This window comes from Microvirga arvi (assembly GCF_016892765.1).
GTDB classification, from domain to species: domain Bacteria; phylum Pseudomonadota; class Alphaproteobacteria; order Rhizobiales; family Beijerinckiaceae; genus Microvirga; species Microvirga arvi.
On the sequence record NZ_JAFEMD010000045.1, the window covers coordinates 1 to 41,899 of the forward strand.

Sequence of the window (41,899 nt, forward strand, 5' to 3'; positions counted from 1 at the left end):
CAGCCTGATCCTGCCGGACAGGCTCAACCCGATCACTCTCTGACGCTGAATGTCAGATCAAATGCCGACTACTACAGCTCAAGTTCAACAGGAAGGGACACCCAGGACGCTACTGAACTAAGGGTTTCCCTCCTGCTCTCTGCACAGGCATGAGACAGGCTCAGCGACAGACTTCCCTACGCACCTGAACCCTCTCGCCCCAGCGGTTCACCCGCTCGTTGATGATGATCTTGCAGCTATCGCGGCGACCCCAGCCCCGCCCAGCGAACACAGGCCGCTGCCAACGGGGACGTTCAGCAACAGGGGCACCGTAGTACCCGCCCCAATGGGACCGTCGCTCCCGCCACTCAGGAACAGGCCGTCCATAGTAGCGATCAGGGTCACGGCGCTCAGACCAATGTTCACTGTGGCTGTAGTCCTGCCTCTCAAATCGTTCGCCGCTGTAGTCGGCAATGCGTCTAAGGCTCAACTCGGATGCCTGAGCAACACTGCCGAGCGTCAGGGTGGCGACCATAGCAAGTACAACCCTCTTCCAACCGAAGCTCATAAGAACCTCCCTCACAGGGCTGAACTCGGACTGAGTCACCCATTGCCCAGGAGGATGCATTAGGTCCGTTGAAGCAGAGCCAAACGGCTTTGACAGCGATTGTTCATGATCCGTGGCGAGACGATATGCCTGACGTATCTGTCATTAGCGGCATCATGGTTTACGGCTGTTGGATTGACGTATTCACCTGAGATCAGAGTAGGTCGCGGAGATGTAGCCTCAGGCCGCTCATGCCCGATACCCAAAAGAAAAGAGCCTGATGGAAGGACCGCCAGGCTCATGAGTTCAACCAGAGGGAACCAAGAAGTACGTAGGGCCAACGGCTAAGCCTTGGCGTGGTTCCTTCCTAGGCTCATAGATCAGCAAGATACTTTGCTACAAGCAGCGCCAGTACAATTAGAGCCAAGGCTCCAATCGCAGGAAGTCCCTCGGCATGAGCATCAAGCAACTTCCAAATACGTACAGAGAGGCGAGGCAACCTCATTCTAGTTCTCCCTAACCATACTGTTAAGAGTACCACGGAATGAGAACAAATAGAGAACATTCTTGACAGGCTGTGGATACCTGTGGATTGGCCCTTAGGCTGAGAGCATGAGCATCAAAAAGCCGTCTGCTTGCTTTAGGGGTCAGCGATCCAATGAGGGCTAAGGCCATGTCTGAAGTACAGATGGCAATTGAAGTCGCTCAGGACAGGAAGGCAGTAGCAATTGAGATTGCACCTTCTGAACAGGCACCCCTGCAGCTTATTCTTGATCTTGATGAGCTTAATGGGCTGATCAGTAAGCTTGGCAATGCGAGAAGCGAGATGGTTGCGGGTCAGCCACAGCCGGACTTTGAGAATGAAGGAGTGACGATCAGCACAGTTGCCAACACGAAGTGGTATATCAAGGCTTCCCCTCCAGCCGGGGCTCTGTTCGCCTTTGATCATCCCAAGTTTGGCTCGGTCGGCCTGACCTTGGGCGCAGACCAGATCGCTCAGATCGTCAGCTTTCTGACAGATCGGTTTATACTTCAGCGAACCCAATCAGCAGAGAAGCATTAGGGTAGTTGGCCCAAGGCTGCCGCATTGGCCTTGTCGTCGGGGTAGATAACAACTCAGCGCCTCCGGTGTGCCTCCGCACAGACCTGTCTGAGAAGGCTGCTAGACTAAGCTATTCCTCCTGACACTTTCCAGCCCTATCAGTCGAGCCGTCTGGTAGGGCTTCTTTCTCTTTATCGCGCCTGGTTTCTGGTTGATCGGCCCTCGCTTCCTCAGTCTCCATAAAAGGCACGGTCAAGAGCAGTCCACCCGCCTCGTCCATAATCTCGACGGCATAGCGATTCTGCTGTTCAGGGGTCAGTTCATCCCAATATGGGACGACCTCCATAAAGACATCTGCCACCCTCCGGGCAACGCGCTGCGCAGCATCAACATCGGAAAGGTCTAGGGTCTCAGGATACCTGACCCGTTTGCGTTGGTTATCGAGGAAGAGACTGTAACGCGGCATGGTGGCAGGAATATTAGCCAAGAAGCCTTTATCGGCAATCTGCCCATAGGTGTTATTTCAGACCAAACTCATAGATCAGAGGATGGGACCGCTCGCATCAGGTGTGGGGCTATACTTGCCTAATATAACCCCATAGCTGGTATACTTTCCTATGAGACGAATAGCAGTAACCATTTATTGAGCGCTATCTTTCAAACCTAGTTAGACTGTGCCATTTTCATGGCGGAACTTCTTTTCGCCACAATGCGTTAAGGAACCATCGCAGCCAACCCCGCCGACTACATCCCCTATTCGTCACTCGACAGATCAAAGACAGCAATCAAGAAAATGAATGATTATCCCACTCATGAACCTTGCCTTGGATTTGCTGGACCTGAGGATCGGGTAATCTCCCTCAGCGTTCCACTTGCAGCAGAAGATGGGCAGAACAGTTCATATCATGCCTTTGATGTGGAGTATGCCTCCGACGAACCGGACAAGCTGACAATCCGCCTGTTAGAGCTCGATCAGCATGGATTCATCAGAACGGCCCTGCAAAGCGCCTCGTTTCCCGCTGTTCTACTCGCTGATTTGGTAAGCAAGCGGAAAGCCACCGATGCAGAAGTCACCGAGTGGAAAAGTATCGCTGATAAGGATTGACGATACCTTCCACGCACAATCTCAAGATAGATATGCCTATCTCAACCGAACGTACGCACAGAAGGGTGAGGCAGCGTGTGGAAAGCCGTTGTTGAACCTGATCTAAGGTTCGCAACCACATTAAGTTCCCCTGCCTACGTGATTAGAAACTGCACCCATCCACCGCCCTGGAACCGCCAGAACGGTTCGACCATCCTCGTTAACAACCTCAACGTGGAAGTCACAGTCGGTCTGAGGCATATAACCTCTCGGCGATTTAAGTCCAATGAACACTCGCGCCATTACCAATGCAACGCTGTGGGCCGCCTCTAGGCTCGGAACATTCAAGCCACGCGGGTACTTCAGGCGACGAAGATTGGTCCAGACGTAAACGTCATAGGTTGGCATGGCTACAATATCGTAGCTAAAGAACCCTCCCTTGTAACGCGCTCCTAGGAGTTAGGACGACGACACCAGCGAAGGAGCGTCAACTTCTTTGCTTAGAGGAAAGTTGGCCCCGTAGGATGTTAGATCGGACCTCTTGGATCGTCGCGCCAATAGTCCCTCAACTCCTTTTCGCGTTTGCGGTCGGGCCAGACCAGATCGTCACCGTCGTACCCATAGAACGCTGGTGCGTCTCGGACCTGCTCCTCGGTAATCTCTGTACGATAGCTCTCAAGCGCCTTGTCATAGGAGAGCTTGTCCCAGGGCACGGTGCGGAGGTGAACCCCGATGCCGAGGAAGCCGCCAAACGTCACGTCAACGTAGAGGACCTTGCCGCTGACCTTCTCGATGAGCAACCGCTTGATGGTGCCAATCCGCCTGCCCTGCTGATTGAACACTGCCGTGCCTTCCACCCGATCACTCTCGATTACCGGATGAAATGTGGCTGTGTTGTTGCTTGCCTCCCAAACAAGGAAGCCATTCTCTAATATCCCGGCGGCAGCGAAGGCTCGACCAACGCCAAAGGTCCACCGCTCGGCTGGGCCGATCTCCTTTACGAATGTCCAAGGTCCACTCTCGGACGGAAGCTTTTGGCCTGTAGCACTGGCAGTGAAGGCCAAGAGGTTGGGGTTTGCGTCAGACTGAAAGACGTAGCAGGTTCTCATAAGTGCCTCTTAAGTTGATAAGACGCACGACCATTATCTCAGTCATTCATGACTAAATTAAATAGAGCAGAATAGGAAGCTTTCGCCAAACGATGGGATGTTGACCTAGATCAAAGCCAAAAATTACCTAAGTTATTCGATCAATTTCTTGCTATACTACCATACTAGTGCACGAACCAATCCAGGAATATTTATCTTATCCTGACTTCCGAGACTCATATACCAAGGCACCAGCTAAGCCCAAACTAATCGAAGGACTGACCAAGTGAGGCTCTTGCATTGGCAGCTGACGATCTAACCCCGAGCGTCTCACAGATGTTCGTTGAGATGGGTCCAGAGGATGGCCAGAAGTTCGCTAGGAGGGCCCTCGTCAAATTCGTCACGCAAGTGCTTAGCGGCGTTCATTGGGCGAGTGGTATGAACATTTCGACATTTAGCGATGGTAAGAGACCTGTCCTGGCCCAAGCCTCAGCCATCGTCTTCGCAACCATCCAAGTAGGCACATCAAGACTGTAGTAAGGTGCCTATTAAGGGTGCGATCAACCACCGGATGCCTATCCTAGCGGCTGCACTAGACATGCTACGCTGCAGTACCCTCACCTCCCCTAGCGAGTAGACCAATGCGCCTCCTGACAGCCATGTCCATCGTTGCTCTCGCCATTGCCTCCCAAGCTGCACAGGCTCAGGGGCAGGCAGCAAGGGCACTGGCTCCTAATGCTGCCGCTGTAAAGGCACCTAGCGCGGAGGAGAGTGCGGCAATGGCTGAGGCCCAGCGGAAAAAGGCTGAAGCGGTGCAACGCACTCGTGACGAGAAGCTAAAACGGACCTCAAGAAGCATCTGCATCGGGTGCTGATCGAAGGCGCTCCCTCTCCCCATGATGGCAGATCCTCGCAGGGTGGCTCTCACTAGGTCGCCCTTTCCGCACACTCACCAAGCCACAAGCATCTTGACAGCGTAGCCCATGGCCAGGCCGATCAACGGTCCGACAATGATGACGAATAGCAACTCAAACCAGTCCTTCCTGAATTGCCGGGACAGTGCTTTCCAGTCCACCACTGTGGGCTTCCCTCATAGCCCCCTCCCCACTCTTAAATAGGCGATTGCGCTGTTACCGTCTCGTCACTGGCGGCGTTCTTGCTTCCGTGGCTACCACCAGCCCAGACGATCAAGAAAGCCCGTCTGTGATAGTCACCTCTCCAACACGTCTACTCTCTTGGGTGGCATGGGCAGATCGCTATAAGTCACCCCTCTGGCAGCGTTCTTGATCGTTTCCGAGCCCACCCCAAACTTCTTAGCCAGCTTGGACCACTCCCAGTCTCCGACCATGTAACATAGTCTCGCCTCAAGAACTTGCTCAACCGAGAGCTTTCGACTGCTGCTGCCCATCCGACTCACCCAGAACGAAATGAGAACATTTCATGCGGTCAACTGGCGTGTCGAGAGAGCGAGCCTGAGGCACAAGGGAGGCTGTGGAGAATGGGGATGAAAGGCCTAAGAAGCGGGCTTGATCTAATTCCCCACCACTTGGAGACACACAGGGGGGCTCAAGGCTGCCTCTTCGTCACGTTTTGAATTTACCCCTTAACTAGAGATACAGACCAAGCCGCTTCCGTGGCTCACCGATCAGTTACCCCTTAGACAAGGATAGGACCGAGCCTCTCTCCCTTCGTGAGTCAATTCATCGACCACTTGGAACTGATGAACCCCTCAGGATCAATTCTGCTTCCACTAGAGAAACTGGTCTCTCCAGGACCAATTGGCCTCCCACTAGGATGATCAGAAGGGGCCATTTCGATCTGGCTAGAATTTATGAGAGGTTATCGATAGATACGCTGCGGGGAATTCCCCCCGGTGCCCCTCGCGTTACGCACACGGTCCATAGGCGCGTGTCGTCGTACGCCCGATGCCGCACACCCAGGCCAGTATCCTTCATCGTTCCAATGAACCTTGCCCTAGATGAACGTTCCAGATCGTTATCTTAACTGTTCCACAAGAATGTATTTGACATTTGGAACGGCCAAGGTGAATATGTCTTAGACTTAATTGGAACGAAGAGGCAGACATGCTCATCGGATATGCCCGTACCTCCACCCTCGAACAGGAAGCCGGTCTTGAAGCCCAACTGAGGGACCTCAAGGCCCTCGGGTGTCAGAAGGTCTTCCAGGAGCAGACCTCCTCTGTCGGCCCACGTCCTGCCCTTGAGCAAGCCCTCGACTTTGTTCGGGAGGGTGATGTCCTGGTTGTGACCAAGTTGGACAGGTTAGCCCGCTCTGTCTCTCATCTGGGCACGATCCTTGAGATGATCGAGGCTAAGGGTGCTGCCCTTCGGATCGTCAACCTTGGTGTTGATACCTCCACCCCTACTGGCAAGCTGATGCTGAACGTCCTTGGTGGTGTCGCTCAGTTTGAACGTGAGATGATGCTTGAGCGTCAACGTGAGGGCATCGCCAAGGCAAAGGCTGAAGGAGCCTATAAAGGTCGTAAGCCCACAGCGCAGGCCAAGGCCAATGATGTGAAAGCCCTCCATGCTGAGGGTCTCTCTATGGGTCAGATCGCTGAACGCTTGGGCATCGGTAAGGGCTCAGTCCATCGCATCCTCAAGGCGCACTGAAGCCTCATCACATTCCATAAGAGTTTCACAGGGCGGTTCCTTCAGTGGTGCCGCCCTTCTTTGTTTCGTCTGTACCTGTAGCTCATCAACAGACGGATACCCTGACCAGCCCTCACGCATCTATCAGGCTCATATCCTACACCCCACTCAACAACTCGATGTTCTCGGTTCTGCTCTGTCAGATCAGCATTGGGGCTGTGAGGGCTGGTCACTCCCCTAATCATCCAAGCTAATAGAAAGCCTTTCCATATTCCTCACCCTACGTCCCGTTGGCCGGGGGCGCTTCGTCGCGTCCGTTGATGGTCGTGCTCTTTGTGAAAGCCGGACCCCTGTGTTCTCCGCAGGTCGTGTCCTGTTGAGCGAGGGTGTCTCCCCTCAGGGACCCCTGATCGTTTCCCATGAGGGTAGTAAGATCGTCTCAATGACCACGACTGTTGGTCAGGCAGCACGGTTGACCGTCATCGAGCGGGATAGCAGTGGCATCCACATCGCACCGTATGACGCTTCCAGCACAGAACGCCTCAGGAGCTTACAAGGTGGTCGCCTAGGATCGTCTTTCTCTGTCGAGATGCACTCCGCAGTGGTCCAGCCCCAAATGGCGTTTTCTGATGACCACCCTGCATGAACCAATTTTTCACCGATGTGTCCCTGAAGTGGGGCGTATCTGTCCCCTTTCCTTTGTAGACCTCCGAAGTCACCTCAATGACACTTAAAGTACATCACGAAACGCTGTCTAAGCTGGATAGCGATGGCATCCCTGTAACTGGAGTGCCCTTGGCTAATGCTGCAAAGACAGTATGGCTAAGAACTGAAGATTACACCCGCATAATCAGCACCTACGGCATATCGTCGTGGTTCCTGAACTCAGCCGGGAATGGCTATGCCTATGTGAGACTGGCTTACAAGGGGGTTAATCTCATGGTTGCGAGGTTGGTTCTTGGTGATTGCCAGAGATCCAACGTCCGCCACCGCGACAAGGACCCACTCAATCTACGTAGTGACAATCTGTACTACGGCATTGGTCGTGGCGGAGATGAAACAACGAGAAAGAAGCGCAAGTCCCGCTCAACGACCACTGAGGGGACTGCGTATGGAAGCAGACCAATTTGAGTTTGGTCCCCATTCGTTCAGCGGGTCGTAGAGTATGCGCTGTTAAGGAACTCCCTTGCAGTCGGAGCTTTCCATGTGTCCAGATCCTTGGTGCCTAATTGCTCAAGAATACGGCGCACAAGGCTCCGCCCTTTGGGGACAGGAAGGCGATCTGCCTACGACGCTCGTTGGGATCATCTGCCGTCTCAACAAGGCTCAGTCCTGGCTTGCCCGAACGGTTCCATTCGCCCAGCGCCATGAGATTCCGGCTGATGGACGACAGGGCCATGCCTGTACGATTAGCCAGCTCCTGCTGCGTGAGCCCCGGCTGGGATGCAATCTCAAACAGGATCTCGATCTGCTGAGGTGCAATAGCTTCATTCATCTCTCTGAAGGTCTGCTGAATGTGAACCAGCGTCCTCAGCGTTGCCCCTGGTGTTCCGCCTGTCATCCTTGTTGTCCTGCTTTGGTCAGCTTGGGTGATCTGAAGACATTACTCATCATTATCACTCTCTGAAAACAGTCCCTTCCACACATCCACAGAAGCCCACTGAGGTCACCCCTTGGTGGGCTTTTCTCATTCCAAGGATAGCCCATGATCTACACAACTGAAGAACTCAACAGGACCACAGGTGACCTCCGTATTATTGATCTCGGGAACTGGGTCACCGTCACTGAATTAGGGAAGCGATATGGCCTAGGGGCCAAGAAGATCCGCTCTGTCCTGCATCACCTGGGGATGCTGAAGTCTGAGAGCGGGAGGTTCCGGCTTACCACCAGAGCCGTTCAACTCGGGCTTGGTAAGCGACACGATAAGCCAAAGAAGCATCAATACCCCTTCGACGTGATCAGCCCTCTGGGTCAGAAGGTGATCGCTCAGAACCTGGGATGGGTGATGGAGGATATGGACGAGGAGAAGCAGTCCAAGCCTCAGCTACAGGCAGCCTCACAGGCCCTTAAGACCTTCAAGGATCAACGCCAAAGCCAGATGACCACCCAGATGGAAGTCTGTTGGATGCGTGATCACTTCCCTGATTTCACCCAGGATGAGATTGCCGGTCTGATCGATGCTCCTCAATCACTGGTCAACCGCTATGCGAAGACTCAGGCAAAGCAACGGGACTTTCACCAGAGACGGAAGGCTGCTGGCTGAGAGGTCACTACCCAAAGTCAACCCCGGATGAAATTGTCTCGTCAATCGACATCCCACAGCCCCTCGTGAGGCACTATGGGAAGCTTAAGGAGAAGCTGAGGGAGTATCTGAGGGCAGTAATGAGGGCATCTACCCTGACCTCTCCGCACTATTAAGGGGGAGCCGCTGGGCAGACGCCCTCGGATCATCCAAAATGGATTGAGCCCAGCATCACCATAGGCGGCCAATCACGACGGCCCAAATCTGTTTCCCATGTAAAGCTTGAGGGCTGAGGTAACTAGCTGGGCTGTCCCGGGGGCTTAGATCAACGGGAGGAAGCAAATGGCCACAGCATTCCGCGTGACTATGACAGGCAACCAAGAGTCAACGCCAACGGGTTCGGCTGCGACGGGCTTGGGAACCGTGATCTTCGACAATGCCGCTCTCACGGCAGCTTATACAATCCGTGTGGTCGGACTAGACTTTGGACCTGCTAGCGGCCGTCCGGCTCAGACACCCGATCCAAACGATAACGTTACGAGCTTTCACGTCCACAATGCACCAAGAGGCGATGACGGCGGGGTAGTCTTCGGTCAGGTCAACCCAAGCCACGATGCTGACGATCTAAGGATTACGCCCAATGCGGACGGATCTTGGACAGTAAGGGGACGGTGGGAAACGACCGATCCAGCTACCGTCTCGATTTCAACCTTCGCCAGCCAGCTTAACTCAGCTTCGATTGGATCGGACGTACCCCTCTACTTCAACGCTCACACACCAGAGTTTCCGACTGGCGAGATACGCGGCCAGTGGGTCGCTATAGCCAATGATCGCAGCAACACCGTGAGGGGAACCATCGGCGATGATTTCCTGCCAGGACTTGGCGGTAACGATCGCATCGTCGGTGGGCAGGGCAACGATAGACTCGATGGTGGGCGAGGCAATGATCGGCTGTTTGGAGGAAGCGACAACGACACCTTGATTGGCGGTTCAGGAAACGACCGATTGGCCGGTGAGGGTGGCAATGACCGACTGCTAGGAGGAAGCGGCCACGATCTCCTTGACGGGGGCAGTGGCAACGATCGACTTGATGGTGGGCCGGACAGTGACCTCCTTGTCGGGGGCAGCGGTAATGACAGTCTAGTTGGCGGCAGCGGCAGTGACGCGCTCAGGGGCGGCAGTGGTGACGATCGGTTGGAGGGTGGAAGTGGCCTGGACGCCCTCAATGGGGGCTTTGGTACCGACTTCCTCATAGGCGGCAGCGGCGCGGATGCATTCAGGTTCAGCACTGCGCTCGGCAGTACCAACGTCGATACGATCCAAGGCTATAATGCTGCTGTCGATACTATCTTCCTTGAGAACGCTGTCTTCACGGGCCTCTCAGTCGGTATCTTGTCGCGTAGCGCATTCCGCATTGGGACCAGTGCCACCGATGGGACTGACCGCATTATCTACGATGATCAGACCGGGGCCTTGTACTTCGATGCGGACGGTAACGGCAGCAGTTCAGCCCAAGTGCAGTTCGCGACTCTCCTGGGAAGCCCGGACCTGACGAGGTTCGACTTCTTTGTGTTCTGATCAGATGGATACGATCCGCCGCTGCTGATGGCACCGAGTTTGTATTTTGTGGCAGCGGCGGATCACTGGCCTGGGGGTCCCTGACTCTTGGTCACCGGATCTTAAGCCCTCCCCTGCTTTAAGCGCCTCCCCTGTTCTGCTCCCCTGGAGCAATCCCATTCCACCCATTGATTGAGAATCCAATGTCGAACGAAGCCATCATCTTCACAGACGGCGCTTGCCTCGGGAATCCCGGTCCAGGCGGATACGCAGCCGTTGTCACCATTGCTGGTGAGGAGCAGATCATCGTAGGCCGTGACCGCTCCACGACGAACAACAAGATGGAGATGACGGCAGCCATTAAGGGACTTGAGGCTGTGCCGCAGGACCTTCCCATCATCATCCATAGCGACAGCCAGTATGTGATCAAGGGGGCAACCGAGTGGCTGCGTGGGTGGAAGGCCAAGGGCTGGCGTAGGGCAGACGGTAAGCCGGTCATGAACCAAGACCTATGGATGCAGATGGACGCCGTGATGGTTGGCCGAAAGATCACTTGGAAGTGGGTTAAGGGTCATGCTGGTCACCCTGAGAATGAACGGGTGGATGGATTGGCGAATGGGGAAGCTCAGAGAGCAGCTATCGGCACTTCTACTCGCTGATGATCGGGCGGGACCTGTTCGGAACCGTGCGGGTCAGGCTGATCTTCCCCAAGCGACCGCATCGCAAAACGTGACGGATGACGCGACGACCGCCGGAAACAGGGGGACTGCCTCCAGCGGTCGGACCACGCACCTTGTCAGGGGGAGCGCGACGGTCATCCTCACTCTAGCTCCACGCGGAAGGGTTGTGATCCGGCTTTGGTCCGAGGATCTGTCTGGCCTTAGGTCCTATAAACTCGGGAGGGGCAATGATCGGCATCTGGCGTCCCGTCAGCACAGCACCGCGAGACGGCACCCCTGTGGTCTTCTGGACCGATGATGACGGAGAGCCGCCTGTCTGTCCCATGACGGTCGGGTACTGGGTCGCCAATCCCATGGCAGGGCTCGGCTATTGGCGGGTCTTTGGCGATCCCCCGCGCTTTTGCTCCGACAGACAAATCCGTGGCTGGATGCCTCTGCTTCGCGGTTGAGATAATCACCTGCGATTTCGCATAACGCCCAGTATGGAACGCGATTTGAAGAATGCGCCGGTGGGTGTCACTTGGTGCTCCACCGGCGCGATCCGCCCTTAAGGACTATTCACACTCAATGGGGACGCCCGTCGCATCCTCGAGTTGCTCGCCGACCCGTATGGCGTGATCGCCTTGGCCGCCCTCGCTCAGCGGGCCGTCCCGTTCTTTGCTGACATTGCCGACGCCGTCCCGCGGCTGGTTCTCGCCCCGGAATGTCGGATCATGTGCCCGAGAATGCTGTCCGATGATGCCCACTTCGATATGGGCAAAGTCCGACGTGATGTCGCCCCAACAATGGTTGTTGGTGGCCGCGTCCTGGGCGTATGCCGCGGATGAAGCGGCCAACACGACGCATGTGAATACAGCTGTTCTCACTGTCATGGGAAATCTCCCTGGGGCTGAAGGGCCGGTAGAGAGCGCGTGAAGGCTATTTAACTTTCAGGGTGAACAATAACTATGAAAATGAACAAGGTGCGCCCACCGCCGACCCAGGTCATCAGGTCAGCGATGCGATCATGAAGGAAGCAAAACGGCACGATCCATCCCTCTCAGACCGCTCCTCTTCTGTGACGTCTCCAAGGATCTTCTGTGGCTGTTCCAAGAGACTTCTGTGGCTATTCCAAGGATCATCTACTAAGTTATTTTAGATCCCGGGTCAGATTTGGGACTTGAAAATCTGTAGCTGCCTCGCGCGTGAAAAGCGCGTCGCAATTTCGCATAAAGGAATGTACGGGACGCGATTTGAAGTTTTCGGAAAGTGTTTAACTGGACTTATGGAACGCGCAGCCGACTATTCAGTAAAACCCGCTCTGCAGCAGGCTTCAACCGGCGAGCGAATACTCGCGAATGCGTGGCGTGGGAGGGGCCGAGATGAGCACGTTTTCCCGGCCCCTCCCCGCCTGGATGAGGAGCAGTAGGGGCGATGCTCCAGATCCAAGCCAAGAGGGATTGCCGCACCTCCAGGGAGGAGAACGATAGCTGGCTCTGCATGGTCCTACATCAGGAGCCTTCCCCTACCGTGGCGGAAGGATATCGGATGAAGACGGCTAATCAACGGATTTGCAGTCCGCTGCGCTTAAGACCAGGAAAGCTTCTGGACGAACCGGACGAGGTGGGCATTGCAGACGGCCTCTGCGGCCTCGACCTGGCTCATCTTGCGGTCGAAGGTGGCCCAGCGCATGCCGTGGGGCTTGTCGATGGGATCGCCAATGCCGCGAACTGAACCAAAGATCGCGCCCTCAGACAACCCAGCGCCTTAGCCGAGGAAGCCCCCTCCCCGGCTGGAGCTTTCTCGTGTTTAGAGTAACCCCACTGAAAAATGTAAACGAACGTCCGACCTCAGAATCCCTCAACGTAATGTTCTTGCTAAGGCCAGAAGGTTGTCAGGTAAGCGAGTAAACTCAGGATCGGAGCCAGAAGGATAAGGGCTAGGAGCAGAAGAAGCATGAGGTTGAACAGTCTCATGGCGAAGCTCCTTCACAGCGCAGCCTCAAGCCTAGAGCAAACCTTGTCTGTAACGCGGCACAACCTTGGCTAAACAAAAGAGGCCCCGTAAGTGGGACCTCAGTTTCCAAGGGAATGACCGATGCTCTCAGTCGAAACTAGTTTCGATCTGCTCGTTGGGTCGGTCAACTCATGTCTCATTACCAATCGTGAACGGAGCACTTTATCTGCGCCACGGAGAGGCTTCACTTCTCGGTCGAGAAGTGTGAGGGGCTATTGCTCAACCCAAGTTCAGCCAGCCCCCCTCGGGGGGGTGGCCTTTCGTTTGTCACAGTGCTTGTCACAGCAAGTGTGACAAACCAAGGCTAATCCACTGAGGGCGACGCTACACAGCACACTTGCTTAGCTCAGTGAAACTGATAGGTTAAGCATCGTAATGGATTGAATTGTTTGCTGTTTCTGACTGCGCCACTTGGCTCGATTCAATCGACCGGGGCTGTAGCTCAGATGGGAGAGCGCTGCAATCGCACTGCAGAGGTCAGGGGTTCGATTCCCCTCAGCTCCACCAAGTCCTTCAAAAAATTCTGCTTTCTACCCATGCTCAATCGCAGCCGGACGCCCGTCGCACCGGGAGAGCAGGCTTCGGATCCGTTCTGCCGTTCGGATCATGAACCGATGGCAGCGGCCAACTCAAGCGCCAGAGGCTGGTGGTCGGATGCGGTGGTCTCGACGTCCACGTTCACATCAACAACCCGCTCGGCCAGATTCTCGGTCACGAAGATGTAATCCCGGCAATGCGGTCCTTGAGGCCATTGCTTGAAATCCGCTACGCCCGTGGTGGGCGGATGCGGCGTCGGGCCATGGGAGACCCTCCAGGCGTCTACGAAAGACGGAACGTCCGACAGGAACGGCTTCAGGATGTCCCGATAGAGCGGCTCGTCCGGTTCGAGATTGAGATCGCCGCACAGGATCGTGCCGACGGGCTGAGGCGAAGTGCGGTAGGCTCCGTTAGAATGATCCTCGAAGGCTATTTCCTTACGCCTCTCGCCTTCCTCGTGGATGGCACGCAGACGCTCGATTTGCGCCTTGCGGTGGATCTCGGAGTGATATTCCAGGTGCGTGGTGATCACGCGCATGGCACCCATCGGAGCTTGAACGAGAACCTCCAGGGCCTGGCGCTGCATGCTCCGGCCATCCGTCGCCGGCCAGGGCAGCCTATGACTGGCGATCTCCAGCACCGGCAGGCGGGACAGGATCATGTTGCCGAACACCTGAAGCCGCCCGCTTTCATCGACCTTCTCGACGGCCGGGCGGAAGACAGGCCTGTAGCCGGGGAGCAGAAACGCCAGAACGGCCTGCTGATCCTGATCGCCGTCGTGCGCGGCAAAGCCGTGGGAGACCTCCTGGAAGCAGAAGACATCCGCGTCGCAGAGAGCCTTCGCCGTTTGGACGATGCGCCTGAGGTCGATGCGGCCGTCGCAGCCGAGACCCCACTGGATGTTCCATGTGACGAGCTTCATCAGCGGATTCCGGCGCGCATGAAGGATTGCACGAACTGGCGCTGGAACAGCAGGAAGGCGAGGAGCAACGGCGCCATCGTCATGACGGTGGCGGCCGTGATGACCGACCAGTCCACGCCCGTTTCCGGCGCGCCGAAGACGGCGAGCCCCACGGTGAGCGGACGGCTCTCGACGGAATTCGTGACGATGAGCGGCCAGAGGAAGTTGTTCCAGTGATAGCTCACGGAGACGAGACCGAAGGCGATGTAGGTGGTCTTGCCGAGCGGCACGAACACGCGCCACAGCACGCCGAAGGAGGAAGCGCCCTCCACGCGTGCCGCTTCGACCAGCTCGTTCGGCACGCTCTTGAAGGTCTGACGCAGCAGGAAGATGCCGAAGGCCGAGGCCATGTACGGCAGGGCGATCGCCGGAATCGTGTCGAGGAGGTTGAGCGCGCTGATGACCCGGTAGTTCTCCACGATCAGCACGTCCGGCATGATCATGAGCTGCACGAGAACCAGCCCGAACAGCACCTCACGGCCGACGAACCGGAACCGCGCGAAGGCATAGGCCGCGAGCGTCGCTATGACGAGCTGCCCGGCCAGAACCAGGCTCACCAGCATCACGGTGTTCAGGTAGTAGCGGGCGAACGGCGCCTGCCGCCAGGCCTTCGCGAAATTGTCCAGGGTGAGAGGCGCGGTGATGTCGAAGCGCGTCGCGTATTCCGACGGATGGAATGCGCTCCAGAAGCTGTAGGCCAGCGGCAGCAGCCAGAGAAGCGCCAGCGCCCAGGCCGCGAAGGTCTCAATCGAGTGGCTGTCTTTTCTCATTGGTAGTGGATCCTGCGATCGAGATAGACGAACTTGGTCAGGGCCACGGCCGCCAGGATACTGATAAGCGTCACGGTCAGCGTCGCGGCGTAGGTCGTGTCCCAGAAATTGAAGGCCACTTCATAGATGTAGTAGAGCAGCAGGGAACTGGCGTTGTTCGGCCCGCCCTTGGTCATGATGACCAGCTGATCGACGAGCTTGAACGAGTTGATCAGGGCGTTGATGGAAATGAACAGGGTCGTCGGCATCAGGAGCGGAAACGTCACGCGGCGGAAGAAGTACCAGCGGCTCGCTCCCTCGACGGAGGCCGCCTCCTTCAGCTCCGGCGGGATCGACTGCAGCGCCGCCAAGTAGAAGATCATGAAGAAGCCGGCCTCCTTCCACACCACCATGACGGCGAGGCAGGTCATGACGGTCGAGGGATCGCCGAGCCAGTTGTGCCCGGAAAAGCCGAGGGATTTCAGGAACTGGTCGAGCAGCCCGTAATCCGGCGTGTAGAAGAACAGCCAGATATTGGCCACCGCGATCATGGGCAGGACCGTCGGGGTAAAGAACGCAAGGCGCAGGAACGACCGGCCGACGATCTTCTTGTCCACCCACACGGCCATGAGGAGCGCCAGCGCGATGCTGGTCGGCACGGTCGCAAGCGCGAAGATGAAGTTGTTGCGCAGCACCTGCCAGAAGACATCGTCGTCCAGCATGTAGCGGTAATTGTCCAGGCCGATGAATTCCGCCGGGCCGCTGCGGCCCAGGGAGAAGAAGCTGTGATAGAGCGTGGCCAGGATGGGATAATGGGTGAAGGTCGCAAGGAGAACGATCGCCGGCAGCAGCAGCAGCCAGGCATTGACGCTCACTGCCCAGTTCCTGCGCCTGGCGGCTTTCGGCTCGGTGGCGCTCATCACGGCGGCGACCATGGAATTCCCCCTCGTCAGAGATAGTCGCGTCGCGGCGATGATGTCGCCGCGACGCATTCGGAGCTGGCTACTTGTAGCGGCTGAGCACGCGCTCGGATTGCTTCTGAGCTCCCTCGAGGGCCTCCTGCGGGCTCTGGGTGCCGGTCACGGCCGCCTGCACGGCGTCGTTGACAATCTTGTAGATGCGTCCGTTGTCATGCACCGACAGCTCGGCCACAGCGTGCTTGAGCTGGTCGCGCGCCACGACCGCCTGCGGGAAGTCCTTGACGTAGGCTTTCATGGTCTCGGTCTCGTAGGCCGCCGGAGTGACGGCCACGTAACCGGTCTTGATGCTCCAGTCGGCGGCCCGCTCGGGAGCGGTCATCCAGCGGATGAACTTCACGGCCGCCTTCTGCTGCTCAGGCGTTGCGCTCTTGAAGACATAGAAGTTGCCGCCGCCGGTCGGCGACCCGCGCTGATCCTTGGCGGGCAGCATGGCGACGCCGAAGTTGAACTTGGCGCCCTCCTTCACGGCGGTCAGGTTGCCCGTGGTGTGCCACATCATGGCTGTCTTGCCTTCGAGGAAGTCCGTGCGCAGGGTGCCCCATTCCACGGCGCCCTTCGGCATCACGCCGTCCTTGGCAGAGAGATCGACCCAGTATTGCAGGGCCTCGACCGTCTTCTTCTCGTCGAAGAAGGTCTTGTTGCCGGCCTCGTTCATGAGCTTCTGACCGTTCTCGATGGCGAGCGCCTGCAGCATCCAGTAGCCGTAGCCCGTGGACGGAATCTCGACGCCCCAGCGGGTGACGTTGCCGGAGGCATCCTTCTTCACGAGCTTCTTCGAGATCTCGGCCATCTCGGCCCAGGTTGTCGGCGGCTTCTCCGGATCGAGGCCGGCCTCCTTGAACGCGTCCTTGTTGTAGTAGAGGACGATGGTGGAGCGCTGGAACGGCACGCTCCAGGTCTTGCCGTCGACACGGCCGTTTTCCATGAAGGCGGGATAGAAGCCGTTGAGCCATTCCTTGCCGTCGGCTCCGGCAAGCTCATCGATCGGCACGATGGCCTTCTCGTCCATCAGCGTGAACAGGTCGGTGGAGAACAGAACCGACAGCTGCGGCGGCTGTCCGCCCTTCATGGCCGTCATGGCCTTGGTCATGGTGTCGGTGTAGTTGCCCGCATAGACCGCCTCGATCTTGATGTCCGGGTTCTCCTTCTGGAACCCCTGCACCATGTCGTCGATGATCTTCGTGACCGGGCCGCCGACCGCGACCGGATAGTACATGGTCAGATCGACCGCTTGAGCCACAGTCGCGCCGAGGCTGGTCAATGTCATCAAACCTGCCGTGAGCAGGGCCTTCGTCTTGAACTTCATCATGTCCTCCCCTCTGGAGTTTTTTGGAAGTCATACGCTTGCGGTCGTAGCCGCCAGCGTTCTTTCAGAAGAATGCGGCCGCCGCTAGCTCAAAGCGTGAGCCGCGCGACGCTTTCCGCTGTCCCTGTCAAACAGATGGATGTGACGGTTTTGCCATCCTAGCTCGACCTTCGTGCCGGCCGGCAACGAGCAGTAGCCGGTCTGCCGCACGGAGACGGTCTCGCCCTTCACGTCACACAGAATGATGCTGTCCGCGCCCAGATACTCGACGGTCCTGACGGTCGCCGGCACCCCGTCCCGTTCGATGAGCGAAATGTGCTCGGGCCGTACGCCGAGCATCGCATCGTCCTGCCAGGACATGATGTTCATGGGAGGCGTGCCGATGAAGCGGGCCGTGAAGTCGCTCGCCGGCTCGTTGTAGAGCTCGTGCGGAGCGCCGTTCTGCTCGATGTGACCGTCGCGCATCAGGATCACCCGGTCGGCCATGGTCATGGCCTCGGTCTGATCGTGGGTGACGTAGACCATGGTCATGCCGAGCCTCTGCTGCAGGCTGCGGATTTCCGTGCGCATCTCGTGACGCAGCTTGGCGTCGAGGTTCGAGAGGGGCTCATCCATCAGGCAGACAGGAGCCTCCGCGATAATCGCGCGACCGAGGGCGACGCGCTGGCGCTGGCCGCCGGAGAGCTGCGAGGGCTTGCGCTCGAGCAGGTGGCTGAGGCCGACGATGTCGGCCACTTTCTTCAGCTTCTCGTCCCGCTCGGCCCGGCCGACGCCGCGGACCTTCAGGCCGAAGATGATGTTTTCGGCGACATTGAGGTGGGGAAAGAGCGCATAAGACTGGAACACCATGGAGATGCGCCGCTCGGCCGGAGAGAGATGGGTCACGTCGCGCCCACCGATGGTGATCGTGCCGGAATCGACCTCCTCCAGGCCTGCGATCAGCCGGAGCGTCGTGGACTTGCCGCATCCGGACGGACCGAGAAGGACAAGGAGCGAACCAGCCTCGGCCTTGAAGCTGATCCGGTCGACTCCTCCGACGCCGCCCCAGGTTTTCGAAACCGCATTGACAAGGATTTCAGACATGAGCGTCGACCCTATGGCTTTTCATATCAGATGATCTCCCGGCTTCTTGTCCTGAGCAGCAGGTCCGCGAGTTCCGCGAAGCCGTCTCCCGAGTGCCCTTGGGTCATGTAGGCCGGCTTATGCTTCAGCCGGTGCGCGAAGGCCTGGATGTTGGCCACGCCGACGCTCAAGGGGAAGGCCGCGAACATCGGCTCGTCGTTGGGCGAATCGCCGGCATAGATCACGCTCTGACGCGCCTCGTCCCAATTCATGTTAAATCCATCAGCCAGCAGGGTTCTTGCCATGGTGAGCTTGTCGTAGTCGCCGAACCAGCCGTTCACGTGGATCGAGCTGACCTTCGCCTGCGCGCCGGCGCGCTCGAAGATGGAGACGATCCGATCCACCTCAGTCTCAGCCAAGGCCGGCACGTCCTCGCAGAAGTCGATGGCGAGATCGGCCAGGCGATAGGGCTGGTCGCTGGCGAGCGCACAGCCCGGCACGGTGGCCAGCACCTCGCTCTCGATGGCTGCAAGCCGGCTGCGGTTTTGCGCCCGCTCCTCGGGACTCGCCCAGAAATGTTGCTGCATGGTTTTCCGCTCGCGGTCGTAGCGGAAGTAGAAAGCGCCATTCTCGCCCACCACCGCATCCACCGGCCACATGCGGGCGATGTGATCGCACCAGCCGGCAGGGCGGCCCGTGACGGGAATGACGATGAAGCCTGCCTGGTGCAGCCGTTCGAGGGCAGCATAGGCGCGTCCCGTCAGCAGGCCATCTGTGGTCAGCGTGTCATCGATATCAGTCAGCACAACGCGCACGGCGCGTGCCGTCTCCAGCGAAAGCTCCGACAGGGGCTTCATGCTGTCTGTGCCTCGAGGGCGACTGTGCGATGGGCTGGCTCTGAATACATCTCTCCCCCGGCGAGCTCATAAGGCTCTTTCTGTGGAGCTTAGAAACAGAAAGTTGGGAGATCAAGCATACTTATGTGGAATGTCCAAAGTTTTCATGACAGACCAACAATAGCGGCATCAAGCCTGGTCCAGGATCGTACCCATGTCCTTCTCAGAGGGGAAAAAAGCCACCCGTCAGCGCGTGATCATGACCGAGCTGGCGCTCAGTCCCAGTGTCAGGACTTCCGAACTCGCCACGCGGCTTGGGGTATCCGCCGAGACCGTCCGGCGCGACATCGAAGAGTTGACGCGGCGCGGGCTCGTCAGCCGCACCTATGGCGGTGCGACGGGTCTCCAGCTCGGCCTGCAGCCTGGATTTCAGGATCGTGACGCAACGGCAGTCCAGGAGCGCGACGCCATCGCCCGCATGGCCGTTCGGATGGTCAAGCCAGGCGACGTCCTGATGATCGACTCAGGATCGACGACCGCTCACTTCGCCCGGGCCCTGGCTTATTCGGTCGACGGCCTGACGGTGATCACCAATTGTCTGGCCGTCGCTCAAGCGCTGGCCCCCCAGAAGAAGACGCGGATCGTGTTCTGCCCAGGAGAGTTCTCGGCCGACGAGGGTGGCGTCTATGGTCCCGACACATGCGCCTTTCTCGACCGGTTCAACGCCGATATCGCGTTCATCGGAGCCAGCGGCCTGACCCTCGACGGGCCGAACGACGTGGTGTCGAATGCCTGCTGGGTCAAGCGCATGATGCTGGAACGGGCGGAACGGCGCGCGCTCCTCGTCACCTCCAGCAAATTCAACCGGCGTCACCTCGAGCTTGTCTGCCCTCTGGAGCATCTCTCGGACGTTGTGACGGAAGCCCTCCCGGCCGGCCCTCTGGCCGATGCCCTTCACGCGAGCGGCGTTGCGTTGCACGTCAGCCCGATCGGACATTCCGGCACGTCCTGAAACCATCGACATAAGCCCGGATAGCGAGGCTAGAGCTGTTTCCACTGACGTGGAATCATCTCTTCTTTGGCTTGCCGCATTTCTTGACGGCGAACCGGATCCACTTGGCCGAAATATGCTCTAGTTCTCTATGGGAGCATCGACCGTGCATAGGATGCCGGTTGGAGCAAACTCGATCTGCACCTCGCCGTTGAGATCGTCAGCAAGGCTCCGTTCTATCAGCCGCGTTCCGAAGCCGCGCCGAGCCGGTTCTCGAACAGGTGGCCCATCCGTCTCTTCCCATAGCAGATGCAGCCGATCTGGTGCCGTCTCATGGCTCAATGTCCATTGAACCTTGATTTGTCCAACGCCGTTCGAAAGTGCTCCGTACTTCACCGCGTTTGTCACCAGCTCCTGCAAGGCCATGGCAAGGGCCAGGGCCATGCGTGGCGGCACCTGCACCGGCGGGCCCTGCACGTGGATGCGGTTTTCCCCACGGCTGCGATATGGTTCGACGGCCTGCGAAACGATATCTTGGAGAGCCACATGGGCCCAGCTTCGGTCCGTCAGGACATTGTGGACCTGCGACAGGGCAATGAGGCGGCTCTCGATGGCGCTGGAAGCGTGGTTGAGGTCCGGCGCGTTGCGAAGGGTTTGCGAGGCGATGGACTGCACCGTCGTAAGCGTATTCTTCACCCGGTGGTTCAGCTCGCCGATGAGAAGATCCTTGTCTCTCACGGCCCCCCGCAGCTGATCCACGACGCGCAGGCGCTCAATGGCCGCTCCAAGAAGATTGGCATAGCTCCTGAGAAACTCGACATCCGACTGCGTGAAGTCCCGTGGTGTCTGGCTGTCCACCTGGAGAACGCCGAACGGCGGGCGCCCGTTGCTGCTGAGGATCAGCACGTTCACGAAAGCCTTCACTCCGTCCTCTTTCATGAAATCGTGGTATTCGAACCGCTCCTCCTTCGCGATATCGTTTGAGATGACCGCGCCCTCTGTCAGAGTCAGACCCTCCGGTGAGTTCTCATTAGCGGTAACGATCGCATGACCGATGACGCCCGGCTTCCAGCCGACGCCTGCACGGGCCTTGAAGGTCTTTCCATCGGGCAGGAGCTCCATGACCTTTGACAAAGCCGTATCGAGGGCGCGGCCGACCAGCTCGCAGCCCTTGTTGAGGATGCGGTCCAGGTCTTCGTTCTTGAGCGCGAGCTCGCCGAACTCTGCCAGAACGCGCTGCTGCTCCAGAAGTGCGTCCTGGTCTATGTCGTGTCGGTCAGCCATCTCGCATTGTGCCAAGGTTGATACAGCAAGGATTTCAATCCCGGTGATCGCCGCTGGTTCCACAAGGCGTGCAATGCTCCGGAAGGCATGCCGTCTCTCCAGCGCTTATGCCCCGCGGCTTTCGAGATAGATTCTCGCTGCCTTGAGGGCGGCCCCGCATTGCGGATTCGTGTTGCCGAGAATGTCTTCGGGGCTCGTTTGGCCGGTCCAGACATTCAGGGCGGTCGACACGACCCACATCGGCTCGGCCATGGCGCGGTCGGCCAGCCGCGGCAGCGAAGCTTCGGCGCATGTCCTCACATCCGCGATCACCGCCTGAGGCGCCCGAACCTGCGCCAGGCGCTCGCTTAGTTCCGCCTGGAGCGGATCGACAATCAGCAGGCTGACGAAAGACGACAGAATTTCTTGGAGCATGATCACCTCTGTGCCGGCGGCCGGATCGAAAGCGATCCGACATCACGCAAGCGCCACCGCAGCTCGCGTCAGAGGGGCCCGGATCAGGGGTCTGCTGGAAACGTAAGCATGGGATGACGGCATTCAAGGTTGGATCGCGGCGATTCTGCTGCGGTGAGTTTCACTGTCGGGAAGGAAGCGGGCAAGTGCCGTGCCTACACCCAGCGCACCACCATCGCCTTCGGCTCAACCGCCTGATCCGGAACGCCTGTCAGATGCCCTTGGATGAAGATCGGATGCAGGACTAAAGTCCAAGACTTTAGTCCGTATCTGAAAAGCTTTAGTCCTAGTACCTCGGTGGTACTCCGCCAGAGATCGAATGAATCGTAGAAATATTCCTACAAAGACAATATCGTCCAAATACAAGTCCCGAATAAGACATAAACTATAACGGAATATCTATGAAACTTCGGCTTCTGGTCGGGGCTGCCGCCCTTTTATCTTCAACAAGTCTAATTGCTGCAGATCTGTCTGCTGTAAATCCTAAGCGCTATACTTCACGAAATTCGTCTGCCATCGCGACAGGAAAGGCTCCTGTCGCAAGGAACCAAGAGGCAGGACGCTCCAAAGTCGTTAGGATGCCGCCCCCTGCACCACGAAGCCGTGCTCTTGCGATGGATCCAGCATCGGCAGCCGGTCAGAGGGCGGCACAGCCGGTCTATACCGAGAATGTGGACGCATCGTTCCAGCGCTACTGCCAGCCCGTGATGGTCCGCGGCCTGTTCGGGCCGCGTCAGGTGTGGGAATGCCCGACATACCCGCGCGAGCAATGGGCCGGAGGCGTCATCGCCACGGATCGGGCAAGCGACGGCTCTCTGGCCAGCGCCAGCCTCGCCTCACCTTCGGCACCCGGCCCCAGCACCGGAGGTCCGGCCAACCCTCCCAATTCAGGCGGAGGGACAGGCGGAAGCAACAGCCCACCGCAGAGCGGCGGTACCGGCCCGGTCGCCGGCGGCCCGACGAACCCAGGCGGAGGGGCCAGTCCTGGAGGTGGCACGAACCCTGGAGGCGGCACCAATCCCGGAAGTAGCACGAACCCTGGAGGCGGAACGAATCCGGGAAGTGGCACCAGTCCCGGAGGCGGAACGAACCCCGGGGGCGGGACCAATCCCGGAGGCGGCCATAGCGGTGGCGGCAAGGGAGACGATCACCATGGAGGCGGAGGACACCACGGAGGCGGTCATGGGGGTGGCGGTCACAACGGTGGCTATGATGGCGGCCATCACGGCAATGGTCCGCCCGGCGGAGGCCATGGCGGCGGGGGTCGCGGCGGCAAGGACTATGAGGGCGACGATCGTGACGGCGGCAAAGGTCGTGGCGGCAAGGGCTCCGACGACGGCAAAGGCCGCGACGGCAGGGATGATGACCGGGGCGGCAACCGGAGCGGTCGGGATGGCGACGACCGCGGCGGAAATCGCGACGGCGATCGGGATGGCGGCAACGAAGGTGGCGGCTCCAAGTGGTGATCTGACGGCTGAACTGGTGCATGGAAAGGATCGGAGCACCCTTTCCAATCCGTCAGGTCATCAGATCCCAGAGACGCTTCCGACAGGCTGCGAAGTCCGCACTCCCATCGCCGTCCACATCTTCATCCGTAACCGAGTCGCTTCAAACCTGATCGTGACGCAACTCGTCTGCTGAATCCAAGTGACAGTTATCGCATCGCAACGGAACGGATAATATTACAGAATCCTCAGTAAAAAAGGCACGAGCAACAAGAGCGAAATATCGCGCATGATTTTGCCGCTCGTTCTTGCATTATATTCCTGACGCCCACGACAATCTCACTCGGTTCAATCGAACATCCTCATTGTGACGCTACAGCCTCAAAGTTGCCGCGATTGCCGCTGTATGAGCGGAGTTGCGCACAACAATGATTTGTGGATCGAATCGTCAGCCTCATGAGCTCTTCGCCTCACTACCGAAACGACTTCAGTTTTCCCTGGTCCGCCGACGATCAATCGCGCAATGAGCTCATCAAGAAGCTCGAACAGGTCTATCGGCTATGCCACCTGCGGTGGCGCATCGTTGAGCGATACGGCGACGCAGCGCGTCCGGTGCTCCGCCGGATCGGCAGGACACTGGATCAGACCGCTCTGGCCACCGCGTTGATCGTGCTTCCGAGAGTCTATGCCGAGTGGGACAGGATCCGTCCCGCCCTGATTTCGAACGCACGGACCCTGCTCCCCTTCGTTCCGCTGGTGAAGACCGCAGAGGAAGAGACCTTGGAGCAGGACCCGATCTGGGAACTCCTGCGGGAGTTCAAGGCGCTTCAAGCCGATCAACAGGACAAGGCCGCCAAGAATCTCGCCCTCCTCTGGGGGCATTTCGAGGAGACTTTCGGCGGCTTGAGCGGGTTCATGGCGGAGCCGCGGACCGAACAATCCCTCTATCTCGACAAGCTCGCCACGGCCTCGCGGCGCATGAAGCTCGCCCGGGGATCGGAGGTGGCGTTCCATTATGTCACCGTCGAGCTGATGCGGCTTTATGTGGAGTGCCTGCAGAGGGGACGGTCGGATCGCGCCGCCCTCTCCCTCGCAACCTGCGTCTCTGCTTTGATCAATCGCGGGCGCATGATGACGCCGGCGATCACCCATCAGGCTGCCTAGCGCATCGAAAGAAGAGAACGCCGGAACACCTCTCCCCTCCTCCCGTTTCCTCGCTGAGCAGGAGCCGACCCCCAATTCGGGAGGACATCGTCATGGATGAGACCACCCGCCCGCCCGGGCGCGACCCGTCGCAAAGTCGGGAGCCGTCGAACGCATCGGACGAGAGGCCGCGCTTCGAGACCAACGATCCTTCTACAGGGAAACCTGGCCAGCCTTACGAGGGACACACCCGGGACGAGGCACTGGCCCTGGCCGAGGAGGCTCGCGGAGCCTTTGCGGAGTGGCGGCGGACGTCCTTCGCGCATCGCGCCGGTCTCATGAAGGAGGCTGCCGCGGTGCTGCGGCGCCGGCAGGCGACATTCGCCGATATCATGACTGCCGAGATGGGCAAGACTCGCAAGGAGGGCCTGGCCGAGATCGAGAAATGCGCCTTCAACTGCGATCATTTCGCGGAGAATGCCGAGCGTTATCTCGCTCGCGAGCCGGTGGATCTTGGCGGCCCGAAAACCTTCGTCACCTACAATCCAATCGGCGTGGTGCTCGCCGTCATGCCGTGGAATTTCCCGTTCTGGCAGGTGTTCCGCTTCGCGGCTCCCGCGCTCATGGCCGGCAATGCGGCCGTTCTCAAGCATGCAAGCAACGTGCCCGGCTGCGCCCTCGCCATCGAGAGCGTATTCCGCGAGGCAGGCTTTCCCGAGCCTCTGTTCCGCACGCTGCTCATCCCGAGCCGGGATGTGCGCGCCCTGATCGAGGCGCCCTCGATCGCGGCCGTGACGCTCACCGGCAGCGTGGAGGCGGGACGCCAGGTGGCGGGCGCCGCCGGTGCGGTGCTAAAGAAGTCCGTGCTCGAGCTCGGAGGCTCCGACGCCTACATCGTTCTGGACGATGCGGACATGGAGAAGGCGGCGCGGGTGTGCGCCGCGGCGCGCATGGTCAATGGCGGGCAGAGCTGCATCGCCGGCAAGCGCTTCATCGTGGTGAAAGCCGTGCGCGAGGCGTTCGAGCGCGCCTTCGTCGAAGCCATGAACGCCTACGCGATGGGTGATCCGCGCGATGAGAGGACGAAGCTCGGGCCGCTGCAAAGCGTGAAGGCGCGCGACGAGATTCACGATCAGGTTCGAAAGAGCCTCGACAAGGGCGCCCGCCTGCTCCTCGGCGGCGAGGTGCCTGAGAAGCCGGGCGCCTGGTATCCGGCAACGGTGCTGACCGATGTGCGCCCCGGCATGCCGGCCCATGACGAGGAGGTCTTCGGGCCCGTGGCCGCCATCATCGAAGCGGCCGACGAGGCAGAAGCCATCCGCATTGCCAACGCCTCGCGTTTCGGGCTGGGCTCCGGCGTTCTCACCGAGAACCTGGAACGGGGCGAACGGATCGCGGCGCAGGAGCTGGAAGCGGGCATGAGCTTCGTCAACGCCAATGTGCGCTCCGATCCGCGCATCCCCTTCGGCGGCGTGAAGGAATCGGGCTACGGCCGCGAATGCTCGCATTTCGGCATCCGCGAATTCACCAACATCAAGACCGTGCTCGTCGAAGGCTGAGACCGGGCCAGAGCATCGGACCCAAATGTCGATTCCACTTTTTGGGATCCATCCGATGCTCGATTCCTTGATCAGCGCGTCGCCCGTAGCGGACCCGGAGGGCCGCGCGATGCGCTGGGCACAAAGAAAAGGCCCGAACGGAAGAACCGTCGGGCCATCGAGTTGCCAGAGGGGAACGAAGGTATTCGGTTGGACAACGGCCAAGCCTCCGGCGAGTTCCCGTCCGCCATGTTATCCTCCGCGGGTCGCCGGAGCCGGACTCAATGCAGGATCAGCGCGGCGCAGCCTCGATCGCATCCTGCTCGACGACGCGCTCGATCATCTCCGCTTCGCTCTTGATGCAATAGAGCGGCATGCCGCCCGCGGTCGACGGAAGCAGGCGCAGGATCCTGAAGAGATCGTGCGGAAGATTGGGGCAGGATGGCCGGGGCCGAACGACCTGACCGACTTTGAACACATGCGCGATCATGGCGAATCTCCAGGGTGTGACGGAACGTTGCGATCAGATCGGCCCTCGGGGAATGTCCTTCCAGTAATCCCGCATCTCCTGCTCGCGCCTGCGGTCGGGCCAGACCCGGTCGTCGCCGTAGAAGGCGGGCGCTCCCTGGACCTGTGCCTCGGTCACATCCGTGCGGTAGCCTTCGAGCTCCTTGTCGTAGGAGAGCTTGTCCCAGGGGATCGTGTGATGATGGACGCCCATTCCCAGAAAACCGCCGAAGGTCACATCGACGTAGAGAACGCGACCGCTCACCTTCTCGATCAGAAGACGCTTGATGGTGCCGATCTGCGCTCCGCGCAGATCGTAGACGGCGGTGCCTTCCACGCGGTCGCTCGCGATCACCGGGTGGGGTGATGTCGGACGGTTGACGGGACCCCAGAGGTAGAAGCCGTTCTCCATGATTCCGGCGGCCACGATGGCGCGACTGACGCCCAGGGTCCACTCCTCATCGGGGCCGATCTGCTGGCTTGAAACCCAGGGCCCCAAATCGGCCGGCAGGGTCTCGCCCGCAGGGCTTTCGGCAAAGCCGAGGAGGTCGGGAGCCGTCTTGGACTGGAACACGTAATAGGTTCGCATGGCGCATCCCCTTCAACAGGATCGATCGCGCAGCCCCCGTTTCGCATATGAGCAAGCTTGAAAATGCCTTCGATGCTCATGATGTGATTGTAAACCTCAATCGCAAGACCTCAAACAGGGATCCTGCCATTCGAGAGCCGGTGGCTTTGTAAGCGTTGGATCGTCGGGCGTTCGATGTTAAGCTGAATGACGGGCTGAATGGATCTCTCACCGCGAGGAAGGTACAGGTGGCAGACTTGGCGATATCCTTGCTGGTCGTCCTTGCCGGCGCCGTTGGAATGCTCCTGCTGCTCGTGACATGGTTTGGCAGCAGAAGCCTCACGCCGGAGATCGAGGACGAGCTCGATCCGATCTTGGGGGCCAGGGATCCGATCGCCATCTACGAATCGCATGGCCCTTTCATTCCCATGCCCACGCATCTGACAACCAGCGACCAGATGGTCGAGTGGATGACGAAAGAGCTGCCGAAACTGACTGCAGAGATTGCGGGTCCGCGAACCTGATCTGCTTCGCCTTCAAGGCGAATTCTAACTGTGATGAGCGGGTGTCAGGGAAACATCAGCGCCGAGGTCAACACGCTCGCCGCATAGGCGAGAGCGATCAGCAGCGGCGCGAGCATCACGGCTGAGGCAAGCAGGAAGATCGACAGACTGAGACTGCGCATGGCACTGCTCCTCCCTTGAGATGCCCGCAGCCTAACCGGAACCTTGACCTTAACATGGCGCGATTTTGTCCAAACAGGACAAGGATCGGATAACGAAGCCGCTCCGCAACGACTGATATGGACAGGCTTTCATCGATCCGTGCACGAGACATGCCGCAGCGTTTCGGATCCGCCGCGCGGCGCAGGCCGCGTTGCGATGTAGAAGGCGACGCTTCCCATGATTGCGGCGAGTGCGAAAACAAGGATATCGCTTTCACTGAGCCACAGGATCACGCCGTAGGACAGTGCGAGCATGCTCAAGGCACAGATCTTGGCCCGCCGCGGAATGGCCTTCTCATCCCGCCATGTGGTCAGCAGGGCGCCGAAGCGGGGATGGCTGTAGAGCCGGTCAGCCAAGGCCGGGTTCGAGCGGGCAAAACACCAGACGGCCAGGAGAACGAAAGGCGTCGTCGGCAGAACGGGCAGGAAGATCCCGATCACGCCGAGCGCGAGGTTTGCATAGCCAAGGCAGAGATAAAGCTGACGCAACATGGGGTTCAGGGTCTCCCGGGCCCGCTGGGAAGAGCATAACGCGCGTTGGCGGGATCTGTGCCAACGAACCCTGATTGAGGTGGCTTTCCCGGTCTCAGACAGACGGGATCTCCCTGTCATGTGCAGTCCCGTTCGTGGGGCGAGCCATTTTATCGAAAAGAGAATGCATTTTCAGAGACGATCTTGATCCCGCAGGGAGGCCGGAATCGGAAGACCTTCAAAGAGGGGCCGTCCTAGATGCGATGCCCTAAAGAATGCTGCAGTACAGAATACGGAGATTGGCCCAGGGCCCTGCCTTTCTAGCGTCCTTGCCTATAGCCATGCCTTTGATATCACCGTTCTGACCTCGAGCAGACGCCTCAGGATTTCGGAGCCGGATCGCCCTGACGATGGAGCCAGCGTCTTCGATGTCCCGCCAGAAGGTCCCAAGCTCACAGCGCCAGTTACGAGTGGCGCCCGTTAAGGGAGCGGTCGGTGGAGCAACGTCTTTAGAGAGCACGCTCATGAAACGGATCATCTTGTGACGCTCCCTTGCCTTTATGGTCTCTGAGGCGGGCAAATCGCTGGATTCAGCGGTTTCATCCTCGGCTCGGCATACTTCCCTTACGGAAACCATCAAACAGACCTCGGTGGCTCTTGTTCTTTACATGATGATCATAATCTAATATTTCTCTCCCTTGCAAGGGCTCTCCGCGGAAATTCTTGCCCAGCAACGATTTCAATGCCTGCCCGTGCCAAAGCAAGGCTGGTTTCGCGCGCAGTTTCGTCCCTCTTTTAGGGACAAGATTGAGAACAACCTGAGACTGTCCTAGGGGAACTATGGACAGCTTAAGGGTAACGTAGTATTATATTGCACATATGATGATAGATTCAGTCACATCACCCATTCGACCGATCCCTCTTCTGGGAAAGTGAACGACCATGCGCTACGAAAAGGGTCACAGGGATGCTACGCGCAAGCGCATCATTGCGGTCGCGGCGCAGCAGCTTCGAAAAGATGGTGTGGGTGCAAGCGGAGTGGCTGGGCTTATGGCAAGCGCCGGCCTCACCCATGGCGGATTTTACAGCCATTTCCCGTCCAAGGATGCCTTGATCGAGGAAGCTCTGCACGAAGCAATAGAGCAGGTGAAAGCTTGGCTCGGATCTGTCGTGGAATCGAATGAGGACAAGTTGGAGGCCGTAATCCGCGCCTATCTAAGCCCATACCATCGGGACAACCCGGAGAACGGATGCGTGGCTGGAGCACTGGCACCGGAGATCGCGCGCCATTCACCGGCCGTGCGCGAGATGTTCACGCAGAGCATTATCGAGCATGTGGATATGGTGGCCAGCCTGCTGCCTGCCAGCGCAACGCCTGAAGCGCGCCGCTCGGTCGCCAGGGCGATCATCGCCGGCACGACCGGCATGATCCAGCTCGCACGCGCCGTCGACGATGAGGAGCTCTCGGACCAGATCCTGGAGGACGGAATCGCTGCCTGTCTGAGCCTCGCCCGCTCCATCGCGGCCTGAACGACGCAAGCTCGATCTGCATCAGCGCGCCAGTTCGCGCTCTACGCCCGCTGCGATCTCCAGCAGCCGGCGATCCTGTCCGTGGCGGGCCACCAGCATGAAGCCCACCGGGCGCTCGCAGCCGTCGATGGGCAGCGAGATGGCGGTGAGATCGAATTGGTTGCCGAACATGGTGTTGCGCAGGATGTGCCAGTCCATCTTGTTGTAGAGCCTGTCGTCGGCCTCCAGTGGCGCAGTGAGTGGCGCGGTGATCGCCGTTGCCGGCAGCGCCAGCACATCGAGAGGCGACAGACGCTGATCCATGGCGGCGATGAGCGCACGACGCTGGTGCATCATGCGGATGTAGATAGGCGCCGGCACGGTGCCGGCACGCTCGATCGACCATCGCACCCGCGGATCGAACTCCGCCGCCTTCGTCTTCAGCCAGTCCGCATGGACCTCCGATGCCTCGATGGAGGCGATGGAGGCTGCGGCAGTGGTCTCCGCCATGGCCCCGAGCAGATCCTCGATGCCGTGATCGGCAATCCTGGCGCCGGCTTGCGACAGGCGGCTCAGGGCTGCCTCGAACGCCTGCTCCACCATCGGCTCCGTGTCCGAGAACAGGCGCCCGCGTGGAATGCCGATCCGCAATCCCGCAAGGGGCTGGGATTTCAGGAGATAAGGCTCCTCGCCGGCCATGATGGCATCGGCGAAGGCGCAATCCTGAACGGAGCGGGCCAGCGGCCCGATGGAATCGAGGCTGGGCGAGAGAGGGAACGTTCCCTCCAGGGGAACGCGATGCGCGGTCGGCTTGAATCCGATGACGCCGTTGAAGGAAGCCGGGATGCGCACGGACCCGCCCGTGTCGCTGCCGATGGAGATCTCGCTCGTGCCCTCGGCGACGGTGACGCCGGCGCCCGATGACGAGCCGCCTGGGATCCGCAGGGGATCCGCCGCATTGCCTGGGGTGCCGTAATGGGGATTGAGGCCGATCCCCGAATAGGCGAACTCGACCATATTGGTTTTGCCGAGAATGACGGCGCCGGCCTGGCGCAGGCGGCGCACGATGGCGGCGTCCTTGGTCGCAGGCGGCCTGTCGCGCAGGGCGATGGAGCCCGCGAGCGTGGTCTCGCCCGCCACGTCGAACAGATCCTTGATCGAGATGATCGTTCCATCGAGCGGGCTCAAGCGCACGCCCACGCGCTGTCTTGCATCGGCGGCGTCGGCAGCGGCGCGGGCCACGTCCTCGTAAAGCCGCACGAACACCCGCTCGTCGGCGGCCCGGCCGGCCAGGCGCTCCAGGATGGTGTCGAGCTTGTCTCGGATCGTCGTCATGGCAGCACCGGATGCGGGAGGAACGACCCAGGTTAGCACCCGTGCGGCCCTCTGCTGTCAAGCGGACGCGGCGCTTTTTTCCTCACGAGGCATAGCGTTCCTGCGGCTCGCTCTCGTCCTCCCCGTCGGAGACCAGGATCGTGATGGGGAAGGTGATTACGCAGCGAATGCCAGCCGGCGCGAAATCGAGCTTGATCTCGCCGCCGAGCTGCTGCGCCAGACCGCGCTGAATCAGCTTCATCCCGAAGCCTTGACGCTCCGGCTGCTTCACCGGAGGACCGCCACTCTCGACCCATTCCACGAGCAGCGCCGGCGAAGCGCCTCCCGCGGTGATGGCCCACATCACGTGAACCTTTCCGTCAGGAACCGAAAGGCTGCCGTACTTGACGGCGTTCGTCGCCATTTCATGGATGGCAAGGCTCAGGGCCAGGACGGCGCTCGGCTGCAGGTTGACCCGAGGGCCCCTCAGGCGGATGCGCTGGCGCATCACGTCCTGGTAGGGATCGAGTTCGTTCTTCAGCACGTCTTCCAGAAGCGCGCCCTGCCATTGGGTGGACGTCAGAAGATCGTGGGTCTTGGCGAGCCCTTGCAGACGATCCATGAACGCGTTCCAGGCGGCCGGATCGCTGTTCTCGGACGAGCGGCGGGTGAGAGACGCCACCGATTGCACGGTCGCCAGCGTGTTCTTGACCCGGTGGTTCAGCTCGCGGAGCAGAAGCGCCTGCCGTTCATCGGCGAGCTTGCGCTCCGTGACCTCCTGCGAGACTCCGACCATGGAGAGCTGCCCATCCGGTCCCGTGCGCGTGCGACCGCTGATCCGGATCCAGTGCTCGCTGCCGTCAGGCCAGATCGCGCGATACTCCACATGAAGATCCGTGCGGTTCGCGACGGCCTGCGCCACGGCCTCCACCTGCATGGCGCGGTCATCGGGATGGATGGACGCCACCAGATCCGCATAGGAGAAAGGCTCGTCGGGACCGCGGCCGAAATTGGCGCGGCAGGTCGGGGATGTGATGAAGGCGCCCGAGGACGGCGTGAACTCCCAGGAGCCGAAATCACCGGCATTGAGCGCCAGGCGCAGACGGGCTTCGCTCTCCGCCATCTGCGCGAGAACGTGCTCCTGATCCCGCTCATGCCTGCGGATATCAAACGCGGCCTCCATGAGAGCTTGCTTGATCGTGTCGAGCTCCAGGACACGGGTGCTGGAATCGCCAGGCATCTCATCTCTGCGGCCGAGGGCCCGCGCAGCGGCCACGAGCTGGTCGACCGGCTTGGCGATTGCCCGCGAAAGAAGGGCAGCCAGGAGAATGCCGCCGAGGATGACCGCGACCAGGATCGCCAGCCAGAAGAACGAGCGCCGGATCGATTGTGCAATCTCGGCATCGGGCCTGCTGATGACGAAAGACCAGCCATAGGTTGGCGACTGGCTGAAATAGGTGCGCACGGGAATACCGTCGAGCGTCACGCTCTGGAGCTGTCCCTCCTGGGACGTGGCCAATGCCTCCTGGATGTTGGGGCTGGCCGGCTGACCGACGAACCGTTCCGGCGAGCGGGAGCGGGCCACGATCTTCTTGCTGCGATCGAGCACGGAGGCGTTCCAGCCGTCGACGATCCGCTGATCGCGGATGATCCCCTGGAAGGCCTCGGGACTGATGGCCAGCGACAGGATGTAGGCGACCCTCCGGTCCAGAACGACGGGCACATCGATGGTGATGAGCCGCTGCCCCGTCAGGGAACCGACATAAAGGTCCGAAACCTGGGCTTCGCGGGTTTCCTGAACCCGCCGCAGCACACCCGGCCGGTTGCTGTCCGGCAGCCGCACGCCATAGGGAACGCGGGTGTTGAAGATCGCGCGGCCGCCGGGCTCGAAGAGGGCGATCCAGGACGGATCGGCCAGCCCGGCCTCCTGGGCCTGCCCGTAGAAGCGCTGAAAGTCCCCTTCGCTGAGCAGGGGCGACCGGGACAGCACCCGCAGGGCAAGCACGGACTTCTCGATCTCGCGGTCGAGCAGCAGGCTCAAGGCGCGTGCGGTTTCCTGCATGCGCTGGTCGATGGCCTCCTGCTCGGCCCTGTAGCTCGAATAGAAGCCCCCTGCCGCCACCAGGATGAGCGGCAGCGAGATGGCAAGCACCAGCCCCCACAGAACCCGCCGCAGCGATATCCGGGCTCGTCCGGGGAGATCCCTGACCGCTTGCGCAGCGTTTATTCCGGCCTTGGATTCCCGCGTCATCATGCTAGCTCACGTCCTGAGCCGGCATGGTCACCCGCACGAGGACCGCCGGTTCGTCCGGGGGCCATTCTACATGGGCATCGAGCTGGCGCGAGAGGGCCTTGAGAACGGTTCCCGAAGCGCTGTTCTGCGCCGCCTGCTTCTCCTCCGGGCTGAAGGCGTCGTCGGAAAGCTGGAACAGCAGGGTGCCGTTGCGTATGCGCAGGGCGAGCTTCAGCTTTCCATGGCGCTCGTGATAGGCATGGCTGAGGGCGTTGACGACGATCTCGTTGAACAGGAGCGCCATGGGCGCCGCCTTGGCAGCCTCGACCTCCACATTCTCGATCTCGAATTCCGGGCTGATCGTCACGCCCCGAAGGGATGAGGTCAGCTCCTCGGACAAGCCTTTGGCAAAGCGCGAGGCATCGAATCGCGCAGATCCCTTCCCGTCGTAAAGATCGAGATGCGCGGCTGCGAGGGCCTGCATGCGGTCCTTCATGCGCCCGAGCACTTGGCGCACCTGCTCGTCCTCGGCCTGACGGATCTCGATCCCGATCAGGGACAGAAGCAGCTGCAGGTTGTTCTTCACCCGGTGGTCGAGCTCGTGCAGAAGGGCGGTGCGCTGATCCAGAAGCTTCTGCAGGGCCTCCTGCGCATGCAGCTTCTCCTGCCGCTCGCCGGCTTCGGCAAGCGCGCGCAGGACGGTGGCCGGCAGACGGTCCAGGCGTTCCTTGAGCACGTAATCCGTGGCGCCGCGCTTCAAGGCCTCGACCGCCACCTCCTCGCCCAGCGCCCCGGAAACGAAGACGAAGGGTGTCCCGGGGGCACGGGCCTGCACGATCTCAAGCGCGCTCAGGCCGTCGAAAGCGGGCAGCCGGTAATCGGCCAGGATGATGTCCCAGCGCTCTTCCTGCACGGCCTGCGTGAAGCCGGCGGCGGAATCGACACGCTCGATCTCGATGAAAAGACGGGCGGAAGCCAAAGCCTCGGTCACCAGCTCAGCATCGAGCACGCTGTCCTCCAGGAGGAGGATGCGCAGCATTCGGCTGGACGGGGAACGGGGCTGCCGGCTCATGGGCAGGGCTACCCGCCGTTGCGCCGCGGCGGCGGTTCGTTGAGGATGGCCCAGAACACGCCGAGATCCTGGATCGCATCGAAGAACTCCCGGAAGCCGACCGGCTTCACCACGAAGGCGTTCACCCCGAGTTCGTAGCTGCGCACCAGATCGCTTTCCTCCCTCGAAGAGGTGAGCATCACCACCGGCGTGTGCCTGAGATGCGGATCGGACTTGACCTTCTCCAGCACCTCGAGCCCGTCGATCTTCGGCAGCTTGAGGTCGAGCAGGACCACGGCCGGATCGCTGGTGTTGCGGCTTTCATGGGCGCCGCGGCGGTAGAGGAAGTCGAGCGCCTCGGCGCCGTCGCGCACGATGACGACCTCATTGGCGAGCTGGCTCTGCTCGAGGGCCGCCAGCGTCAGTTCAAGATCCTTCGGGTTGTCCTCAACCAGCAGGATCGGTTTCAATTCCGGCATTCACGCCGCTCCTTCATTCATGATGGTCCGGCAGGGCAACGGAGAAGGTCGCACCCCGGTCGAGCACACCCTCGGCCCAGGCCCGGCCGCCATGCCTTTCAACGATCCGGCGAACATTCGCCAGCCCGATTCCGGTTCCCTCGAACTCCTCCATCCGGTGCAGCCGCTGGAACACGCCGAACAGTTTTTCAACGTACTTCATATCGAACCCGACGCCGTTGTCCCGCACGAAGATCACCGTCTCCCCATCCTTGCGGGTGGAGCCGATCTCGATGCGGGCCTTGTCCCGGGGCCGGGTGTACTTGATGGCATTGTCGAGAAGATTTTCAAAGACCAGACGGATCAGCACCGGGTCCGCGGAGACAGGGGGCAGGTCGCCGACCACCCACTCGATCCGCCGGCCGGCCGTGTGCATGGTGAGCTGCTGCCTGATCTCGTCGATCAGGACCTTCATGTCGATCGGCCGGGGCTTGAGGGCCGTGCGGCCCATCTGCGAGAAGCGCAGCAGGTTGTCGACGAGGGTTCCGGCCGTATAGGCCGACTCGATGATCGTGTCGATGTAGCGCTTGCCCTTCTCCGACAGCTCGCTCCATTCCTGCTTCTTCAGAAGCTCGGAATAGCCCACGATGTGCCGGAACGGCGCGCGCAGGTCATGGGAGACGGAATAGGAGAAGGCCTCCAGCTCCTTGTTGGAGCGGCGCAGTTCCTCGGAGAGCGCTGCCAGTTCCTCGGCCCGACGCAGCACGATTCCCACGATGGCGTTGCGCAGTTCCTTGACCGCCTCGATCTCGCTCCGGCCCCAGGCGAGGGATTGCTCCCGCACGGTTTCCTTCCAGATCTCGAAGGAGCGGCGCGGATGAAGCCTTACGCTGCCGGCCTCCTCCTGAACGGGTTTTTGCGGGTTGCCGCCCCATTTCACGGTCTGCACGACTTCCGGCTTGAACCAGAGCACATAGCTCGATTGCACCTTCGAGATCGAGATCGACAGAAGCCCGCTTGCCCTGTCCGCATAGGCCTTGGCCGCAGGGTAGAGTTCCGGCAGCCGGTCGGTTGCGAAAACATCTTCCTGGTGATGCTTTGAGAGCCACGCGAACAGATCCTTGACCTGCTCCTCGTCAGGGCTCCGCCCGAGGCACCGGCAATGATCCTGCGTGATGACGGCCGCCCCCTGGGCGCCGGCCAGGAGCAGCAGATCCCCGGGATGATTCACGAGGCCGGCGATGAAATGGTCTTCCGCCGCCATATGGGCGAGGAGCCGCGTCTGCACGGCCCCGAGGCGCACCCGGTTCTCGGCCAGAACCGTGTTCTCCCGCGCCTCGAGCTGGAGGGAGAAGATCTGGGTCAGGAAATCGCAGGCGTTGCGCACCTGCAGCGAGATCCGCTTCGGGTGCTTGTTGTGGCAGGAGATCAGGCCCCACAGCTCCCCGTCGCGCAGGATCGAGATCGACATGGAGGATAGCGTCCCCATGTTGCGCATGTATTCGAGATGCACCGGCGAGACGCTGCGCAGCACCGAATCGCTCAGATCCAAGGGCGCGGGGTCGCGCGACTGGATGGGAACCGGGGTGTAGTCGGCATCGGGAATGATGCGCAGGCGGTTGCGCCGGTAGAGCTCCCGCGCCTGGGCCGGGATGTCGGAGGCAGGAAAGCGCAGGTCGAGATAGGAGGGCAGGACCTCGTTGCGGTCCTCGGCGATCACGGTGCCGTTCCAGAGCTTGTCGAAGCGATAGATCAGCACCCGGTCGAAGCCCGTCATGCGACGGATATCCTGCGCCGCGAGTTGGCAAAGAACCTCGAGGCTGGAGGCTCCCTGCAGCTGCTCCACGAAGCCGCGCAGGGTGGGGTAGAGCGTCTCGAGGCTCGAGGCCGCCTCCTGCGGCGGCGCCTCGAGCTCCAGAACCGCGCACTCGCCCGAACGGGAGATCGCGACCTCGTAGGATTGCCGACCCTTGTCCGTGGACAATTCGATGGTGCGGAGATAGCGCGTGGTCCCGGCCGGCGGCGGATCCGTGAGCTGCGCCTCGAATTGCTCGCTCAGGAGCGGCAGCGCCTCGGCGAAGGGCCGTCCCAGCGCGTCAGCCGGATCGAGGCCGAAGATCTCGGCGATGTTGGCGCTGGCATAGGCGAGCGTCCGGTCGGGCAGCCGAATCGCCAGAAGGATCCCGTGCGGCTGAATGCTTCCCGGAATGTGGATCGGCTCCCGCTCGCAGGCGGTCAGGTCGATGTCTTGCGTCGTTTGCAGAGTCATGAGGTCTCGCACAGCCAGTCATGCATCACATCGAAGGTCTTTTGCGCGGACTCGACCATCACGTCGTCGGCCTCCGGCGACGAGGCTTCCAGCAGCACGGCGCCGAACGACTTCCACATGGCAGCGATATCACGTCCATAGCTGCGGAAATAGGCGCAGCCCGTCTCCGCGACGAATCCGAGCCGGCGTTCCACCTCGCGGGCGATGATGGCGCCGCCGAGCGTCGAACCCTCGACCACATACATGCTTCCCAGCACCGCCTCCGGCGCGGACAGGGGCATCAGAGGCCGGCATTGTGGCAACTGAGTGATCTCATCCGATTTTAGTCCTAGGGCCTTGAGGTCCTTGACAAGAAGCTGAGTCTTGCGGCGGCGTTCGAAGAAGGTGCGGTCCGGAGCCCTGTCGGCCGCCGCTTCCTCCCAGGCCTTGTGGAAGCCGTGGAAGCGGATCAGCAGGTCCCGGTAGGCATCGCGCGAAGATATGCGGCGCTCGAGGTCCATCGCCGCCTCGATGCGATCGTGCGCAGCGCGCGTCTCCCTTTTCAATCGGGCGAGAATCGTCATGACACTTCGTCCGCGGAGCGGCCCAGCTTCCTGGCCGCCATCCGCTCGGCCAGTCCCAGCCCGTCGTGGATCAGAACCGCGAGCAGGGCAACCACCAATCCGCCCTGCAGGATGAAAGCGACGTTGTTCGATTGAAGGCCTGCGATGATGACCTCCCCCAGACCCTTGGCCGCCACGGTCGAGCCGATGGTGGCGGTGCCGAGGCTGATGATGACCGAGAGACGGATGCCGGCAAGGATCAAAGGCAGGGCCAGCGGCAGCTCCACCTGCACCAAGCGTTGTCTCGCATTCATGCCCATGCCCCTGGCAGCCTCAAGCGTCCGGGGCGACACCTCCATCAGGCCGGTGAGCGTGTTCTCGAAAATCGGCAGGAGACCGTAGAGGAAGAGCGCGATGAGGGTCGGCTTTTCCCCGAAACCCACAAGCGGCACGGCGATCGCCAGCACCGCCACGGGCGGGAAGGTCTGACCGATATTCATGAGGCTGCGCGAGAGGGGCAAAAACTCGCGGCCCGCAGGCCGCGTGACGAAAATGGCGAGCGCTATCGCCAGGACCGTGCTGGCCAGCGTGGCGAGAAAGACCGTGCGCAGATGCGACACGGTCAGGGTCAGCAGGCTGCTCTGATTGTAGATCGCCGGCGCGTTGTTGACGGTCAGCGGCTCGAAGGCAAAGGCGAAGAGCTGCGGTGCCGCAATGAAGGTCGCAAGCAGGAGCAGTGCCGACGCTCGGAGAATGATCGAGCGCGGACTCATGCGAGAGACCGCCCGCGCCTGAGGATCGCGTCGATGCTGATTCGTCCGACGAGGGCGCCGGAGGCATCCGCCACGGGAAGCGCCTCACGGCCGCGCCAGATCAGCTGCGAGAGGGCATCGCGCAGACTGGCCGAGAGGGGCAGAGGCTCTCCCTCCGCGTTGCCCTGCTCCATCGCCTCCTGCACCGTTACGAGAGACAGCAGGCGGAAGGGCCGCTCCGCCGTGCCGACAAGCTGCTCGACGAAAGCTTCCGCCGGATGCGCCAGCAGCGCCGCGGGCGTCGCATATTGCAGGAGCCGGGCCTGATCCATGACGGCAATCCGGTCACCGAGATGGAACGCTTCGTTCATGTCGTGCGTGACGAGAACGATGGTGGTGCCGAGCCGGCGCTGGATCGCCAGAAGATCGTCCTGCGCCTTGCCGCGAATGACGGGATCGAGCGAGCCGAAGGGCTCGTCCATCAGGAGGAGCGCGGGCTTGGCCGCGAGCGCCCGCGCGACTCCGACGCGCTGCTGCTGGCCGCCCGAAAGCTGATGCGGAAACTTTTGCGCAAACTCGCCGGGGTCGAGCTGAAACAGGTCGAGGAGTTCTTCGACCCGGTTCGCAATCCGCTTCCTGTCCCAGCCGAGAAGGCGCGGCACGGTGGCGATGTTGTGGGCGACGTCGCGGTGCGGGAAGAGCCCGTAGCCCTGGATGACATAGCCGATCCGGTGCCGGAGCTCATCCTCGGGGACGGTGGCCGTATCCTGACCGTCGATGAGGACCCGGCCCGCATTGGGGACGACGAGCCGGTTGATCATGCGCAGCAGGGTCGACTTGCCCGCGCCCGAGGTGCCGACGACGACCGCGATCTCGCCCTCCTCGACCGTGAAGGACACGTCGTCGACGACGATATCCGCCCCATAGCGCTTGGTGAGATGCTCAATCTCGATCATGCGCGCCCCGTTGGGTCAGATCGATGACGGCATCGAGGATGACGGCTGCGGCAAAGGACAGGGCCACCGTCGGGATCGCTCCCAGGAGCACGAGGTCGATGGCCGTCTGGCCGATGCCCTGGAACACGAAGGTGCCGAAGCCCCCTCCTCCGATCAGCGCGGCCACCGTGGCGAGCCCTAAGTTCTGGACCAGGACGATGCGGATGCCCGCCAGCACGACGGGAAGCGCCAGCGGCCATTCGACCTGCAGAAGACGCTGACGCGCGGACATCCCCATGCCCCGCGCCGCGTCCGTGACGGCAGCCGGCACCTGGCTCAGCCCCGCGACCGTGTTGGCGACGATCGGAAGCAGGGAATAGAGAAACAGCGCGATGAAGGCGGGCGCCGCTCCGATGCCGCGAATCCCCAAGGCGGCGGCGAGCGGCACATGCGCCGCGAGGTATCCGAGCGGTGCGATCAGGATTCCGAACAGAGCGATGCTCGGGATCGTCTGGACGATATTGAGCCCCTGCAGGATGGCCGCCCTCAGCCTGCCGATGCGATGGGCGACCATGCCGAGCGGCAGCCCGACGAGACAGGCGGCCGCCATCGAGCCGAAGGCGAGCCACAGATGCTGGCGCGCCTCGCGCCAGAAGCTGTCGGCGCGGTTCGCGTATTCCTTCATCAGGGAGAGGTCGTTCCAGGCGCCCGACAGGAGGAGAAGCGCCAGCGCTCCGGCCGCCGCGGCCAGCGCGGCCAATCTCGCCCAGGGTCCGAAATGCAGGCGCGTCAGCGCATCGGCGGCCAGCAGCGCGAAGGCCAGCGCCAGGAGCCAGAAGCCGACGGACGGCGACACGCGGGCGAAGGTGTTGCCGGAAGGCGTCACGAATCCCGCCGACCATCCGACCGCCGGAAAGATCACGCACAACCCGAGAGCGGCCGCGCCCAGGCGGACCAGCAGCTTGCGCGCGAGGGCCGCGCACAGGGTGACCCCGAGCACCACGATCAGAACGCCGGTGACACCAGCCGGCGGCAGCGCATCGGTCAGGAGGCGCCCCTCCCCCGCGACGATGCGATTGGCCCGGTACGTCACGAAGGGAGCCGCAAACAGCGCGACGCCGATGAGGACCGCGATCACGGCCCCGAGCCGGTCCAGGTGCAAGGTGGGGCGCAGGGTGGGCATGCCGGGCGCGGTGGTTCGGGAAGAAATCGTATTCACAAAACGTCCGGCCCTGATCGCGCAGTTCGTTCTTCTGGTCGGACCGTCAGGTCACTTCAGAAAGCCCTTGGACTTCAGGTAATCGGTCGCCACCGCCTTCGCCGGCTCGCCGCCGACCTGCACGCGGGCATTGAGCTTCTGCAGCGTGGCGAGATCGAGGGAGGCGAAGATGGGCTTCAGGATCTCCCCGATCTTCGGGTTTTCCTTCAGGGCCGACTCGCGGACGATGGGAGCGGGCGCATAGACGGGCTGCACGTTCTTGTCATCGTCCAGCACCACCAGGCCGGAGGGGGCGATGCCGCCGTCGGTGCCGTAGACCATGGCGGCATTGGCGCCATTGGTCTGCTCGGCCGCCGCCTTGATGGTGGCCGCCGTGTCGCCGCCGGAGAGCACGATGAGCTGCTCCGGCTTCATCCGGAAATCATAGGTCTTCTGGAAGGCCGGCAGGGCCGCGTCCGAATTCACGAACTCGGCGGAGGCGGCTAGAACCACCTTGCCGCCCTTCGTGATCCACTGGCCGAAATCGGACATGGTCTTCAGCTTGTTGGCCTCGATCACATCCTTGCGCAACGCGATGGCCCAGGTGTTGTTGGCCGGCGCCGGATCGAGCCAGACGATCTTGTTGGCGTCGTAATCCAGCTTCTTGGCCGTCTCGAAGCCCTTGGCGGCATCCTTCCAGAGGGGATCGTCCGCCTTGTTGAAGAAGAAGCCCGCATTGCCGGTATATTCCGGGTAGATGTCGATCTCACCCGCCGTGATGGCCTTGCGGACCACCGGCGTCGCGCCGAGCTGGATGCGATCCTGCGTCTTGATGCCGTTGGCCTCGAGCGTCAGGAGAATGATGTTGCCGAGGACGGAGCCTTCGGTATCGATCTTCGATGAGACGACCACATCGGCCTTCGCGGCGCTCATCGCCGCCAGCCCGAGAGCAACGGCAAACGCTGCCGGCTTGAAGATGGTCTTCATGGTAACCCCCTTGTGGAACCTTGCCCTGCTGGTTTTAGGACAGTGCGGCCGTTTAGGCAGAGGGGAACTCGCGAAGACTTGGCTTTTGAAGGATAAAAAGATCGTGTGGCGGCAGAAAAACCCGCCGGAAGCGCCTTGCTCCTCCGGCGGGGCGACCCTGAGCGCCTTCAGGGGCCTCTTTAGGCGCTCAGGCTCGACGGAGGCTCCTGCGCGATGGTGAAGCGGACCTGCGCCTGCGGGCGGTGATCCTCGGAGAGCGTGCGCCAGGTG

The 41,899-nt window shown here is 60.8% G+C and carries 40 protein-coding genes and 1 tRNA gene; 14 read left to right on the plus strand and 27 right to left on the minus strand.

Annotation, left to right across the window (positions count from 1 at the left end):
* Window positions 1–1,199: 1,199 nt before the first annotated feature.
* The gene (locus ILT44_RS22100) at window positions 1,200–1,589 is read left to right on the plus strand and encodes a hypothetical protein (protein ID WP_204241774.1); all 390 of its coding nucleotides are present in this window, start codon (window positions 1,200–1,202) and stop codon (window positions 1,587–1,589) included.
* Window positions 1,590–1,698: 109 nt separating this feature from the next.
* Here ILT44_RS22100 and ILT44_RS22105 read toward each other — a convergent pair whose 3' ends face one another.
* On the minus strand, window positions 1,699–2,055 hold the full coding sequence (locus ILT44_RS22105) for a DUF6894 family protein (RefSeq protein WP_204241775.1): 357 nt from the start codon (window positions 2,053–2,055) through the stop codon (window positions 1,699–1,701).
* A gap of 306 nt (window positions 2,056–2,361) precedes the next feature.
* Between ILT44_RS22105 and ILT44_RS22110 the strand changes: the two genes are divergently transcribed.
* A complete protein-coding gene (locus ILT44_RS22110) occupies window positions 2,362–2,673 on the plus strand; it encodes a hypothetical protein (RefSeq protein WP_204241776.1) in 312 nt (103 codons plus the stop codon).
* A gap of 120 nt (window positions 2,674–2,793) precedes the next feature.
* On the opposite strand, the gene ILT44_RS31935 is transcribed toward ILT44_RS22110, so the two are convergent.
* Together ILT44_RS31935 and ILT44_RS31070 are read right to left on the minus strand one after the other, a co-directional pair.
* The gene (locus ILT44_RS31935) at window positions 2,794–3,060 is read right to left on the minus strand and encodes a DUF6894 family protein (protein ID WP_372441220.1); all 267 of its coding nucleotides are present in this window, start codon (window positions 3,058–3,060) and stop codon (window positions 2,794–2,796) included.
* A 119-nt stretch (window positions 3,061–3,179) separates the two neighbouring features.
* Window positions 3,180–3,587 carry a PRC-barrel domain-containing protein gene (locus tag ILT44_RS31070; protein WP_307826622.1) on the minus strand — a complete coding sequence of 136 codons (408 nt, stop codon included), beginning with the start codon at window positions 3,585–3,587 and terminating at the stop codon, window positions 3,180–3,182.
* A 2,237-nt stretch (window positions 3,588–5,824) separates the two neighbouring features.
* On the opposite strand from ILT44_RS31070, the gene ILT44_RS22120 reads away from it, so the two are divergent.
* A complete protein-coding gene (locus tag ILT44_RS22120) occupies window positions 5,825–6,373 on the plus strand; it encodes a recombinase family protein (protein WP_204241778.1) in 549 nt (182 codons plus the stop codon).
* Between the two features lie 1,204 nt (window positions 6,374–7,577).
* Here ILT44_RS22120 and ILT44_RS22125 read toward each other — a convergent pair.
* Complete coding sequence (locus ILT44_RS22125; protein WP_204241779.1) at window positions 7,578–7,847, minus strand: MarR family winged helix-turn-helix transcriptional regulator; 270 nt, start codon at window positions 7,845–7,847, stop codon at window positions 7,578–7,580.
* 210 nt (window positions 7,848–8,057) lie between these two features.
* Between ILT44_RS22125 and ILT44_RS22130 the strand changes: the two genes are divergently transcribed.
* The 4 genes from ILT44_RS22130 (at window position 8,058) to ILT44_RS22145 (ending at window position 11,280) form a co-directional block, all read left to right on the plus strand.
* Window positions 8,058–8,615 carry a hypothetical protein gene (locus ILT44_RS22130; RefSeq protein WP_204241780.1) on the plus strand — a complete coding sequence of 186 codons (558 nt, stop codon included), beginning with the start codon at window positions 8,058–8,060 and terminating at the stop codon, window positions 8,613–8,615.
* A gap of 321 nt (window positions 8,616–8,936) precedes the next feature.
* The gene (locus ILT44_RS22135) at window positions 8,937–10,172 is read left to right on the plus strand and encodes a calcium-binding protein (RefSeq protein ID WP_204241781.1); all 1,236 of its coding nucleotides are present in this window, start codon (window positions 8,937–8,939) and stop codon (window positions 10,170–10,172) included.
* 182 nt (window positions 10,173–10,354) lie between these two features.
* The gene (gene rnhA / locus ILT44_RS22140; protein ID WP_204241782.1) at window positions 10,355–10,810 is read left to right on the plus strand and encodes a ribonuclease HI; all 456 of its coding nucleotides are present in this window, start codon (window positions 10,355–10,357) and stop codon (window positions 10,808–10,810) included.
* A gap of 248 nt (window positions 10,811–11,058) precedes the next feature.
* Complete coding sequence (locus ILT44_RS22145) at window positions 11,059–11,280, plus strand: hypothetical protein (protein ID WP_204241783.1); 222 nt, start codon at window positions 11,059–11,061, stop codon at window positions 11,278–11,280.
* A gap of 105 nt (window positions 11,281–11,385) precedes the next feature.
* Here the strand turns inward: ILT44_RS22145 and ILT44_RS22150 are convergent, their stop codons facing one another.
* Both ILT44_RS22150 and ILT44_RS22155 read right to left on the minus strand, forming a co-directional pair.
* The gene (locus ILT44_RS22150) at window positions 11,386–11,703 is read right to left on the minus strand and encodes a hypothetical protein (RefSeq protein ID WP_204241784.1); all 318 of its coding nucleotides are present in this window, start codon (window positions 11,701–11,703) and stop codon (window positions 11,386–11,388) included.
* A 694-nt stretch (window positions 11,704–12,397) separates the two neighbouring features.
* The gene (locus tag ILT44_RS22155) at window positions 12,398–12,568 is read right to left on the minus strand and encodes a hypothetical protein (RefSeq protein WP_204241785.1); all 171 of its coding nucleotides are present in this window, start codon (window positions 12,566–12,568) and stop codon (window positions 12,398–12,400) included.
* A gap of 689 nt (window positions 12,569–13,257) precedes the next feature.
* Here ILT44_RS22155 and ILT44_RS22160 point away from each other — a divergent pair.
* A tRNA-Ala gene (locus tag ILT44_RS22160) sits at window positions 13,258–13,333 on the plus strand.
* 97 nt (window positions 13,334–13,430) lie between these two features.
* On the opposite strand, the gene ILT44_RS22165 is transcribed toward ILT44_RS22160, so the two are convergent.
* The 6 genes from ILT44_RS22165 to ILT44_RS22190 all read right to left on the minus strand — a co-directional run bounded on the left by ILT44_RS22165 (window position 13,431) and on the right by ILT44_RS22190 (window position 19,278).
* Entirely contained in the window at window positions 13,431–14,285 is an 855-nt protein-coding gene (locus tag ILT44_RS22165; RefSeq protein WP_204241786.1) for an endonuclease/exonuclease/phosphatase family protein, read from the minus strand.
* Window positions 14,285–15,094: a carbohydrate ABC transporter permease gene (locus ILT44_RS22170; RefSeq protein WP_204241787.1), complete on the minus strand. Its 810-nt coding sequence runs from the start codon at window positions 15,092–15,094 to the stop codon at window positions 14,285–14,287. Before ILT44_RS22170 ends, ILT44_RS22165 begins: the two co-directional genes overlap by 1 nt.
* Complete coding sequence (locus tag ILT44_RS22175; protein WP_204241812.1) at window positions 15,091–15,993, minus strand: carbohydrate ABC transporter permease; 903 nt, start codon at window positions 15,991–15,993, stop codon at window positions 15,091–15,093. Before ILT44_RS22175 ends, ILT44_RS22170 begins: the two co-directional genes overlap by 4 nt.
* 82 nt (window positions 15,994–16,075) lie before the next feature.
* On the minus strand, window positions 16,076–17,359 hold the full coding sequence (locus ILT44_RS22180) for an ABC transporter substrate-binding protein (protein ID WP_204241788.1): 1,284 nt from the start codon (window positions 17,357–17,359) through the stop codon (window positions 16,076–16,078).
* An 84-nt stretch (window positions 17,360–17,443) separates the two neighbouring features.
* On the minus strand, window positions 17,444–18,442 hold the full coding sequence (locus ILT44_RS22185) for an ABC transporter ATP-binding protein (protein WP_204241789.1): 999 nt from the start codon (window positions 18,440–18,442) through the stop codon (window positions 17,444–17,446).
* Window positions 18,443–18,468: 26 nt separating this feature from the next.
* Complete coding sequence (locus ILT44_RS22190) at window positions 18,469–19,278, minus strand: HAD-IIB family hydrolase (RefSeq protein WP_204241790.1); 810 nt, start codon at window positions 19,276–19,278, stop codon at window positions 18,469–18,471.
* A gap of 193 nt (window positions 19,279–19,471) precedes the next feature.
* Between ILT44_RS22190 and ILT44_RS22195 the strand changes: the two genes are divergently transcribed.
* Window positions 19,472–20,269, plus strand: coding sequence for a DeoR/GlpR family DNA-binding transcription regulator (locus ILT44_RS22195; protein ID WP_204241791.1), 798 nt, complete (start codon window positions 19,472–19,474; stop codon window positions 20,267–20,269).
* Between the two features lie 120 nt (window positions 20,270–20,389).
* On the opposite strand, the gene ILT44_RS22200 is transcribed toward ILT44_RS22195, so the two are convergent.
* Window positions 20,390–21,532: a sensor histidine kinase gene (locus tag ILT44_RS22200; RefSeq protein ID WP_204241792.1), complete on the minus strand. Its 1,143-nt coding sequence runs from the start codon at window positions 21,530–21,532 to the stop codon at window positions 20,390–20,392.
* 105 nt (window positions 21,533–21,637) lie between these two features.
* The gene (locus tag ILT44_RS22205; RefSeq protein ID WP_204241793.1) at window positions 21,638–21,946 is read right to left on the minus strand and encodes a hypothetical protein; all 309 of its coding nucleotides are present in this window, start codon (window positions 21,944–21,946) and stop codon (window positions 21,638–21,640) included.
* Between the two features lie 1,029 nt (window positions 21,947–22,975).
* On the opposite strand from ILT44_RS22205, the gene ILT44_RS22210 reads away from it, so the two are divergent.
* The 3 genes from ILT44_RS22210 (at window position 22,976) to ILT44_RS22220 (ending at window position 26,132) form a co-directional block, all read left to right on the plus strand.
* Entirely contained in the window at window positions 22,976–23,626 is a 651-nt protein-coding gene (locus tag ILT44_RS22210) for a hypothetical protein (protein WP_204241794.1), read from the plus strand.
* Window positions 23,627–23,886: 260 nt separating this feature from the next.
* Window positions 23,887–24,594 (plus strand): hypothetical protein, encoded by a 708-nt coding sequence (locus tag ILT44_RS22215; protein WP_204241795.1) that lies wholly within the window; start codon window positions 23,887–23,889, stop codon window positions 24,592–24,594.
* A 92-nt stretch (window positions 24,595–24,686) separates the two neighbouring features.
* Window positions 24,687–26,132, plus strand: a complete 1,446-nt coding sequence (locus ILT44_RS22220; RefSeq protein ID WP_204241796.1) for an NAD-dependent succinate-semialdehyde dehydrogenase — start codon at window positions 24,687–24,689, stop codon at window positions 26,130–26,132.
* 271 nt (window positions 26,133–26,403) lie between these two features.
* On the opposite strand, the gene ILT44_RS22225 is transcribed toward ILT44_RS22220, so the two are convergent.
* The gene (locus ILT44_RS22225) at window positions 26,404–26,601 is read right to left on the minus strand and encodes a hypothetical protein (RefSeq protein WP_204241797.1); all 198 of its coding nucleotides are present in this window, start codon (window positions 26,599–26,601) and stop codon (window positions 26,404–26,406) included.
* 33 nt (window positions 26,602–26,634) lie between these two features.
* Window positions 26,635–27,207, minus strand: a complete 573-nt coding sequence (locus ILT44_RS22230) for a PRC-barrel domain-containing protein (RefSeq protein ID WP_204241798.1) — start codon at window positions 27,205–27,207, stop codon at window positions 26,635–26,637.
* A gap of 236 nt (window positions 27,208–27,443) precedes the next feature.
* Between ILT44_RS22230 and ILT44_RS22235 the strand changes: the two genes are divergently transcribed.
* Window positions 27,444–27,710, plus strand: coding sequence for a hypothetical protein (locus ILT44_RS22235; RefSeq protein ID WP_204241799.1), 267 nt, complete (start codon window positions 27,444–27,446; stop codon window positions 27,708–27,710).
* A gap of 290 nt (window positions 27,711–28,000) precedes the next feature.
* On the opposite strand, the gene ILT44_RS22240 is transcribed toward ILT44_RS22235, so the two are convergent.
* Complete coding sequence (locus ILT44_RS22240) at window positions 28,001–28,402, minus strand: YbaN family protein (RefSeq protein ID WP_204241800.1); 402 nt, start codon at window positions 28,400–28,402, stop codon at window positions 28,001–28,003.
* Window positions 28,403–29,323: 921 nt separating this feature from the next.
* On the opposite strand from ILT44_RS22240, the gene ILT44_RS22245 reads away from it, so the two are divergent.
* Window positions 29,324–29,911, plus strand: a complete 588-nt coding sequence (locus ILT44_RS22245; protein ID WP_204241801.1) for a TetR/AcrR family transcriptional regulator — start codon at window positions 29,324–29,326, stop codon at window positions 29,909–29,911.
* A gap of 21 nt (window positions 29,912–29,932) precedes the next feature.
* On the opposite strand, the gene ILT44_RS22250 is transcribed toward ILT44_RS22245, so the two are convergent.
* The 10 genes from ILT44_RS22250 to osmF form a co-directional block, all read right to left on the minus strand.
* Entirely contained in the window at window positions 29,933–31,225 is a 1,293-nt protein-coding gene (locus tag ILT44_RS22250; protein ID WP_204241802.1) for an amidase, read from the minus strand.
* Between the two features lie 82 nt (window positions 31,226–31,307).
* A complete protein-coding gene (locus ILT44_RS22255; protein ID WP_204241803.1) occupies window positions 31,308–33,458 on the minus strand; it encodes a sensor histidine kinase in 2,151 nt (716 codons plus the stop codon).
* Between the two features lies 1 nt (window position 33,459).
* Window positions 33,460–34,509 (minus strand): sensor histidine kinase, encoded by a 1,050-nt coding sequence (locus ILT44_RS22260; protein ID WP_204241804.1) that lies wholly within the window; start codon window positions 34,507–34,509, stop codon window positions 33,460–33,462.
* A gap of 8 nt (window positions 34,510–34,517) precedes the next feature.
* A complete protein-coding gene (locus ILT44_RS22265) occupies window positions 34,518–34,967 on the minus strand; it encodes a response regulator (protein ID WP_204241805.1) in 450 nt (149 codons plus the stop codon).
* Between the two features lie 13 nt (window positions 34,968–34,980).
* On the minus strand, window positions 34,981–37,215 hold the full coding sequence (locus tag ILT44_RS22270) for an ATP-binding protein (protein WP_204241806.1): 2,235 nt from the start codon (window positions 37,213–37,215) through the stop codon (window positions 34,981–34,983).
* Complete coding sequence (locus ILT44_RS22275; RefSeq protein WP_204241807.1) at window positions 37,212–37,778, minus strand: biliverdin-producing heme oxygenase; 567 nt, start codon at window positions 37,776–37,778, stop codon at window positions 37,212–37,214. The genes ILT44_RS22270 and ILT44_RS22275 overlap by 4 nt, the downstream gene beginning before the upstream one ends.
* A complete protein-coding gene (locus ILT44_RS22280) occupies window positions 37,775–38,530 on the minus strand; it encodes an ABC transporter permease (RefSeq protein ID WP_204241808.1) in 756 nt (251 codons plus the stop codon). The genes ILT44_RS22275 and ILT44_RS22280 overlap by 4 nt, the downstream gene beginning before the upstream one ends.
* Window positions 38,527–39,465 (minus strand): ABC transporter ATP-binding protein, encoded by a 939-nt coding sequence (locus tag ILT44_RS22285; protein ID WP_204241809.1) that lies wholly within the window; start codon window positions 39,463–39,465, stop codon window positions 38,527–38,529. Before ILT44_RS22285 ends, ILT44_RS22280 begins: the two co-directional genes overlap by 4 nt.
* Window positions 39,452–40,627: an ABC transporter permease gene (locus ILT44_RS22290; RefSeq protein WP_239468446.1), complete on the minus strand. Its 1,176-nt coding sequence runs from the start codon at window positions 40,625–40,627 to the stop codon at window positions 39,452–39,454. The genes ILT44_RS22285 and ILT44_RS22290 overlap by 14 nt, the downstream gene beginning before the upstream one ends.
* Before the next feature lie 87 nt (window positions 40,628–40,714).
* A complete protein-coding gene (gene osmF, locus ILT44_RS22295; RefSeq protein WP_204241811.1) occupies window positions 40,715–41,629 on the minus strand; it encodes a glycine betaine ABC transporter substrate-binding protein OsmF in 915 nt (304 codons plus the stop codon).
* Window positions 41,630–41,899: the final 270 nt, after the last annotated feature.

Coding starts and splice junctions, on each gene's coding strand:
- ILT44_RS22165 (WP_204241786.1), bottom strand. CDS start 14,285: ATGAAGCTCGTCACATGGAACATCCAGTGGGGTCTCGGCTGCGACGGC.
- ILT44_RS22240 (WP_204241800.1), bottom strand. CDS start 28,402: ATGTTGCGTCAGCTTTATCTCTGCCTTGGCTATGCAAACCTCGCGCTC.
- ILT44_RS22150 (WP_204241784.1), bottom strand. CDS start 11,703: ATGACAGTGAGAACAGCTGTATTCACATGCGTCGTGTTGGCCGCTTCA.
- rnhA (WP_204241782.1), top strand. CDS start 10,355: ATGTCGAACGAAGCCATCATCTTCACAGACGGCGCTTGCCTCGGGAAT.
- ILT44_RS22265 (WP_204241805.1), bottom strand. CDS start 34,967: ATGCCGGAATTGAAACCGATCCTGCTGGTTGAGGACAACCCGAAGGAT.
- ILT44_RS22260 (WP_204241804.1), bottom strand. CDS start 34,509: ATGAGCCGGCAGCCCCGTTCCCCGTCCAGCCGAATGCTGCGCATCCTC.
- ILT44_RS22190 (WP_204241790.1), bottom strand. CDS start 19,278: ATGAAGCCCCTGTCGGAGCTTTCGCTGGAGACGGCACGCGCCGTGCGC.
- ILT44_RS22145 (WP_204241783.1), top strand. CDS start 11,059: ATGATCGGCATCTGGCGTCCCGTCAGCACAGCACCGCGAGACGGCACC.
- ILT44_RS22100 (WP_204241774.1), top strand. CDS start 1,200: ATGTCTGAAGTACAGATGGCAATTGAAGTCGCTCAGGACAGGAAGGCA.
- ILT44_RS22230 (WP_204241798.1), bottom strand. CDS start 27,207: ATGCGAACCTATTACGTGTTCCAGTCCAAGACGGCTCCCGACCTCCTC.
- ILT44_RS22185 (WP_204241789.1), bottom strand. CDS start 18,442: ATGTCTGAAATCCTTGTCAATGCGGTTTCGAAAACCTGGGGCGGCGTC.
- ILT44_RS22180 (WP_204241788.1), bottom strand. CDS start 17,359: ATGAAGTTCAAGACGAAGGCCCTGCTCACGGCAGGTTTGATGACATTG.
- ILT44_RS22220 (WP_204241796.1), top strand. CDS start 24,687: ATGGATGAGACCACCCGCCCGCCCGGGCGCGACCCGTCGCAAAGTCGG.
- ILT44_RS22175 (WP_204241812.1), bottom strand. CDS start 15,993: ATGAGCGCCACCGAGCCGAAAGCCGCCAGGCGCAGGAACTGGGCAGTG.
- ILT44_RS22195 (WP_204241791.1), top strand. CDS start 19,472: ATGTCCTTCTCAGAGGGGAAAAAAGCCACCCGTCAGCGCGTGATCATG.
- ILT44_RS22125 (WP_204241779.1), bottom strand. CDS start 7,847: ATGAATGAAGCTATTGCACCTCAGCAGATCGAGATCCTGTTTGAGATT.
- ILT44_RS22275 (WP_204241807.1), bottom strand. CDS start 37,778: ATGACGATTCTCGCCCGATTGAAAAGGGAGACGCGCGCTGCGCACGAT.
- ILT44_RS22270 (WP_204241806.1), bottom strand. CDS start 37,215: ATGACTCTGCAAACGACGCAAGACATCGACCTGACCGCCTGCGAGCGG.
- ILT44_RS22130 (WP_204241780.1), top strand. CDS start 8,058: ATGATCTACACAACTGAAGAACTCAACAGGACCACAGGTGACCTCCGT.
- ILT44_RS22225 (WP_204241797.1), bottom strand. CDS start 26,601: ATGATCGCGCATGTGTTCAAAGTCGGTCAGGTCGTTCGGCCCCGGCCA.
- ILT44_RS22255 (WP_204241803.1), bottom strand. CDS start 33,458: ATGATGACGCGGGAATCCAAGGCCGGAATAAACGCTGCGCAAGCGGTC.
- ILT44_RS22135 (WP_204241781.1), top strand. CDS start 8,937: ATGGCCACAGCATTCCGCGTGACTATGACAGGCAACCAAGAGTCAACG.
- ILT44_RS22120 (WP_204241778.1), top strand. CDS start 5,825: ATGCTCATCGGATATGCCCGTACCTCCACCCTCGAACAGGAAGCCGGT.
- ILT44_RS22110 (WP_204241776.1), top strand. CDS start 2,362: ATGAATGATTATCCCACTCATGAACCTTGCCTTGGATTTGCTGGACCT.
- ILT44_RS22200 (WP_204241792.1), bottom strand. CDS start 21,532: ATGGCTGACCGACACGACATAGACCAGGACGCACTTCTGGAGCAGCAG.
- ILT44_RS22170 (WP_204241787.1), bottom strand. CDS start 15,094: ATGAGAAAAGACAGCCACTCGATTGAGACCTTCGCGGCCTGGGCGCTG.
- osmF (WP_204241811.1), bottom strand. CDS start 41,629: ATGAAGACCATCTTCAAGCCGGCAGCGTTTGCCGTTGCTCTCGGGCTG.
- ILT44_RS22290 (WP_239468446.1), bottom strand. CDS start 40,627: ATGCCCACCCTGCGCCCCACCTTGCACCTGGACCGGCTCGGGGCCGTG.
- ILT44_RS22245 (WP_204241801.1), top strand. CDS start 29,324: ATGCGCTACGAAAAGGGTCACAGGGATGCTACGCGCAAGCGCATCATT.
- ILT44_RS22215 (WP_204241795.1), top strand. CDS start 23,887: ATGAGCTCTTCGCCTCACTACCGAAACGACTTCAGTTTTCCCTGGTCC.
- ILT44_RS22280 (WP_204241808.1), bottom strand. CDS start 38,530: ATGAGTCCGCGCTCGATCATTCTCCGAGCGTCGGCACTGCTCCTGCTT.
- ILT44_RS22205 (WP_204241793.1), bottom strand. CDS start 21,946: ATGCTCCAAGAAATTCTGTCGTCTTTCGTCAGCCTGCTGATTGTCGAT.
- ILT44_RS31935 (WP_372441220.1), bottom strand. CDS start 3,060: ATGCCAACCTATGACGTTTACGTCTGGACCAATCTTCGTCGCCTGAAG.
- ILT44_RS22250 (WP_204241802.1), bottom strand. CDS start 31,225: ATGACGACGATCCGAGACAAGCTCGACACCATCCTGGAGCGCCTGGCC.
- ILT44_RS22285 (WP_204241809.1), bottom strand. CDS start 39,465: ATGATCGAGATTGAGCATCTCACCAAGCGCTATGGGGCGGATATCGTC.